At 45.3% G+C, this 45,754-nt stretch carries 34 protein-coding genes, 3 tRNA genes and 1 pseudogene (1 of these 38 running past the window's edge); 28 read left to right on the forward strand and 10 right to left on the reverse strand.

Annotated features, from left to right (window positions below; translation table 11 throughout):
• The 5 genes from HGP28_RS14305 to HGP28_RS14325 form a co-directional block, all read left to right on the forward strand.
• Nucleotides 1-669, forward strand: the 3' portion of a protein-coding gene (locus tag HGP28_RS14305) for an ABC transporter permease (RefSeq protein ID WP_168837159.1). The gene continues 306 nt to the left of window position 1, outside the view; 669 of the gene's 975 nt are visible here — the last part of the coding sequence; its start codon lies off the left edge, out of view; the stop codon is at nt 667-669.
• 8 nt (nt 670-677) lie between these two features.
• A complete protein-coding gene (locus tag HGP28_RS14310) occupies nt 678-1,667 on the forward strand; it encodes an ABC transporter permease (RefSeq protein ID WP_168837160.1) in 990 nt (329 codons plus the stop codon).
• Complete coding sequence (locus tag HGP28_RS14315; RefSeq protein ID WP_168837161.1) at nt 1,664-2,626, forward strand: ABC transporter ATP-binding protein; 963 nt, start codon at nt 1,664-1,666, stop codon at nt 2,624-2,626. Before HGP28_RS14310 ends, HGP28_RS14315 begins: the two co-directional genes overlap by 4 nt.
• Before the next feature lie 49 nt (nt 2,627-2,675).
• Nucleotides 2,676-3,689, forward strand: a complete 1,014-nt coding sequence (locus HGP28_RS14320; RefSeq protein WP_168837162.1) for an ABC transporter ATP-binding protein — start codon at nt 2,676-2,678, stop codon at nt 3,687-3,689.
• Between the two features lie 74 nt (nt 3,690-3,763).
• Entirely contained in the window at nt 3,764-7,207 is a 3,444-nt protein-coding gene (locus tag HGP28_RS14325; RefSeq protein WP_168837163.1) for a 1,3-beta-D-glucan phosphorylase, GH149 family, read from the forward strand.
• Between the two features lie 78 nt (nt 7,208-7,285).
• On the opposite strand, the gene HGP28_RS14330 is transcribed toward HGP28_RS14325, so the two are convergent.
• On the reverse strand, nt 7,286-8,299 hold the full coding sequence (locus tag HGP28_RS14330; RefSeq protein ID WP_168837164.1) for a LacI family DNA-binding transcriptional regulator: 1,014 nt from the start codon (nt 8,297-8,299) through the stop codon (nt 7,286-7,288).
• Between the two features lie 260 nt (nt 8,300-8,559).
• On the opposite strand from HGP28_RS14330, the gene HGP28_RS14335 reads away from it, so the two are divergent.
• Both HGP28_RS14335 and HGP28_RS14340 read left to right on the forward strand, forming a co-directional pair.
• Complete coding sequence (locus HGP28_RS14335) at nt 8,560-9,099, forward strand: redoxin domain-containing protein (RefSeq protein WP_168837165.1); 540 nt, start codon at nt 8,560-8,562, stop codon at nt 9,097-9,099.
• Between the two features lie 242 nt (nt 9,100-9,341).
• On the forward strand, nt 9,342-9,668 hold the full coding sequence (locus tag HGP28_RS14340) for an SMR family transporter (RefSeq protein WP_168837166.1): 327 nt from the start codon (nt 9,342-9,344) through the stop codon (nt 9,666-9,668).
• Nucleotides 9,669-9,729: 61 nt separating this feature from the next.
• Here the strand turns inward: HGP28_RS14340 and HGP28_RS14345 are convergent, their stop codons facing one another.
• Nucleotides 9,730-9,957, reverse strand: a complete 228-nt coding sequence (locus HGP28_RS14345; protein WP_168837167.1) for a hypothetical protein — start codon at nt 9,955-9,957, stop codon at nt 9,730-9,732.
• A gap of 615 nt (nt 9,958-10,572) precedes the next feature.
• Here HGP28_RS14345 and zwf point away from each other — a divergent pair.
• From zwf to HGP28_RS14370, 5 genes are all read left to right on the forward strand, one after another.
• Nucleotides 10,573-12,075, forward strand: coding sequence for a glucose-6-phosphate dehydrogenase (zwf, locus tag HGP28_RS14350; protein ID WP_168837194.1), 1,503 nt, complete (start codon nt 10,573-10,575; stop codon nt 12,073-12,075).
• Nucleotides 12,072-12,788 (forward strand): 6-phosphogluconolactonase, encoded by a 717-nt coding sequence (gene pgl / locus HGP28_RS14355; RefSeq protein ID WP_168837168.1) that lies wholly within the window; start codon nt 12,072-12,074, stop codon nt 12,786-12,788. Before zwf ends, pgl begins: the two co-directional genes overlap by 4 nt.
• Nucleotides 12,789-12,855: 67 nt before the next feature.
• Entirely contained in the window at nt 12,856-14,304 is a 1,449-nt protein-coding gene (gene gnd / locus HGP28_RS14360) for a decarboxylating NADP(+)-dependent phosphogluconate dehydrogenase (RefSeq protein WP_168837169.1), read from the forward strand.
• A gap of 140 nt (nt 14,305-14,444) precedes the next feature.
• Nucleotides 14,445-14,900 carry a GNAT family N-acetyltransferase gene (locus HGP28_RS14365; RefSeq protein ID WP_168837170.1) on the forward strand — a complete coding sequence of 152 codons (456 nt, stop codon included), beginning with the start codon at nt 14,445-14,447 and terminating at the stop codon, nt 14,898-14,900.
• A 127-nt stretch (nt 14,901-15,027) separates the two neighbouring features.
• Nucleotides 15,028-15,399, forward strand: coding sequence for a putative glycoside hydrolase (locus HGP28_RS14370; protein WP_168837171.1), 372 nt, complete (start codon nt 15,028-15,030; stop codon nt 15,397-15,399).
• A 128-nt stretch (nt 15,400-15,527) separates the two neighbouring features.
• On the opposite strand, the gene HGP28_RS14375 is transcribed toward HGP28_RS14370, so the two are convergent.
• The 3 genes from HGP28_RS14375 to HGP28_RS14385 form a co-directional block, all read right to left on the reverse strand.
• Complete coding sequence (locus tag HGP28_RS14375; protein ID WP_168837172.1) at nt 15,528-16,544, reverse strand: substrate-binding domain-containing protein; 1,017 nt, start codon at nt 16,542-16,544, stop codon at nt 15,528-15,530.
• A 159-nt stretch (nt 16,545-16,703) separates the two neighbouring features.
• Nucleotides 16,704-19,808 (reverse strand): beta-galactosidase, encoded by a 3,105-nt coding sequence (locus HGP28_RS14380; RefSeq protein ID WP_168837173.1) that lies wholly within the window; start codon nt 19,806-19,808, stop codon nt 16,704-16,706.
• A 420-nt stretch (nt 19,809-20,228) separates the two neighbouring features.
• Complete coding sequence (locus HGP28_RS14385; protein WP_168837174.1) at nt 20,229-21,470, reverse strand: carbohydrate porin; 1,242 nt, start codon at nt 21,468-21,470, stop codon at nt 20,229-20,231.
• A 662-nt stretch (nt 21,471-22,132) separates the two neighbouring features.
• Here HGP28_RS14385 and HGP28_RS14390 point away from each other — a divergent pair.
• The 4 genes from HGP28_RS14390 to rlmF all read left to right on the forward strand — a co-directional run bounded on the left by HGP28_RS14390 (nt 22,133) and on the right by rlmF (nt 28,045).
• Complete coding sequence (locus HGP28_RS14390; protein ID WP_168837175.1) at nt 22,133-24,253, forward strand: alpha-galactosidase; 2,121 nt, start codon at nt 22,133-22,135, stop codon at nt 24,251-24,253.
• A gap of 591 nt (nt 24,254-24,844) precedes the next feature.
• Nucleotides 24,845-26,227 carry a melibiose:sodium transporter MelB gene (gene melB / locus HGP28_RS14395; protein ID WP_168837176.1) on the forward strand — a complete coding sequence of 461 codons (1,383 nt, stop codon included), beginning with the start codon at nt 24,845-24,847 and terminating at the stop codon, nt 26,225-26,227.
• 133 nt (nt 26,228-26,360) lie between these two features.
• The gene (locus HGP28_RS14400; RefSeq protein WP_168837177.1) at nt 26,361-26,876 is read left to right on the forward strand and encodes a M48 metallopeptidase family protein; all 516 of its coding nucleotides are present in this window, start codon (nt 26,361-26,363) and stop codon (nt 26,874-26,876) included.
• Nucleotides 26,873-28,045, forward strand: a complete 1,173-nt coding sequence (rlmF, locus tag HGP28_RS14405; protein ID WP_168837178.1) for a 23S rRNA (adenine(1618)-N(6))-methyltransferase RlmF — start codon at nt 26,873-26,875, stop codon at nt 28,043-28,045. Before HGP28_RS14400 ends, rlmF begins: the two co-directional genes overlap by 4 nt.
• Here rlmF and pilW read toward each other — a convergent pair.
• Both pilW and metA read right to left on the reverse strand, forming a co-directional pair.
• Entirely contained in the window at nt 28,035-28,772 is a 738-nt protein-coding gene (pilW, locus tag HGP28_RS14410; RefSeq protein WP_168837179.1) for a type IV pilus biogenesis/stability protein PilW, read from the reverse strand. The two genes, rlmF and pilW, sit on opposite strands and share 11 nt — an antisense overlap.
• A gap of 134 nt (nt 28,773-28,906) precedes the next feature.
• The gene (gene metA / locus HGP28_RS14415; RefSeq protein ID WP_168837180.1) at nt 28,907-29,848 is read right to left on the reverse strand and encodes a homoserine O-acetyltransferase MetA; all 942 of its coding nucleotides are present in this window, start codon (nt 29,846-29,848) and stop codon (nt 28,907-28,909) included.
• A gap of 270 nt (nt 29,849-30,118) precedes the next feature.
• Here metA and HGP28_RS14420 point away from each other — a divergent pair, with 270 nt between their 5' ends.
• The 4 genes from HGP28_RS14420 to HGP28_RS14435 all read left to right on the forward strand — a co-directional run bounded on the left by HGP28_RS14420 (nt 30,119) and on the right by HGP28_RS14435 (nt 31,295).
• The gene (locus tag HGP28_RS14420) at nt 30,119-30,811 is read left to right on the forward strand and encodes a DUF2726 domain-containing protein (protein WP_168837181.1); all 693 of its coding nucleotides are present in this window, start codon (nt 30,119-30,121) and stop codon (nt 30,809-30,811) included.
• Between the two features lie 179 nt (nt 30,812-30,990).
• Nucleotides 30,991-31,067: transfer RNA gene (locus HGP28_RS14425), tRNA-Val, on the forward strand.
• Between the two features lie 37 nt (nt 31,068-31,104).
• Nucleotides 31,105-31,181: transfer RNA gene (locus HGP28_RS14430), tRNA-Val, on the forward strand.
• A gap of 37 nt (nt 31,182-31,218) precedes the next feature.
• A tRNA-Val gene (locus HGP28_RS14435) sits at nt 31,219-31,295 on the forward strand.
• Nucleotides 31,296-31,782: 487 nt separating this feature from the next.
• On the opposite strand, the gene HGP28_RS14440 is transcribed toward HGP28_RS14435, so the two are convergent.
• The 3 genes from HGP28_RS14440 to HGP28_RS14450 are packed head-to-tail and all read right to left on the reverse strand — an operon-like array spanning nt 31,783 to nt 34,102.
• A complete protein-coding gene (locus HGP28_RS14440) occupies nt 31,783-32,643 on the reverse strand; it encodes a TraI domain-containing protein (protein ID WP_168837182.1) in 861 nt (286 codons plus the stop codon).
• A 3-nt stretch (nt 32,644-32,646) separates the two neighbouring features.
• A complete protein-coding gene (locus tag HGP28_RS14445) occupies nt 32,647-33,873 on the reverse strand; it encodes an Arm DNA-binding domain-containing protein (RefSeq protein WP_168837183.1) in 1,227 nt (408 codons plus the stop codon).
• A complete protein-coding gene (locus HGP28_RS14450) occupies nt 33,866-34,102 on the reverse strand; it encodes a hypothetical protein (protein WP_168837184.1) in 237 nt (78 codons plus the stop codon). Before HGP28_RS14450 ends, HGP28_RS14445 begins: the two co-directional genes overlap by 8 nt.
• Nucleotides 34,103-34,225: 123 nt before the next feature.
• Between HGP28_RS14450 and HGP28_RS19365 the strand changes: the two genes are divergently transcribed.
• The 8 genes and pseudogenes from HGP28_RS19365 to HGP28_RS14485 form a co-directional block, all read left to right on the forward strand.
• Nucleotides 34,226-34,429, forward strand: coding sequence for a helix-turn-helix domain-containing protein (locus HGP28_RS19365; protein WP_281355574.1), 204 nt, complete (start codon nt 34,226-34,228; stop codon nt 34,427-34,429).
• Between the two features lie 355 nt (nt 34,430-34,784).
• Nucleotides 34,785-34,910 (forward strand): annotated as a pseudogene (locus HGP28_RS19480) (IS630 family transposase); the annotation flags it as partial.
• Between the two features lie 549 nt (nt 34,911-35,459).
• Nucleotides 35,460-38,600 carry a helicase-related protein gene (locus HGP28_RS19405; protein ID WP_211092005.1) on the forward strand — a complete coding sequence of 1,047 codons (3,141 nt, stop codon included), beginning with the start codon at nt 35,460-35,462 and terminating at the stop codon, nt 38,598-38,600.
• The gene (drmB, locus tag HGP28_RS14465; protein ID WP_168837186.1) at nt 38,590-40,500 is read left to right on the forward strand and encodes a DUF1998 domain-containing protein; all 1,911 of its coding nucleotides are present in this window, start codon (nt 38,590-38,592) and stop codon (nt 40,498-40,500) included. The genes HGP28_RS19405 and drmB overlap by 11 nt, the downstream gene beginning before the upstream one ends.
• On the forward strand, nt 40,493-41,656 hold the full coding sequence (locus HGP28_RS14470) for an AAA family ATPase (protein ID WP_168837187.1): 1,164 nt from the start codon (nt 40,493-40,495) through the stop codon (nt 41,654-41,656). Before drmB ends, HGP28_RS14470 begins: the two co-directional genes overlap by 8 nt.
• A complete protein-coding gene (locus HGP28_RS14475; protein WP_168837188.1) occupies nt 41,656-43,185 on the forward strand; it encodes a hypothetical protein in 1,530 nt (509 codons plus the stop codon). The genes HGP28_RS14470 and HGP28_RS14475 overlap by 1 nt, the downstream gene beginning before the upstream one ends.
• Nucleotides 43,182-45,077: a nuclease-related domain-containing DEAD/DEAH box helicase gene (locus HGP28_RS14480; protein ID WP_168837189.1), complete on the forward strand. Its 1,896-nt coding sequence runs from the start codon at nt 43,182-43,184 to the stop codon at nt 45,075-45,077. The genes HGP28_RS14475 and HGP28_RS14480 overlap by 4 nt, the downstream gene beginning before the upstream one ends.
• Before the next feature lie 491 nt (nt 45,078-45,568).
• Nucleotides 45,569-45,754, forward strand: a 186-nt coding sequence (locus HGP28_RS14485) for a DUF1153 domain-containing protein (protein WP_168837190.1), incomplete at its 3' end; no start/stop codon positions are given.

Here is a 45,754-nt window from a genome sequence, read left to right on the forward strand (position 1 = left end):
CTATTTCTCGCTCTTGGCTCGTTGATTGTGGCTTTGATCATTGGCGTTAGTATAGGGACGTATGCATCTTATCATCGAGAAGGGCTGTTTGGGCAAGTGGTGCCACCGGTTCTGGCGTTCGTGAGTAACTTCCCTTACATAGTGACCGCATTGCTGCTGTTTTATTTTTTTGGCCTGCAATTGGAATGGCTACCTCTGGCGTATACCTATGACCCCGCATTGACTCCCGGTTTTAACTGGGCATTTTTCGCCAGCGTTGCTAAGCACGCAGTCTTGCCAGTTGGATCTATGGTGGTGGTGGGCATTGCAACATGGGTATTTAACATGCGCAACGCCATGATTAATGTGTTAGGGGAGGATTACGTGACGATGGCTGAGGCCAAAGGTTTGTCAGGAGTTAGAGTGATGGCACGCTACGCCGGGCGTAACGCAATTTTGCCCGTTGCGACAGCGATTGCCATGGCGATTGGGTTTTCGTTTGCAGGCTCAATTATGACCGAAGTGGTGTTTAACTATCAGGGGCTTGGCAATATTTTGCTCAAAGGCATTATGGCACGGGATTATCCGTTAATTCAGGCCATTTTATTAATCCTTGTGACAGCGGTACTGGTGGCAAATTTTATCGCTGACCTTCTGTATGTCTGGCTTGACCCACGAATTTCTCATTAAGGTATTTCATGCAATCATCGACTAACGCTTCCGGTGCTGGCATGCCAGTACCCACACGCCGCGCCGCATTGTGGTCATGGCAAACGATCCGTCTACGCGTCAAACGCGTGTACGCTTTTTTCTATGGTAATCCTCCCGCCATTATTGGCGGCATATTGCTCACTATGGTTTTGATTGGCGCGGCGTTTGCGCCAGCGCTGGCAACGCATGATCCTGAGCGCCGCGTCGCACGCCCTCATATGGCGCCAAGCGCGGAATACGTTCTTGGCACGACGCGCAGCGGACGGGATGTGTACAGCCAAGTGCTGTTTGGCGCTCGCCAATCTTTGGCGGTGGCGCTCACCGCGGGCGCAATTGCGATGTCGATTGCGGTTTTGGTCGGCGTTACTGCAGGTTATTTCGGCGGTAAAGTGGATGAACGACTTAATTTTGTTACGAATGTCTTTTTAGTATTTCCGCAATTACCCTTGCTGATCGTTTTGGCGGCATTTCTTGGCCAAGTCGGCTCGCTAGTGATCACTTTATTGCTTGGGATTACATCTTGGCCGTGGGGGGCTCGTGTGATACGGGCGCAAACCATGGCAATTCGCAATAAAGAGTTCATTCTCGCAGCGGAAGTGATGGGGGAGTCCAAATGGCGTATTTTGCTGGTGGAAATTTTACCCAATTTGATCTCCATTGTGTTTGGTGGCTTCTTAGGTGCGGTGATTTACGCGATGGGCGCTGAAGCTGGTTTAGGCATTCTTGGCTTGGGCGATGCGACCGAAGTCAGCTGGGGTTCAATGCTCTATTGGGCGCAAACATCGTCTTCTTTATATACCGGAGCCTGGTGGGAGATGTTGGTGCCAGCGATGGCGCTTGCCATTACAGGTGGTGCGCTAGCACTGGTTAATATGTCGATTGACCAGGTCAGCAACCCCAAATTGCGTACCGGACCTCATATAAAGTTGTGGCACAAACTAAAGCGCCAAGCAGATAAGAGACGAGGTGTGCAATGATCCCATTACTGCAAATTAATCATTTATGTGTTGACTATGTATCACCCAACGGGGTTGCTCGCGCGGTAAATGATGTGAGCTTAACCATTGGTGAAGGAGAAACGTTGGGCATTGCAGGCGAGTCAGGCTGTGGCAAAAGCACCTTAGCGTTTGCCATTGCAAAACTGCATAAAGCCCCTGCATTGATATCGGAAGGAGAAATTCTGTTTCAAGGGGAAGATGTGCTCACTATGAGTGCGGCGCGGTTGAGGGAGTTTCGTTGGAACGATGTCTCTGTGGTGTTTCAAAGCGCCATGAACGCGCTCAATCCTGTGATCACCATTGGCGAGCAACTGACGGATGTGATTTTAGCCCATCGTAATGTCAGTTATCGCCATGCCGTTGAAAGAGCAGCGGAATTACTGAATATTGTGGGTATTCATTCCGATCGCTTGCGCAGTTTTCCTCATCAGCTCAGTGGTGGTATGCGCCAACGTGTTGTGATCGCGATTGCGTTAGCGCTAGAGCCAAAGCTGATTATCATGGATGAGCCGACGACAGCGCTTGATGTCGTGGTGGAGCGTGAAATTTTAAACGAACTTTATGATCTCAAAAGTCGCTTTGGATTCTCGATTCTTTTCATTAGCCATGATCTCAGCTTAATGGGGGAGATAGCCGACCGCATTGGCATCATGTACGCGGGAAATCTGGTTGAGCTTGGCGATGCTGAGCAAGTTTTTCATGCGCCAAAGCACCCGTACACTCAAGGGTTACTTGCTTCATTTCCGACAATTCACGGGCCTAAAGAGCGCCTGTTTGGTATTCCAGGTAGCCCAGTCAACCTACTTGATATTCCACGTGGCTGTAATTATCAAGCGCGCTGTATTCAGTGCACGTCATTGTGCCGAGTTCATGAGCCCGTATTAAAACGAGTTAGTGATGAACGCCAGGTTGCATGTCATTTGTACTCCGCATCGTAAAATCTAAGGCATAACAGAGCAGTGTTTAACGCTGCGTTAAGGAGTTTTGATGTTAAATTCTACAGTATCGCGCGCGCCGTCATCAGAAGAAAATCGAGTATCGTCTGCGGTTTTGTCTGTGCGTCATTTAGTGAAAGATTTTGCCTTGGGTCATGCTTTAAAGAGTGAAACCATGCGGGCGGTCAATGACGTTTCGTTTGATCTTAACCGTGGCGAGGCACTGGCCATTGTGGGCGAGTCTGGTTCGGGCAAAAGTACCGGAGCGCGAATTTTAAGCCGTATCTATCGCCAAACTTCAGGGGAGGTGCGCTTTAAAGGTCAATTGCTTGAAGACTTTATTGCCAAACACGGCGAATTGGAATATGCGCGCCAAGTGCAGATGATTTTCCAAGACCCTTTTGGGTCTTTAAATCCAGTCCATACGATTTATCATCATATTGCGCGGCCGCTTTTGATTCACGGGCGTGCGAATAAAGCGGATGTTCCCGCGAAGGTTTACCAACTGCTTGAATTGGTCGGTTTGACTCCGGTGGCTGAAACAGCAGAGAAATACCCGCACGAATTAAGTGGTGGTCAAAGGCAAAGGGTGGCGATCGCTCGCGCGATTGCGGTGGACCCAGAAGTTATCCTAGCCGATGAGCCAATTTCAATGCTCGATGTTTCGGTGCGTCTTGGAATTCTCAATTTAATGAGTGATTTGAAAGACAAAATGGGCATCTCTTTTATGTACATTACCCACGATATTGCGACAGCGCGCTATTTTGCTGAAAAGACAGCGGTGATGTACGTCGGGCACATGGTGGAGTGGGGGGACAGTGATAGTGTCACTCAAACGCCACAGCATCCCTATTCACAACTTCTGCTTTCGGCGGTTCCTAAGGTTGGAAATGGAGGGCGACGCGCGCTTGCGGTGAAGAAGGGAGAGATCCCGTTATGGCATGCAGAAAGTGTGGGTTGTCCTTTTGTTGGACGTTGTCCAAGGGCCACGTCGACGTGTCAAGAAACCATGCCAGACGTGACGCAACTCTCAGAGACTCACTTTGCTCGCTGCCATCACCTTTAAGGTGATGGTGCCTGATTGTTTTTTAGTGTTAAAATGAAAGCGCTTTCTTTTAATCATCGTTTGGAATGAGCCTAATGAATTATCAAGACTCTGCGCAAGTTTCTGGTCAGTTTGTTGACCTGAAGGGTGAGCGTTATTACAAAATTAGCCATGTTGATCAAATGGCCCCATTTTTTATCAGTGTGGTGTCTGCCAGTAATCACTGGATGTTTATTTCATCGACTGGCGCATTATCAGCCGGTCGTATTCGTCCTGAAAACGCGCTATTCCCGTATCGCTCGGTCGATCATATTCATGAAAACGCCGATAACACGGGCGCAAAAGCGCTGTTTAAGGTTCGATTAAATGATGGCGCAATCGCAAAGTGGGAACCGTTTAATCCTCATCACGATGGTCTGTATCACGTTGAGCGTCACCTGTATAAAAACGCCGTGGGTGACAAGATTGTTTTTGAAGAGCGTAACCACAGCTTAGGCTTGACCTATCAATACAGCTGGCGTACATCCGATCGTTTTGGTTTTGTGCGCGAAACGGAAATTGTTAATGACGGTGATGTGGCGGTAAACATCGAGCTGCTTGATGGGATTCAAAACTTATTGCCATCAGGTGCACCGCTTGCGGCGTTGCAAACTAAGAGTGCGCTGGTGGACGCTTACAAATGGAACGAGCGTGTTGCTGAATTGCCAATGGCAACCTTTAGCCTATATGCAAAATTGAGCGACCGCGCTGATCCGGCCGAAGCGCTTCGTGCCACATCGGTCTTTTCGGTGGCCGATGATGAACAAACACTACTGCTGAGCAGCCGAGCGTTGGCACAATTTCGCAAAGACTTGCCTTTAGACGAGCAGCCACTGATCCGCGGCGAGCGTGGTGCGTATTTTGTGCACCAAACGCTTGTTCTAAAGGCTGGCGAGCGTAAAATTTGGCTAATGGTGGCAGATGTAGACCAAAGTCACTCAGATTTAGCTTCACTGATGAATACAGTGCGTGATGCAAGTGCATTACGTGATGAGATTGAGTGTGATATCGCCGCTAACCAAGCTGAACTAATGGCGCTTATGGCTGGTGGTGATGCGTGGCAGCGTTCCTCTTCTGAAGAGACCGACGTTCATCATTATGCGAACGTTTTGTTTAACACATTGCGTGGTGGCGCTATCGTAGAGGGTTATCAGCTTAACCCTGACGATGTGCGCGTGACTATCTCACGCACCAATAAAACATTGGCGGCGAAACACGCGGAGCTGTTGGCGTCACTGCCTCACGATTTAACTCATCCACAATTGGTCTCGCTAGCAAAAGCGACTGGGGATGCGCAGTTGGTTCGTTTGGCGTACGAATATTTGCCACTGACGTTTGGCCGTCGTCACGGCGACCCAAGTCGTCCTTGGAACCATTACGAGATCAAAGTGCGTGATGAGGAAGGCAATCGCCTGCTTTCATACCAAGGCAACTGGCGTGATATTTTCCAAAACTGGGAAGCGCTTGCCCTTAGCTATCCGAACTTTATCGCGTCCTTTGTCGCGAAATTCGTGAATGCGTCAACGGTGGATGGTTACAACCCGTATCGCATCACTAAAGACGGCGTAGATTGGGAAGTGCTTGAGCCGGAAGATCCGTGGAGCAACATTGGTTACTGGGGCGATCATCAAATTATCTATTTGCTGAAATTCCTTGAACTCGCAGATAAATACCATAGTGAAGCGCTTATTGAGTGGCTTGGCGCAGAACACTACAGCTATGCCAATGTGCCTTATGAAATCGCTGATGTGGTCCAGTTGTTTGCTAACCCGAAAGACACCGTGGTGTTTAATCAAGCGAAGCACGACGAAACGGTCAAACTGAGCCAAACACTCGGTAGCGACGGTCGTCTGTTACTCGACAGTGAAGGCGCGGTCTATCAAGTGAACTTGATGGAAAAATTGTTGGTGCCTTTATTGGCGAAGTTGAGCAACTTTGTGCTAGATGGCGGCATTTGGCTTAATACTCAACGTCCAGAGTGGAACGATGCTAACAACGCGATTGTTGGTAACGGACTTTCAATGGTCACTTTGTATTATATGCGCCGCTATGTGGCCTTTATGCAAAACGTGCTCACTCGCGCGCCACAGGCCGTCACTCTGTCTCAAGAAGTGGCGACTTGGTTGGTGCAAACCAGTGATGCACTCGTGCGTGCAGCTCAGCAGCTCAAACAAACCTCAGTTACTGGTGAGTTGCGTAAAACCTTGCTAAATGAATTGGCGATGGCAGCGCAAGATTATCGCGATCAGGTTTATGTGCACGGTTTTAGCAGCAAAACTACCGTCGACGCCGATGCGTTGGCGACATTATTGACGGTGTCCCTTGAGCTGCTTGATCAAACAATCAAGAGTAACAAGCGCCATGACGGCTTGTATAACGCTTACAATATTCTGGATGTACAAGGTGAGGCGGCGTATGTCGAAGAGTTATACCCAATGCTCGAGGGTCAAGTCGCGTTGCTCAGCGCTGGCGTCCTGACCGCCGATGAGAGCATTGAGCTACTGGATGCTCTTTTTGCTAGCGATATGTATCGTGCTGATCAGCAAACATTTATGCTGTATCCAGATCGCGAACTGAGCGGCTTTTTGGATAAAAACCGCGTTGCTGCGCATTTTGTGGCGGACTCAAGACTGATGCAAGCAATGCTTGAGCGTGATGATAAGCGTCTGATTCAAAAAGATGTAAACCACATTGTGCATTTTAATCCCGAGTTTGATAATGCGCAGGTGATGATGGCGATGATTGCTGAGATCAAGCCTGAATACGCTGATTTTTCTGAGTCTGACTGGCAACAGCTGTTAGCTGCCTATGAAGCGACGTTTAATCATAAAGCGTTCACAGGCCGCTCTGGAACTATGTTTGGTTACGAAGGTTTGGGCTGCATTTATTGGCACATGGTGTCTAAATTACTGCTTGCGGTGCAAGAAAACTACCAAGCGTCTCTTCAGGCTCATGGCATGAGCGCGCAAACGCAAGCGCTGGATGATTTTTATTACCGCGTGCGTGAAGGGATTGGCTTTAACAAAACGCCAAGTGTGTATGGTGCGTTCCCAACCGATCCCTATTCGCACACGCCGAAACAGGCTGGCGCGCAACAGCCGGGCATGACTGGTCAAGTAAAAGAAGAGGTGCTCACGCGCTTTGGTGAACTTGGTGTTGTGGTGAACAACGGCGTGCTACACATTGAGCCGACCTTGTTAAAACGTGGTGGTTTTACCGCTAAAGCGGGCACGTTTGTTTACCAAGACGTGTTTGGTAAAAAAGGTGAATTAGCAATGAATGCGAATTCGCTAGCGTTCACTTACTGCCAAGTGCCGTTTGTTTATACGCTGAATGCAGAAGCATCAACAGCCAGTATGGCGGTGACATTAGTCAGCGGCGAAGTTGTTACGCATGATGGTTGCACGTTATCCAATGAGCTAAGCCGAGCGCTATTTGACCGCAAAGGTATAATACGTACTGTCGAGGTGGTATTGCCGGCGTCGTCAATCAAGGCATAACAATTATACCCGTCCTACTAAACTAAAGGGAGCGAGTCGCTCCCTTTTTGCTAGCTTGAGTAGGCGATTAAGCGAGCTTTAGGCGTTTAGGTTTTTCACGGAATCGCGCTCAACGAGCTGAGGAACCAACTTTCGACTCGTCAGTGTTTGTTTCTCATGCAATTGGTCAATGATCATTTTACCCGCAAGCTTACCCATCTCATAAATCGGGAAACCCACAGTGCTCAAACGTGGTCGCATGTGACTCGACATCAAATCATTATCAAAACTGACCAATGAAATATCTTCACCTATGGTTAAGTTGAGCTTGGCGCACGCATCGTAGACAGCGAGAGCAATGTTGTCATTTTGGCAAAATACCGCGGTAATGGTGCCTGCATTGGCAAGAAGATCGTAAGCTTTAACAAAGTTTCCTTCGTGGTCGAAACGGCCTTCAATGGTGAGTCGCGGATCGTACGCGACATTGTGCTCAGCGAGCGCACGTATGTAGCCAGAAAGCCGGTCGCGGGCATCTGGTTTTGAGAGGGGGCCGGTAATACAAGCGATGTGACGATGCCCATTGTCGAGCAGATTCTTGGTCGCCAGATACCCGCCCAGCTCGTTATCCAAGCTGAGACATTGATGATCCAGTTCGGGGATAAAACGGTTGAGAACCACGAGGGCTTTAAAGCCATGGGCAAATTGTTTAAGTTCGTCGTCAGAAAGTTTGTCACTGTGAACAATGGCACCATCGACTTGTTTTGAGCGCAAAAAATTGAGCGCATCACGCTCTTTTACTTCACTTTCTTGACCACTGGTTACGATAAAATGCAGACCCGCGCGGTAAAGCTCGTCCTCAGCAGAATGCATCAGTGGGCCATAAAAAGGACCATCTAAGCTGCCGACCAACATGCCAACGCTGTTTGAGCGACTACTCGCAAGCGCTTGCGCTGCAAGATTTGGGGTATAACCTAGGGCTTCAATCGCTTGTTGGACTTTAACAAGATTCTTTTCTTTCACGCTGGCTTGGCCGTTAATCACCCGTGAAACCGTTGCCTGAGAGACGTTGGCGTACTCGGCAACTTCTTTAATTGTAATTGTTTTCTTTTCCATAATCTGCGTTACGTTTTATGCCATCTTATCGAAAAAATCAGTAAGAAGGGTGCAATAAGTTATGTTCATGTTGAGAGCTATAGTATTCAAATCGTGTGATGGCGCAAAGCAATTTGTGAATAAAGCGCTTTACAAAAGTAAAGCGTGTGATAGCCGTCGGTTTGTTGTGATGTCTCACCGTGTCTCATCACCAAGGTTGAGAGTTCGACTATCCATTTCTATAGTGTTGTTGACCTTTACTGATAAACAACGGAGTAGATATGGCATATTCAGTCAAACTCAAAGCGGGAGATGTGTTTCCGTCTTTAATGGCGACGCTGCTTGATAGTTCAACCGTGGTTCTTGGTCGACCTGATGGCAAAGCGACGTGGCAGGCCGTATTTGTCTATCGAGGCAAGCATTGCCCTTTGTGTACCGAATACCTTAATGAGATTGAGCGCTTTTTACCGGCCTTTGAAGCGGCCGGGGTCGGTGTGATTGCCGTTTCTGCGGACGCAGAGCATCAATTAGCCGAACATATGGATAAACTGAATGTCAGTTTTCCGATTGCGTATGGCCTTACTGAAGATGAGTTAAAAACGCTCGGTGTTTACATTTCAACGCCACGTTCAGAGCTTGAAACCGACCACAATTTTGCTGAACCCGCTTTGTTTGTCGTGAATGATGAAGGCAATCTGCATGTGGTGGATTTGTCGAATAATCCGTATGTGCGCCCAGAACTCAATGCATTGACACGCGGTTTGGCTTGGATTCGCGATCCAAACAATCATTATCCGATTCGAGGCACACTCGATTACTAATGACGTGTCAGTCATCGTTTAAGCGCCATTAGGCAACTATGTCATCGCCTAGAATCACAATTTTGGGCGGTGACGTTTTAATTTATTTTTCCACAAGACATCAACACTCACTAACCAGTTTTACTCGCAAGCTTTACGCTGCTGGAAAACGGCAATTCAATGAACCCTCGAATAAAATGTGTGACGCTGTGGTAAAGTGCGTTAGTATCACTTATGTTCACGAATAGCTAAGGAAGGGCAGTGTGAATTGGTTGTATCTCGTCATAGCAATTGTCGCGGAAGTTATCGCGACAACGTCATTAAAAGCATCCGATGGATTTACGAAATTGCTGCCATCATTGATTGTGGTCGTCGGGTATGGATGCACTTTCTTTTTTCTCTCTTTGACGTTAAGAACCATTCCTCTTGGTGTGGCTTATGCGATTTGGTCAGGTGTTGGCGTTGCGTTAGTAACGGCGATTGCTTGGGTATTTTACGGACAAAAACTCGACTTAGCAGCCATGGTCGGTATCGGTTTGATTGTGGCGGGTGTAGTGGTGTTAAATGCCTTTTCGCGAGCGTCGGCATAAGAAGACAAAGGTACTTGGGTATAAGTACCTTTGTCTTATGTTTTTAATGGCCTGACGGGTATTAGTTCTCTGATGGACAGAAAAATTCCGCTCGCCATTCAAAGTGATTACTTTCACACATGGTTTGCAAAAGATCTTGCCCCGTCATTTGAGGAAAGACGTGACGAACCATCATCTCTTCTGCGTCTATTTGGCGTTTTTCATACGCGCGCACATGGGTAAAAGTGGAGTTCCGGTTTCTCGACAGCAGCGCCTTGCTTAGGCAAATTCCAAAATTATCGCGTTCCATGGTGAAGTTCCTTCTGATTCACCGAGTCTATTTTTGTTATTATTTTCGGTTAATGTTTTATTAAATGACACAATAAATATACAACCAAATATGACTATTTGCGCGATTTTTAGCCAGTCTTTGTTTGATCTTGATCAGGTTATGGCCTGTTTGAGCTGCTAATAAAAATAAGGGCTTAGCAGAGTAATAAAGAGGCAAATACAGGTTCACAGTTTAATGTGAATACCCGTTTTTTTGCATTTTTATTTGTGACAGTGGTGCATGATGAGAGTGCATTGCGTGTCGTGTCATTCCGATAATCAATATGACTTGGGTATAAAATATCACCAGTGAACGCAGCGTCGGTCACTTTCACCCAACCAAAATTGTAAATTTTCAAATTTATTTTATCGATTGCGCTATTGACTATTGATGTAGCACGTTGAGTCGTAGACAATACCAAAATTATTTGAATAGGGTGGATGCACACGCGCTATTCTGATGGGGTGATTATCGGTGCGAACTATTATATCGATAGCTGCAAACGATTTTCACTTTAAAGGTTAGGTTGTTACGGTGGGACACTCAGACAACCCCGTTCCTAGACAAGAAGTCCCGTGTTTTTAAGGAAAGATGATGGTCATTCCAGAAAATAGTAGCATCGTAATTTTTGGTGCTTCCGGCGATCTTACGTACCGTAAGCTCATTCCTGCGTTGTACCATTTGTACGCTAATCAACAATTGCCAAACAATTTTGCCATTCTTGGTGTCAGCCGTACCGATTACAGTGATGAAAGCTATCGTTCAAAATTAAAGCGTTCTCTTGAAGAAATGGAGAAAACAGAGCCTGCTGTTCTCGACGCATTTATCGACCACCTACACTACCAAGCGATTGATACTTCCGACAGTGAAGACTATGCGAAGCTGGCGACACGCTTGTCACAACTGGCAGACCAGTACCAATTTGAGCAACGCAACACGCTATTCTATCTAGCGACACCACCTAGTTTGTACAGCGTGATTCCACAAAGTTTGGCTTGCCATGGCTTAAATGATGAAGCGGACGGTTGGAAGCGTTTGATTGTTGAAAAGCCGTTCGGTTACGACTTGGCCTCAGCACGCGAGCTTGATCTCGAGATCCATCGTCATTTCCAAGAACATCAGATCTACCGTATCGACCACTATCTTGGTAAAGAAACGGTGCAAAATTTATTGGTATTTCGTTTTTCAAACGCCATGTTTGAACCTCTGTGGAATCGCAATTTCATTGATTATGTTGAAATTACCGGCGCGGAGTATCTCGGTGTCGAAGAGCGTGGTGGGTATTATGATGGCTCAGGTGCAGTGCGCGATATGTTCCAAAACCATCTATTGCAAGTGCTTGCGATGGTCGGTATGGAGCCACCTGCACAAATTAACGCTGACTCAATGCGCGATGAAGTGGTGAAAGTGCTGCAGTGTTTAAAACCACTTGATGAAAGCGATCTACGAAATAACTTAGTGCTTGGTCAATACACCGCTTCGGAAGTTCGTGGCCAATCTTTACCCGGGTATCGAGAAGAGCACGGCGTAGCGGAAGACTCGCGCACCGAAACGTATGTGGGGCTGAAAGCTTACATTAATAACTGGCGCTGGAATGGCGTGCCGTTTTACGTGCGCACTGGCAAGCGTATGCCGACGCGTGTTACGGAAGTAGTGATACACTTTAAAGGTACGCCACACCCTGTCTTTGGCCAAAATGCACCAGAAAACAAACTCATTATTCGAATTCAGCCTGATGAAGGCATTCAGATGAGTTTTGGTCTTAAAGAGCCTGGCGCTGGTTTTCGTGCAAAGGAAGTGAAAATGAATTTTCATTACGCTTCGTTGCAAGAGACGCAGATGCTAACAGCTTATGAACGTTTATTGCTTGATGCATTGAATGGTGACGCGACATTGTTTGCGCGTACAGACGCTGTCGAGGCGTGTTGGCAATTTGTTCAGCCAATCCTCGACTATAAACAAGATCCACAAGCACTGTTTGGATATGCTTGTGGCACATGGGGGCCTCAGGAGTCCGACCAGCTGCTTGAACGAGATGGTCGCGCGTGGCGTTTCCCTTGTAAGAACCTCACCGATACGGATTATTGCGAATTATGATCAACCATAAAATTTTCCCTACTGCTGAATTGGTCGTCGAAAGTTTAGCCAACGATATGAAAGCCTTTAGCGAACTCGGGCGACCAATACACATTTCTCTTTCAGGCGGCAGCACGCCAAAAATGTTGTTTAAGCTTTTGGCACAAGAGCCTTACGCCAGCCAAATTCAATGGAATAACCTGCACTTTTGGTGGGGAGATGAGCGCTGCGTGGCACCAAGTGACGCTGAAAGCAATTATGGTGAGGCAAACGAATTATTGTTTCGCCATGTCGCGATCCCTGAGCAAAATATTCACCGTATTCTTGGTGAAGCTGAGCCTGAGCTGGAAGTGAAACGTTTTGCCAAAGAGATGCAAGAGTGTATTCCTTTGGCAGATGGCACGCCGGTTTTTGATTGGATCTTGTTGGGCGTTGGGGCGGATGGCCACACGGCATCGTTGTTCCCAGAGCAAACTAATTATGATGACGCCAATTTGGCGGTCTTGGCGACTCAGCCACAAAGCGGTCAAATTCGCGTCTCTAAAACAGCGCGCGTGCTTGAGGCGGCAAAACGCATTAGCTATCTCGTGCTGGGCGCGGGTAAAGCGGACATTGTGTACGAAATTAATTCCACACCACCGGAAGCATTGCCATACCCTGCGGCGAAAATTCAAGCACGTAGTGGCTTAACTGAGTGGTATTTAGATTTGGACGCGGCTGCGCGCATTGCGTAACACGCAGTCTCGTTAGCGGAGCAGCCGGTGCGCTGCCCGCACTTAACCTCACATTTGGAGAATAATAATGAAAGGTGATATCGGTGTAATTGGCCTTGCGGTTATGGGTCAGAACCTTATCCTTAACATGAACGATCATGGCTTTAAAGTCGTGGCTTACAACCGCACGACAGCAAAGGTGGATGAGTTCCTCGAAGGTCCTGCAAAAGACACCAACATCATTGGCGCGTATTCCCTTGAAGATTTAGTGGCGAAGTTAGAAGCCCCACGCAAAGTGATGCTAATGGTGCGTGCAGGTGATGTGGTTGATACCTTCATTGACGCATTGGTACCACTTCTTTCAGAAGGTGACATCATTATTGATGGCGGTAACACCAATTATCCTGATACCAACCGTCGTGTTGCGGCTTTGCGTGAAAAGGGCATTCATTTTATTGGTACTGGCGTATCAGGTGGTGAAGAGGGTGCTCGTTTTGGTCCATCTATCATGCCTGGTGGCGCGGCAGAAGCGTGGCCTGCAGTGAAACCGATTTTCCAAGCGATTGCAGCGAAAACCGATGCAGGTGAGCCGTGTTGTGATTGGGTGGGCAACGATGGTGCAGGTCACTTCGTAAAAATGGTCCATAACGGCATCGAATATGGCGACATGCAGCTTATCACTGAAGCGTACCAGTTCATGAAAGATGGATTGGGTATGAGCGCAGATGAGATGCAAGCTGTGTTTGCTCAGTGGAACACCACCGAGCTCGATAGTTACTTGGTTGAGATCACGGCAGACATTCTTGGTTATAAAGATGAGAATGGCGAAGCTCTAGTGGAGAAGATCCTTGATACTGCAGGCCAAAAAGGTACTGGTAAATGGACGGGTATCAATGCGCTAGATTTGGGTATTCCTTTAACGTTGATTTCTGAGTCTGTATTTGCGCGTTGCCTTTCTGCGCTGAAGGACCAACGTGTTGCGGCGGAGCAAGCGTTTGGTAAAACGATCGCGCCAGTGGAAGGGGACAAACAAGAGTGGGTTGATGCACTACGCCAAGCGCTATTGGCATCAAAAATCATCTCTTACGCTCAAGGTTTCATGCTGATGCGTGAAGCGTCAAACGAAAATGGCTGGGATCTCAACTACGGTAACGTTGCGCTAATGTGGCGTGGTGGCTGTATTATTCGTTCAGCGTTCCTTGGTAATATTCGCGACGCATTTGATACCAACCCGAACCTAGCGTTCTTGGGCTCAGACGACTACTTCAAAACGATTTTGATTAACAGCATGAGTGCGTGGCGTAAAGTTGCAGCAAAATCTCTAGAAGCGGGTATTCCAATGCCGTGTACCACGTCTGCGCTGACTTTCCTTGATGGTTACACCACAGCGCGCTTGCCAGCAAACTTGCTGCAAGCACAGCGAGATTACTTCGGCGCGCATACTTATGAGCGTATTGACCGTCCACGTGGTGAATTCTTCCATACTAACTGGACAGGAACTGGCGGTAATACAGCATCGACCACTTACGATGTGTAATTAGCACGATGTAGTGTTTCTCCATATCAAGAGGATGCAAATAGGCATCCTCTTTTACTTTATTGTCAATTCTTCACCTTAAAATCACTTCATTATATGATGCGCAATTCAATTAAATCATTTATGGATGACCTTTCCCTGTGAAAATTATTATCGACGACCTCTCTGGTGGTGACGTGATACAGCTACTGGAAGAGCACTTGGCCGACATGTACGCGGTGTCTCCACCAGAAAGTGTTCATGCATTGGATATTGTCAGTCTTAAAGCGCCTGAAATTACATTTTTCAGCGGTTGGGAGAATGAACAATTGCAAGGATGTGTGGCACTCAAAACGCTTACATCTGATCACGTGGAGTTAAAGTCAATGCGGACCACTCGAGCTGCACGAGGAAAAGGCGTTGCTAAGCAACTTCTTACTCACGCCTTGAATGCTGCGCAAGCAAATGGCTTTACTACAGTCAGTTTGGAAACAGGCGCTGAAGACTATTTCATTCCTGCGCGGAAATTGTATGAAAAATTTGGTTTTTCATACTGCGCTCCTTTTGCTCAGTATATTGACGATCCCAATAGCCGTTTCATGACTAAATGTTTGTGAGTTAAAAGGTCAATATTCTTTCTACTAATGCGGTTATCCAAGACAGGTAAAGCATAGCGCAGCCAACGGGGTAACATCAGAACTCATCGCCGAAGAGGGGCGTGGCCAGATAGCAGCAGTGACTTTTGTGGGTAATAATACGACAGCGCCGTTAGAAGGGCAGTTCGCAGCCAACCTTTCACAATATGCTGGTGGAACGATAGAGTTCGATCTTAAAGTGGATGCCAACCCTGGTGGTAAAGTGTTCGTTGCCCTTTCATGTGGCTATCCGTGTGGCACTGCGGACTATGAGATCACCTCACAGCTTACAGACGCCACGGGCTGGAATCGTATCAGTATTGATTTAGATACGATTACCGCAACACCAAAGCAAAGTGGTGTGCCGTTTAATCTAAATAGTGTCACTCAACCATTGATTATTTTACCCGCTTGGGGCGAACAGCAAAAAGGGACGATATTTAAGCTCGACAATATTCGTTATTTACCAAAGGCGTTATAGAGGGTCATGATGCTCACCTGCGTGAGCATCAAAGTGAACATCAGCCGTTCATCATTTTGATGACACTCAGCCCAGCCATGTGGGCTGAGTTTTTTTATCTCAATGGCCAACTTATAATTTTATATCACCTATCGCAGGGTTGCCACTGAGGCGCGGCGTACCAAAATGGGCATATAAAGACGCTGCTCGGTGGTTGAGTTTGTAACCTTGTGCGAATCGCCATTGGCCAGCTCGAGCGCCAGTTTTACCGCTTGACTTGCCATGACTTGAATGGGATAGCGTACAGTGGTGAGGCGTGGATAAATAAAGCGGGCGATATGACCATCATCAAAACCAATGACCGAAATGTCTTCTGGAATTTGGCGGCTATTTTCTTGTAACAGCGCCATGCAGCCTGCGGCCATATAGTCGTTGTATGTGGCGACTGCGGTAATGGGGGTATTTTTCGATAACTGGTTCACCATGGCAGACTCACCGCCCATTTCATCTGGCTCACCAAATTCAATATAGTCGTCACACACTTCAATACCATTATCGATAAGCGCTTGCTTGTAACCGGCGAGGCGATCATGGGCGTCATCGATATCATGTGATGAACAAAGATAGGCGATGTGACGATGACCGTGGCGAATTAAATGCTCGGTCGCCAAATAAGCGCCGTGGTGATTATCGAGCGCGACACAGCGTTCGGCAATTTGCGGCACCACGCGGTTGATAACCACCATGCCGGGCACTTCATCGGCCAATTGGACTAACTCTTCATCGCTCATGCCCTTGGTATGCAACACTAATGATTCACAGCGGCTGTTAATTAACAAGTTAATCGCATTTCGCTCTTTTTGCGCGTCGTGATACCCATTGCCTATCAGAAGCTGCTTTTCCAGATCCGCCGCCACATTATCAATGGCTTTCACCATAGTGCCAAAAAAGGGCGCAGAGACATCGTTGACTAAAACACCGATGGTATTGGACGATTTACTGACCAAGGCGCGCGCGTTGGCATTAGGGCGGTAACCGAGTTTTTCCATTGCCTGTTTCACTGCAATAGTGGCAGCTTCACTGGTGTGAGGTGCGTTATTAATCACACGAGAGGTGGTGGCGATAGACACGCCAGCTTCCTTGGCAACATCCTTGATAGTGGTCATAGCGAAGAGGTAACGAGTGGCTTTGAATTCAGTTAGTTAATACTAGGGGAGATGAAAACACAAGTGAAAGCAGGCCATATGCTGCGCTAGGTCAAAGAGTCTTTTAAATTGGAGTTAACGCCTCGTTAAGTACGAGGCGTTGTTAGGTATTACGGTGGATTACTTAGCGTGGCCGAACACCAATTGGTAACGATAGGCACGCTCGGTGAGCTGGAAGGCGCGGTGGACGCTTGGGCTCCAAGAATCATCGCCGCCAACACCCATATGCTGGTGGTCGATACGCAGATAAAGCTTGTCGTCGGCGACCAATTCATTGGTGTGTTTCGCTGCCGCTAGCATGGTTTGTGCGTAACGACTGACGCTGAACTGGAATGAGCCAGAGAAAGTCACATCAGCAATATCAAGTTGCTCAGTGCCACAACGCAGCCCGTTATCGGTTGGGAAAATATAAGGCGTGTGCATCGCTTCTACCGTTTGTGTATGAAGACCAAAACGCGCAGCAGCTTGGCGGTCTGGATAGTTCTCAAAAGGACCTAAACCACGCCATGAGACTTGCGGCGTCGAAGAGCCTTGTGTCAGCGCCAAAGACAGTGCCATTTCTAGGCCAATACGTGGCATCGGTGGTAGCGCGTCGGATAGCGTGACCGCAACATCGAGTTCAAGTGTGCCATCATTGCGCGCGGTGTATGTCCAAATCGTGATTGCTTGGATCTGCTCGCCGTGTCGATAAGCAAAGGTGCTGCGCACGCGCACGCCATCACGCAGGGTATCGACATCAAAAGCGGTGCATTCGCGGTGCCACTGACCAATGCCCGCTTGTTCCCAACGGCAAATCCACGCATTTGGGTCGATATTATCCACTTCGCTGATGCCGATATCGTTATCAAGCGGCGCGCGGAAGAAGTTATCTTGTGGGCCATCAATCAACTGGTCAACACCATTAATGCGCCATTGAGTTAATAAACCGCTGTCACGCTCCCAGTGCCATTGATGCGCGCCATCTGTGGTGCAGATAGTGAGGCCATTTTGGGTTTGAGCCAAATCCGGCGCTGAGCTCACCGTGGTGGAAGGCAGCGAAAGAGGCGCGCGGTTTTGCAGTGCAAATTGCTCTGTTACCAACACATGGTTTGCGCCAGCCCAAGGCGTGTCTGCTATCAGCGTAATATCGATATTGAGGTGATATTGCGCGTTGGCTTTAGCGGTAAAGCGCACTGGCAGCTCAATGGTTTTGATTTGTTCAGGCGCAAGTGACAGAGTGATAACGCCTTGATCAATAACCTCACCATTTTCCAATAGTGCCCAGACAAGCTGCTCATTATCTGTGTGACGGAATACGTTTTCGCTGGTTAGCGTGACAGCGCAGTAATCATCGGTTTGCTCAGCGAGCGTCGCGGTGATCATGCGTTGACAATATTTGGCTTCCTCAAGCGCCGGGTGAGCGGTTCGATCTGGGAACAGAAGGCCATTAATACAGAACTGACGGTCATTGATTTCATCGCCGAAATCGCCGCCGTAGGCCCAAAAATGGGTGCCGTCGGCATCGCGTTGGCTCAAGCCTTGGTCAACCCAGTCCCAAATAAAGCCACCTTGCAAACGTGGATACTCACGGAACGCATCCCAATACTGGTTAAAGTTTCCTAAGCTGTTGCCCATTGCATGGGCGTATTCGCACAAAATTAATGGGCGAGTTTCGTTAGGCAATGAAATCCATTTTTTGATTGGGTATTTAGGCACGGCATCATCGGCAACCAGAGTTTCCACACGCGCGTACATCGGCGCGATAATGTCGGTTGCACTGGTGTTTGAACCACCACCTTCATATTGAACGGGTCGTGACGGGTCAAAGTTTTTCGACCAGCCATACATAGCATCGTGGTTGCTGCCATGTCCAGATTCATTGCCAAGTGACCAGATAATGATAGACGGATGGTTTTTATCACGCATCACCATCTGTGTATAACGGCTCATAAACGCATGCGCCCATTGAGGGTTGCTCGACAGGCGGTTCATTGGCTGCATGCCATGAGTTTCGATATTGGCCTCATCACACACGTACAAGCCGTATTGGTCACAAAGCTCATACCAACGTGGGTGGTTAGGGTAGTGCGCGGTGCGAACCGCATTAAAGTTGTTCTGTTTTAGCAGACAAATGTCGCGTACCATATCGTACTCAGTCATCACATGACCAAGCTCAGGATGGTGTTCATGACGGTTTACGCCACGAATCAATACTGGTTTGCCATTAAGTTGCAATTGACCGGCAATGATTTCCACTTTACGAAAGCCAACTGCGTACGCTTCACTTTCAATGTAATTGCCTTGGTCATCGAGCAGTGAGACGACAAGACGGTAAAGATGGGGCGTTTCCGCGCTCCATTTTTTAGGCTCACGTACGTGCAGCGTTTGGAACACCACATCACTCCAACTGCCGCGCTCGTCGATACGACGGTTGTGTGGCCGGGCCGTTTCTGCCTCAGTAATTGCGATTTCACCATCGAATAGCTGAACTTGCACTTGATAGTTTTCAGGCGCGTTAAGTTCCGTCACAATCGACAATGAACCATCGCGATAGCAGGCGTCCAAATCAGGCGTGATGAACACATCTTCAATGCACTGCTTAGGTTTGCTCAGTAGCGTCACATCGCGGAAAATGCCACTCAGCCACCACATATCTTGGTCTTCAAGGTAGCTACCGTCACTCCAACGCAGCACCATGGCCGCCAATTGGTTTTCGCCTTCTACCAAGTATGGAGTTAGGTCAAATTCTGCAGGCAAGCGGCTGTCTTGGCTATAACCGACCCAATGACCATTACACCAAAGATAAAACGCAGAGTTGACGCCATCAAAAATGATACGCTGAGTTTGCGTGAGCGTATCAGCCGTCATGTTAAAGGTGAGGCGATAACATCCGGTTGGATTCTCTGCCGGCACAAACGGTGGGTTCACCTCGAAAGGGTATTTGACATTGGCATAAATAGGTTTGTCGTAACCGTGAAGCTGCCAGTTAGCCGGAACGGGAATGTCATCCCACAGATTATCGTCAAAGTGTGATTCAATAAACTCACCATCAACTTGCTCTGGTGCCGCGAACAGTTTGAATTTCCAAAGACCATTGAGCGATTGGCGCTGGGCATTGACACCGTCTCGAGCGTCGGCCGCAGAGCGATAGCTTGCAAGAGGGCTGTGTGCTTTTAGGCAGTGAATATTGACCGATTGGGGATTTTCCCAGTCGCGTCGTGACAGGATCGTTGAAAAAGCAGTCATCTCTTTCCTACTTGTTGTTGCTGTTGCGTAATTTGACCAGGCGCATTGCTTGGCGCTTAATATATACCCAAGTGACCTCAAGATGCAGGATTCAGAGCCTACTCACTGGGCTGAGAGCAAGGCAAACAACGTAGCGAAATAGCCAGTCTATTTTCAAGTTGTTTAACGCAGCCATCAGTTCAGTGATCGGCTCCCAAAGGGCGAGTTGTCTTGGTTCATCAGCTTTGTTGACGATTTTCGATTGAGGGCCACTCAATCTTCAAATCTTCGCCTCACTGACAAACCAAGTCATTCTCGCTGAACCTCGCATCTTGAGGTCACTTGGGTATATACCCAAGTGACCCTATTTAAAGTAACTTAGGTATACAGTCAAAAGGGAAGGTATATCACCCTCCCTAAATTGACGTTAGCTAAGCGGGATTACCACCACGCTTCGACGTTAAAGCCAAATGTCATTTCGTCGACATTGCTACGAGCAACTCCGCGTGCTGCGCCATAGACGGTGTCGCCACGATCCCACTCAGTGGTTTGATCAGCGTACGTGGCAAACAGACGCAGTGATGGACGCGCCCAAACCCCTTTACCCGCTTGGAACATTTGCGCGATGGTGATTTTGGTCAGCTCGTTAGTGCCAAGTCCTTTTTGCGATTCAACTGACTCAAAACCAATTTCAAGCGCGGTGGCCATGTAATCATTCCACGCGTATTGAGGACGCGCGCCAACACTTAGCCATTTTTCGCCTTCGTCGTTATCAAGTTGATTGTCTTGGTATGCGAACGAGTACATCATTTGAATATTGTCGGTCAGGTTAACGTCACCGTAGTTGAAAATGCGCCAGCTTTGACCTTCGTGTTCAACGCCGGTGCTGTATTTACGGTTGCTGCCCCCTTCGGCGCTCATTAGGCCACCGGCAAGTGCGTCGATACCGTATTGAAACGCCAATGTGTTTGAACCTTTTTCCCAGCCATAAAAGTGCAGCGCTGAGAGCATCGCGCCGGATGTTGTGATGTTTTTCTCTTCGTAATGATCATTTTGAGCAAAAACATAGTTAAGACCTAAAGTGACGCTGCCATTTTCGCTCACCTGAATGCCGCTCAGACGCGCATCAAGGTTGTGAAGAACGCGGCCATCGCCTGATGAGTTTGGCGCAAGCCACGCAAAATGACCCTGAGCGAAACCAAAATCAAGCCCTTCAACGCCAAAGCCAGTGCTTGACGTATCCCAATACTTAACGTCAATCATGTGAACTTCGTGACGACGATAGAAACGCTCACCCGCCCAGATAGTGGCTGTCGGTTGACCTTCAATAAGCCCATGCGCGGAAGACCAAGCTTGAATGAGACTCACGTCGCCCCAGCTTTCGCCACTACCAAGATACAAAGTGGTATCAAAATGAACATCTTGATGTTGGTACACATCGGCTTTAACGCCCGCTTCCCACCAGTTCAGTTCGTTACCTAGACGGAAGTTACCGTAGCCCTGAGTAGCTCGAATCACTTGATTGAGTTCGCCTTTGCCGTCGTTTTTGTTCTCGTTATCGGTATAAATCGTGCCCCATTTGGCGTATCCGAAATACTGCACATTTTCGACTGCAGCAAGAGCAGAGAGCGGTGCCATAGTCAGGGCGAGGCTGAGCGCTTTTACGAGCGTCTTCTTGTTCATGAAATGTCTCCATTAAATGTTATTTTTGTGTGAGTCCTAACTCGCCTGCAGTGTAAAGAAAATCTGGAAACGTTTCCAAATCAAAATTTGTTATTTTGAGGGTTTCATCAATAATTTGAAGTTATGCGTGATCGAGATCGCTAAATTGACGCAATTTGGGCCACAGGCGAGAGAATTAAGGGCTGAAAGAGGGCAAGATGAAGCACGAAAAGAAAAAGGCTTCGCCAATCATGAGCGAAGCCTTTGAGTCAAGGAAGTAAGTAGAATTAGATAAACGCATTGTTTTATCAGGATTTTTTCAACTTCTTGAAGGGATATTGAGTTAGGACCTACAAGACACTTCATTATAAACTCGAGAGCTTAAGAATACGGCGCTGATGCGGTGACTGCAAGAGGTAGGAATGCTGTTTGAAGTAATAATAAACAGCCAATATAACACATTGAAATAATAAGTGTTTTTTATTTCAACGACGGTGAGTTTTGCACTGTAACGAGGCGTCAATCAACAAGTGCTGACAGCAAAAACTGAATCAAAATGTGTGATAGCGCACGGTTTTCTATAAATTCTGGAAACGTTTTCATGAGTTTGCGGTAGCTCACAGATTTTTTCGCACACTGATATATTATTCAGCGCAATTTTCCAATCACCGATGATTGCTGCAATGAATAAACAATTGATCACCCTTGTGGGCACAAATACGCAACTGCTGATTGAAGTGGGCGACTTCGCTGAAATTCTCTATTGGGGGAATGCGCTACCAACCGGTCATGTGACTCCAACTGAGCGAATTGCGCTGGCTCGTCCAGTGCCTTATGGCCGCCTTGACAATGATGTGTCAATGACACTCTCGCCTGAACTTGCTCGTGGCGTGTTTAGCAGCCCTGGCCTTGAAGGGCATCGTGGCGCGCAAGACTGGGCGCCTGCGTTTGTGATTGAGCAATATGAACAGCAAGGTGATTCATTAACACTCACCAGTGTCGATTCTGTGGCAGGCTTGCGTTTAGTGAGTGAAATTGCTCTGGATAGTCACGATGTGGTCAAAACACGTCATACCCTCACCAACCTAAAGTCAGGCTTGTATACCGTCAATCGCCTCGCCAACACTCTGCCGATGCCAGCACGAGCGCAAGAGTTAATGACTTACTACGGTCGTTGGGTTCATGAATTTCAAACAGAACGTTTGCCGCTATTGCATGGTGGTTATGTTCAAGAAAACCGTCGCGGTCGCACATCTCATGAACACTACCCAGCTCTTGTCGCGGGTACGCCTCACTTCGGTGAGCTACAAGGTGATGTTTGGGGCTTCCATTTTGCTTGGAGTGGCAACCACCGTTTGCGTGTTGATGCAAAAACAGATGGTCGCCGCTACATGCAGGCTGAAGTGATTTATCTGCCGGGTGAAATTAACCTTGCGGAAAACGAGTCACTGACAACACCTTGGCTGTACGCAAGTTATAGCGGTAATGGTTTGAACCAGATGAGTCAGCAGTTCCACCGTCATGTTCGTGGTGCGATTTTGCCGGCTGAGTTCCATCAAAAGCAGCGTCCAATTCATCTTAATACGTGGGAAGGGATCTATTTTGACCACGATCCTAGCTACATCATGTCAATGGCGAGCCAGTCAGCACAGATGGGGGTTGAGCGTTTTATCATTGATGATGGCTGGTTTAAGGGGCGTAATGGCGATAAAGCGGGATTGGGAGATTGGTTCCTTTGCCAAGAAAAATACCCAGAAGGCTTGCATCAGGTCGTTGAACACGTCAATCAGCTCGGCATGGAGTTTGGACTGTGGTTTGAGCCTGAGATGATCAACAAAAACTCCGATTTATACCGTAACCATCCCGATTGGCTGCTAGCCGTTGAGGGCTATGAACAGCCAACGGGTCGCAACCAATATGTGATTGACTTGCAAAACCAAGCGGCATTTGACTACCTATTTGAACGTTTGGATCACTTTTTATCGACCTACAACATCGCTTATATCAAATGGGATATGAACCGCGAAGTGGTGCAACCTGGACATCTCGGCCAAGCGGCAGCGCATGCGCAAACGCAGCGTTACTATGAGCTCGTTGATAAAGTGCGCGCCAAGCATCCAAGCGTTGAAATTGAGTCGTGTGCGGCGGGCGGTGGTCGTATTGATTATGAAGTGCTGAAACGTACCCACCGTTTTTGGGCATCCGATAATAATGATGCGTTAGAGCGTCAAACGATTCAGCGCGGTATGAGCTATTTCTTCCCACCCGAAGTGATGGGAAGCCACATTGGCGCAAGTCACTGCCACAGTACCCGTCGCCGGCATAGCATTGAATTTCGTGGACTGACGGCGTTGTTTGGCCATATGGGAATTGAGCTTGATCCGGTTGCAGAATGTGATGAAGAAAAGCAAGGTTTTGAGCGTTATATCGAACTGCACAAGACACTGCGTCCACTATTGCATTCGGGCACGTCGTGGCGCATTCCAACGGATGACCAAGCCCACCTTGTTCACGCAGTGGTCTCTGATGATCAACGTGAAGCTGTCGTGCTATTGGCACAATTGGCAATGCCAACTCATGCATTAAGTGGCCATTTGCGAATTCCCGGTTTAGCCAATAACACTCGTTACCGAGTGCAAGTGCTGGATAAACCATCAAACTACCAAGATATCGTTAATTATCAGCCGCCATGGACCGAAGAAGGTTGTGAATTGAGCGGAAGTTGGTGCGCAGAGGTGGGGTTGACCATGCCAGTATTGGATGCTGAAACTGCGATGCTGATTAAACTTGAGGCGATAGATTAATTCCCCAATCTATACCCAAGTGACTTGGAGTTGCAGGTAGGCGGCAAACGAGCAAAGCCTCTGAGCACTTCGTGAACATAGACGAACTATGTGATGAGGTTTGTGAGAGCCAGCCAACACCCCTGCAACTTCAAGTGGTACGGGTATATGCCCAAGTGACTTGGGTATACATTATTCCTATGTCGCGGAGTCGACAATTTGTGACAATCTTATGATTGTGTTTGCCGCATTTACGTTGTAGATGCGGTTTTTTTTATCTGTTTTTCCGCATATCAAAGAGCTGATTGAATAAGGTCATTAATTAAAGTGACTGATAGTGAGTCTTTTTTTGGAATCGTTTCCGGATTTTGTCGGAAGATATTCATGAAATTTTAGAGGCTCATCACTCAAAACGAGCGAGTTAATATCAAGAAAGGTGTTTGAGATCTCATTTTTATAAATTCAATGGAAACGTTTCCAGTAGGGCGCGATTGATCACAGTAATGCTTTGTCAGCATAGGTAGGATAACCATCGAAATATAAATAAAAGTTGTCGACGCTTTGGCTTCGAGTTAGGCGAAATCAAAGTGATACGACGAAAAGGAACGCATTATGTCTGATAAAATTTCGCTACAAACCAAACTCTCATACGGTTTGGGTGCGCTGGGTAAAGATTTTGCTTGTGCGCCGATCTACATCTTTCTTATGTTCTACTTCACCGACGTTGCTGGTCTTTCTGCGGCGTTTGTCGGTACTGTTTTTCTCGCGGCGCGTATTATTGATGCCATTACAGACCCTATGATGGGGGTTATTGTTGATAACACTCGTTCGCGTTTTGGTAAATTCCGTCCTTGGATTGTGATTGGCACACTTTTAAATGCCATCGTACTTATCGGTTTATTTAGCACTCACATGTTTGAAGGGACGGCGCTGTATATTTATGCCGCTGCGGCCTATATTCTTTGGGGCTTGACTTATACCATTATGGATATTCCTTATTGGTCAATGATCCCGGCGCTATCTAGCTCTCGTCAAGAGCGCGAAAAATTGGTGGTTTGGCCACGTCTTTTTGCCAGTCTCGCGTGGTTTATTACTGGTACATATGGCCTGCACATTGTGGGTGAATTAGGTAATGGTGACCAAGGTAACGGCTTCTTTAATGTGGCCGTGTTGATTGCAGTACTGTTCGTCATGAGCGCCTTTTTGATTGCGCGTAATGTCAAAGAGCAAACCAATACCGCTGCATCAGTAGAGAAGTTCAATTTCAAAGATGTATTGACCATCATTGGTAAGAACGACCAGCTAAAAGCGCTTATTGGTACGGTGCTTTCGTTCCAAATCGCTAACCTGCTGGTGGGTGGCTTCGCGATTTACTACTTCTCTTACGCATTGGGCGACCCTGAACTGTTCCCAATTTACATGATGGTGGCGGGTGTTGCTGAAGTGGCGGGTGTGTTCTTGTTCCCACGTATCGCGGCAGTACTGCCTCGTAAATTCCTATGGTTGATTGCAAGTGGTTGTGCGGTGCTATCGTGCGTATTACTACTTATCATGGGTCTGGTTGCGCCAGGCAGTGCGCTGCTGATTGGTCTATCAGGCGCGGCAATTAAGTTTGGCGTAGGCATTGCGAACGCGCTTCAAACTGTGATGTTGGCAGACGTGGTCGACTACGGCGAGCACAAAACAGGCCGCCGCAGTGAAAGTGTTATCTTCTCAGTGCAAACCATGCTGGTAAAATTTGCTGGCGCAGCGGGTGGCTTTATCGTGGGTATCGGGCTGTCATTGGTGGGTTACGTACCCAACGTCGAGCAATCTGAAAGCACAATTATGGGGCTTCAGTTTATGATGATTGGCTTACCTGCGGTGATGATGCTTCTAAGCGGAATTATCTATAAGCGTTACTACCGTCTTCACGATGGTTTTGATAAAGAGGCTCATGATTTGAATGCAGCAAAATCAGTCGAGACACACGCTGAAGAAAATGCGATTGCATAAGCATTACTTTGAGTAAGTTAGCGCCCCCATCGAGGTGAATCCCGATGGGGGCTTTTTTTATGGGATTTGTGATGCGTCAACGCGGGGATTTTAGTAGACTTGGCGACCATTTTTGTGAGTTTGAGGCACGCTAATGCATACCCTATTGCGGTACATTCATGGCTATCCTGTCAATATTGTTGAGCAGGTGAGCGGCTTAGTTGAACGCAATCAGTTGATCCCTTGGTTTGAACAGCGTTATCCCACACGCCATACTATTCAAAGCGAGAAAGCGCTGTATGACTATGCAATGGCGATAAAAAATCAGTACATGAAAAAAACCGCAGTGGTGAGTAAGGTGGTTTACGACAGTAAAATTCACCTCATCAACCACGCGCTTGGGCTTAACACGGCGATCAGCCGTAATCATGGTGGTAAACTCAAAGCGAAGAATGAGATTCGAATAGCGAGTGTTTTTAAGCATGCGCCAGAGCCGCTACTGCGAATGTTAGTGGTGCACGAATTAGCCCACCTTCGCGAAAAAAACCATGATAAAGCGTTTTATCAGCTCTGCTGTCACATGGAGCCTGATTACCACCAATTCGAATTTGATGCGCGCTTGTTTATGATGGTGAATGAGTTAAAGGCGCAGCAGGTAAAAGCGCAATGAAAATAAAACCGACTAATTCAACGCAAAAGAATGTGCGAGCGCCAAAGCGAACGCCAAAAAAGACGCCAAAGGCCGCAGCAATTACCCAAGGTGCAAAACGTGGTACTAAACCGACGAATAAAAAAACTCGCATAAGTACACCTCAAGTTGCTGAACATATCGATTTTCGCCGCCAAACCAAAAGCGGGTTGCACTCGAAAAATCGTCATCATGGACGTTATGATTTGGGGCAATTGGTCAAGGTGCTCCCTGCGTTAGCGCCCCATATTGTGCGCACACCGGCAGGAGAGCAAAGCATTAATTTCTCCGATCCTCTGGCGGTAAAATTATTGAATAAAGCCATTTTGTTGGTCGATTATGGCGTGCAGCATTGGGACATTCCGAATGGATTTTTATGCCCGCCAATTCCAGGTCGTGCCGATTACATTCATCGTGTGGCAGAGCTTTTGGATGGCGAGCGCAAGGGCGGCTTTCGTCATAATGCGGTTCATATGCTTGATATCGGCGCTGGTGCAAACTGCATCTATCCTTTGGTGGCGGCAGCAGAATATGGGTGGAATGTGGTTGGGTCTGATATCGACCCGCGCTCCATTGATAATGCGCAAGCCATTGTTAACGCCAACCCGCAATTTCAGCCGCGCATTGTTTTACGCCGTCAATCAAAAACGGACTCGATTTTTAAAGGCATTATTTTGCCAACTGACCGGTTTGATATCACCACATGCAATCCACCGTTTCATCGCTCGGCTGAAGAGGCCAATGCGGGAACTCAGCGTAAAATCGCTAACTTAGCGGCAAACAAGGTGAAACGTGGCAGTGAAAATTTGGCTAAGATGCGCCAAAACGTTGCATCAAAGCCCCGTAACACCTCACTGAATTTTGGGGGCCAAAATGCCGAGTTGTGGTGTCCGGGCGGTGAAGCGGCATTTGTGGCACAAATGGCCATCGAAAGTCGGGATTTTGCTACGCAAGTGCTCTGGTTTAGCACGCTGATCTCGAAAAAAGAGAATGTTACGCCTCTGTGCGAGCAATTAAGCGCATTGGGCGTGAAAGCGATGCGAGTGATTGAAATGAGCCAAGGCCAGAAAGTGAGCCGTTTGGTGGCGTGGAGCTTTCTTGATGCGCCATTACGTCGTCAGTGGGCAGAGCTAGCAGGCCTCAAGGCGTGATTTGATTTTGGTAGCGTTGGGCTAATGATATGTTTCCCGCTTGTGTTTCCAGCGTGACTAATAGTTTTAGTGAACTTTTGCGAGCGCCGTAAATTTGGTTGAACTGCATCAAGCGTGCTCGAGCTTGCACGAGTAAGTCATCATCAATTTCCAACTTTGCCAGCTGCAATAATGAGTTTGGTCTGTTGGCGTCATAATCGAGCGTGCGGGCAAAATAGTGCTGCGCGCGCTGCGAGTTCCCGGATTTCAATGCACAAAAACCGGCATTTTCATAACTGTCAGCGATGCCGACGTAATTTGGCAGGGCGATAGCGCGGTTAAACAGTGTGTCCGCCTCACGATAATTGCCTTGTTTGCAAAGATAAGTTGCATAAAGGTGGAGCACGTCACCATTGGTGCGATGTGTCGCCATCGCTTGAGAATAAAATGTTTGTGCTCGCTGGTTATTTCCGACCAATTCATAATAGTGAGCAAGTGTTAATTGCGCGCGATAATAGCTCGGAGCGTGTTGATACGCCTTTTGAAAATTTTCCAGAGCGCGAATTTTGTCACCTTGCTCCAGATAGGCCAGTCCAAGTGTGATACGAGATTGCGCTTTTTCAATGGGATTTGCTTTGACAGCAACGCGTTTCCCTTCGGTGCGTCCCTTGTCAGTAATAGTAACGCAACCGGTCAAGAGCAGAGCAAAGCATAGGAAAGACGAAGATAAACCACGGACACACTTCATGTTTGACACTCTATGGCAAGAATAAACACCATGATAACCAACCGAGAAAGCGTCAGGCAGGATAGGGCGCCAAGATGCGAGGGACTCAACATTCTTGGCGTATTAAATAACCTATTTGTTGTTTGAACTTAAGGTTAATCGTCTTTGGTAAAAGCCGATTCACTGAACTTATCTAAATCGTAAGGGGTTTGCTGATAAACGCAGTAGTTAAGCCAATTTGAAAACAGCAGATGGCCATGGCTACGCCAGCTGGCACTTGGTGGCTGAGAAGGGTCATCATTAGGGTAATAGTTAACGGGGATGATTGGATCCATTCCTTCGCCTAAATCTCGCACATATTCATTGTGCAGTGTCTGAGCATCATATTCGGGATGTCCGGTCACAAACACGTTCCGTTTATCTTTGGTTGCTGCGAGGTACACGCCAGCGGTCTCTGACGTTGCCAATATTTCAAGGTCGGTATGCTCGGCCAAATAGTCGGCTGAGAAGTCGGCATAGCGTGAGTGCGGTGCCAAAAACGTATCATCAAACCCGCGCAAAATAGGGTGGTAAGGAGAGTGAATTTGATGCGCATAAACGCCAGAGAGCTTTTCTTTACGAGTGCGTTTGGGTAGGTCGTACAAGAGTTTTAACCCCGCTTGCGCGGCCCAACACACATACAGCGTTGATGTGACGTGATCTTTTGCCCATGTCATTATGGTTTGTAGGTGGTCCCAATAAATCACATCTTCAAATTGAACCAGACCAAGTGGCGCGCCGGTGATGATTAGGCCATCAAAGTTACGCGTTTTAACCATCTCAAATTGGCGGTAAAAGGTGTCCAGATGCTCCGTGGGCGTGTTCTTGCTTGGGCGATTATCAATGCGCAGCAGCTCCACATCAACTTGCAGTGGGCTGTTCGATAGCAAACGCAGAAATTGAGTTTCCGTCTCAATTTTCTTTGGCATCAGATTGAGAATCAGTACGCGTAGTGGGCGGATCTCTTGGCTAGCGGCCCGCGTCATGTTCATCACAAAAATATTCTCGTTGCGTAAAATGTCGGATGCGGGCAATTGATCGGGTATACGAATAGGCACAGCTTTCTCCCTAAGCTATTGATCACGTGTTACTTGTCCTACTCAAGGCGACGGCATTTCATAAAGTAATGAAAACGGTCAAAAGTCTGGACGTCTATACATCCAAATTAACCGATTTTTCCGAGGCTGTCGACCTCGTGGGCGTAGAATTTTTTACTGAATATGGCGTTGTGACAGAGTTTTGCCTAAGCCACCGTTAAAATGCTTGCGGCGTTGCGGCTTTGCTCGTACTTTGAAACGTGCGTCACCTTTATGTAGAACGAGTACCCAATGACCAATATCTTTTTGATTGTCGCAGTATTAGTGGTTTTGTTTTGGCTAATTCAAAAGTTCATCATTAAACCCAACAAGACAATTGAGTTTCACTATCGTCAAAAAGGCGCGATGTTGAATGCACAAGAAGTGGCATTTTTTAATGCGTTAAAAGAAGCGGTGGGAAATCATGGAGTGGTGTTTGCCAAAGTCAACATCGCTAATGTATTGGCGCCGCGTAACATTAAAAGTCAAAAGCAGTACGGTTTTGCCGTAAACCGCATTGCACGTTACCACTTTGATTTCGTCATCTGTGACTCAAGAACTTTTGAACCTCGAGTGATCATCGAACTTGATAACGGTAAACCGCTTGAAAAAGCGAAAATGGAACGACAAAAGTTACTCATTCAGCTGTGTAAAAGTGCCAATTTGCCGTTAATTGGTGGCTCGGTAAAATACAGTTATCAGGTGGGTAAGCTGCGCCGTTTACTGGCTGCCCATATTGATTTGATTGAGCCAGAGCGTGAAGTGCGATTTTGTAAAAAATGCCGCAGCCCCATGGTGTTGCGCACCGCAACCCACGGCGAATTTAAAGGGCGTCGCTTTTTTACTTGCTCTCGCCAGCCAAATTGTACCTACACGGAAAATTACAATGTGGTGTTTGAAAACGATGAGGCTGAGCAGAAGTTGCCGCTCAACAGCGACGTTTAATTCAATTGAAAGGCGATGGTGATATTCAAAAAAATGTGAGAGCAATCATCTATTGATGACGAGTGTCGCTCTATTTTTGGTCTAATTGCTGGCGATTAAAGCAAACGAGCCATACAAAGCAAATTTCTACTTGCGTCATCCACAGCGGATCGCTAATATCCTCCTCGTTCTCAAGGAATGCGTCCGTAGCTCAGTTGGTTAGAGTATCGCCTTGACATGGCGGGGGTCGGTGGTTCGAGTCCACTCGGACGCACCATTCTTTTAGAGTGGTTAGCTTGAGAACGAAGCACAATGCGTCCATAGCTCAGTTGGTTAGAGTACTACCTTGACATGGTAGGGGTCGGCAGTTCGAGTCTGCCTGGACGCACCATCTCTTTTTGAATTTTTATGCAAAAGAGATAAAGTCTGGATCCGTAGCTCAGTTGGTTAGAGTACCGCCTTGACATGGCGGGGGTCGGCGATTCGAGTTCGCCCGGATCCACCATATTAGTTCTTATAGAACAAGCACAAAGCCAAGCATTACGCTTGGCTTTGTTGTATCTGGCGTATGCCAATTTCACACCTATTCCTCTCGAATTTTCCACTGCCTTCTTATTCATCTTAGTGAATTTTTATTTGGCATTTTTTCGCTAAAATCATGACCTCTGTTTTTAAATTATGCTTTGTGACGGCGCTGTGACATCGGTGTGCCAGCCAAAAAATTTATGACTTCTATTTTTGACCCCAAATTTCAAAAAAACTGAAGTCACACCTTGTGGCAACAAAAGACAATAGTCGCAGCTTTTGATGCGTATTTTAGAATGATGTACTGAGATTTTTTGGGTAAAGACAAGGCAATTGGTTGACGTGAGATTCGCGCAGTTTTAGCCATATGTGTGATCAGCGCCTAATAAACAAATATGCTCCGAAAAATGCCAGCCCAATAGCGTGGCTGGCTAATTCCGTCGAGAAATAGGCTTATGTGAAGAGATTTAAGGTGCGATGCTGCGCAAATATCGGCGGTTGTCATGCATCGAAAAATAGTAGCCGGAAGGGCAGTTTGAAAATATTTGTGCATTGATGTTTTTAGCCGCCGAAAGCCTATCGGCGTAGTGAACCGCATCGGCAATAACACAAACGGTTTTTTTAAGGTAAGTTGATGGCTGTAAAGCGGTCATCAAAATTTCATACCATAATGGCTGATGTTTGTGTAGCGCTTGAAGCTCGGTATACATGATACCGATATTGCAGCTTTCATGGGCATTAGGAATATAGCGGCACTCGCCTGTATCAAGGTAATGCGCGGTTTTACCAATATCGTGAAATAACGCACCTATGATCAACAGCTGACGTTCAATGTTGCAACTATGAAAACCATTGAAAGATCCAAGTGCAGAATAAGCCACTTCTAACGAATGGATCAGTAAGCCACTGGCGTAAGAGTGATGATGGCGGTAACTGGCAGGCAAGGTGAGTAGGCCTTTCAGTAGCGTTTGGTCATTTTGTAGCTTTATCTTGAAACTGTGCAAGTCGGGATGTGATATCTCACGGATCAAATATGTTAGGTGCCGATATCCTTCTCGAAGTTCAGAGGAATGCGAGAACGGAAGGCTCTTAATTAAGGATTCGCCAGCAAGATGTTCCAATACTTCAGCGTGTTTAACCCCGCGGCCGCGAAAACAAAAAGAGGATGACTTAAATTCAATGTAAAGTGTCATCCCAACTTGGATCTCAAGTGGAGCTAATGCTTTTCTTGACAATAACACACTGCCAAAATCTCCTTCAAGTTTCACTAGGGAGGCGCTCACGGGAAACGCTAGGTGATCAGAGACTACCGCAATAATGGCACGCATAACTTATCCCTCGTTCTTTGTTGACTGAGTAATGGCGTTGTTCGCTAATAATTTCTCAAACGCACTGCCATCTTTACGAGTGAGGTTGGGCACGTAACGACTGTAAATCTCAAACGGCATTTTGGTTGTGGTATGGCCCATTTGACGCGCGATCCATTCTGGTGCTTCACCCGCTGCTAACCACAGTGTTGCAGCCGTATGGCGAGTTTCATAAGGGCGACGGTACTCCATTCCCAATTTGGTTAAAGTGGGTTTCCAAACGCGGTCGCGGACATTACCTTTATCGAGGGGCTTTCCCGCTTTGTTACAAAACACATACTCTTTATCTCCCGTGACTTGACGTTGCGAGTAGAGGGCTTCATAGACAACCGATGACATTTGAATATCACGCGCAGAGCCAAGTGTTTTGGTGTTATCAGGGCGACCATTGACGAGCGTTTCGCGAATGGTGATGATACGACGATCAAAATCGACGTATTTCCATTTCAAGCCATCAATTTCTGAGGTGCGCATACCAGTAAAAAAGCGTACGGTGAAGTAATCCTTGAATTCACGACGAACCGCACTCAGAAATTGCGTTACTTCATCGAGATTGAATGGGTGAACATCACGCTTTTCAATGCGAAGTGGTTTGATATTTTCAAAGGTGGCAGAAAAAGCATACCGATCAGCGGCTTCATTTAAAATCATTCGAAGTGGCGTCATCACATGGTTAATAAAGTCAGCAGATAAGGTTTTGCCACAAGGGCGAGCTTTGACCAAGGATGCTCGGTATTTTAGGATGTCAGCCCGCGTAATTTTATCGACCTGAGTTTCACCAAAATGGGGTACTAAATAGTGCCAGAGATAAATTTTCATGCTGTCTTTGTAGCTCTCTTTCCAGCGAACTTGATTTTCATCAAACCACTCTTGCACAAACTCATCAAAAGCGATGGTATCAATACCCTGTAACTCCATGAGAGCCGATTTATAGTTGCCCATAAGCGCTTGTTTCTTTTTCTGCGCCTCTCTATCTTGCTGAATAAATAGCTTAGCTTTTTTGGAATCAGGGAAATACTCCCCATAAACAAAGCAACCTAAACGGATATCTGCATCAATTTGATTCATCAGTTTTTGCAGTTTGCGCTCGTTTGTTTGGGATTGAGGCAGGGCAGTTTGTTCACGGCACCGCTGCCCTTGATAACTGAAATCGAGATACAGTTTGCCGTTTCTTGAATTGACACTACCCATGACACACTCTCCCACCCGCCATTGGGATATAGTTCAGATTACGGGTGGCTGATTGGTATAATTCGGCCTCGACCTCTTCCCAAATGTAGAGAATTTTTCTACCATTGAATGGTCGAATGTAGTGCTTACCTTCGATGAAAACGGAATCTCGCAGAGTCGAATTGATATAGTTGGCGCTAAATTTGATACGCTCTGCGAGTTCTTTTGTGGTTAATAGTGATTGGTGCATTTGACCTCTCTTTTTGTGTTTTATCAGGACACAAAATCAAGATAGGATACTCTTCGTGTTTTATCAAGACACAATTGCGAGTTTTTTGAGAATAAAACGTTGATTAGATATAACCTAAAGAAATTGATCGATGATAAATCACAGCTTGAGGGGAGAAAAATCTCAGGATCTGAGGTTGCAGCTGCTGTGGGTATCCAGCGCTCTGCAATGGCGAAGATGATCAGAGACGAAGGGTATACCACTACAACGAAAACTTTAGATGCATTGTGTCAGTATTTTAAATGCGATGTATCTGATTTAATTTGGTATCAAAAAGACGAACTATGATCCTATAGATATAGCATATAAAATATACATAGTAAGCTATTTATCGAGCATTATAATTTATAAAAGGTTAAGGAATAATTTAAATTTTATTTATTCTCTATAATTGCAATTCAAAAGCTGTCTTCTATTTATAATTAATATTTTGATATTGATTTACTTTAAGTGAATACAATGCCATGAGTGTTCCATTGTGAGTGCTACTGATTATAATATAATGAAATTCATAGTAAAATCACATGAAATGACAGACTAAATTTATAATTTTATTGCAACTTTCAGCGCAACTGCAATCTCTGATTTATTTATCTATATCCGTGGTCATTGAAGATGCTTGATTTTTATTAAAATCAGGATCATGTTACGCATCATGAAAATTACACTGACTCCTCAACAGAAACTGCAACTCGAACAAATGCACTATATTGAGCGTGATAGTCGAGTTTGTGACCGTATTATATCCAAACAACTTGGAGATGTAGGTAGGTGACCAGCGAACAAAGTCTCTGAGCATAGATAAACTATGTGATGAGGTTCGTGAGTGTCCGTCAACACCACTGTAACTTCAAGTAAGACGTCTTTTCAAAAGTTACTACAAGAACAGCCAGGTACGTTGGTATTTGTCAAAGAGTACTTCGACATTGAAGTTTTAAGCCAAAGCGAGTACTTGGCAAAAGTAGCGTTGCCATTTTGTGGGGATCAAGCTTCTTCCCTTTCGAGTGAGAGGCTAGCTGAGTGCTTTTTATTCAGAGGAAACTTTTTAGTAAGTATTAATATTTTTCGAATAGAAAAATAATTCAAAAAATGTGAAGTTGAACTAGGTTGGTTGAAATTAATACAGTTAATTAAATGTCTGAAATTTGGTATTTTTATAAAGGTCGACACATGGGATATTGTTGTATTGGTGGGGTGAATGGTTGGTGGTTTTGTTATTTAATTTCTGATTGGTAGTCATATTGATACAAAGGTTATCAGAACTTGGTCTCGTAAAATCGTGAATGCAGGTTTGTAGTGTTTTTTCAATGGGGTGAACGTGGATTTTACAACGGAAAGAGCAGGCTTTGTAAAGTTTGTAGAAGATAGTTTAATTAGAACGGAATCTGATCAACTAAAAGAAAACCCTCTTAAAAAGTTTCACATTGGGTTGTTACGTCCTTTAGCAGACGGAAACAATGAAACTTCAAGCCGTTCACGGAATAGTGTTGGTTCTATTACAGCACCTTCATCTGCGGGCTTTTCGTTTTATGTCACTGGTTCGGATATTCGCCTTTCTATTGAATATGAATGTACGACTTTCAGTAATGAAGGTGTCCAAAACTCTAAAGAACAGGGTAATAAAAGTGAAATTTGGAGAAAGGAAGTCCATTCAATGGAGCGAAACTTTCTTGAATCAAATAGTCCCAGCGTTGCTACACATGCCAATGATTCAGCCAATGTTTTTGCATGTGAAGATGGTTTTAGAGCTAAGTTGTATCAAACGTGGCGCCCTTTCAAAGATGGTTACATAGTTACCCTTTCGTTGGCTAACCAACAGACTATAAAAGATATTGATAGAGAAACACCACAAATGGCGTGTAAGACTCTGTTTGACGTAAAACTTCGGTGCACAGTTATAGCAGGGCAAGTCAATAGCTATCCTCAGAAAGACTTTTCTCTATTGACTGATGAGGAAAAGGAGCTGGAGTTAAGGTATAAAAATGTTAAAAATTATGCGATTGGGCATGCAGTCGGCGTCGATTGGTCAGTTCAAAATAAACACCGTGTAATTGAAACCAATTTTATTCCAAAAGTAGAAGTACCTAGTGTTACAGCGAATACTGCAGGCTCTGAAACCAAACACCTAAATTTCAAAATCCTATCTACCTGCCACAAAAACAAGAGTGTTTTTGATTATTTAACAGACTTTGCTAATGGGTATGGCGACTGGTTGACCACGCAGCAGTCGATGATGGATGCGATGGAATCTCATGAGCAGGAGGTAGCAAATAGCATAGTCAATAGAGCGAAAGATGCCCATGCGCGAATTATTGAAGGGATTGAGTTTTTAAAAGGGAATAAACAGGCCCAACTTGCATTTTCATTTATGAATGCAGCAATGCTAAAGCAGATGACTGCAGGTCAAGACTCACCGGATTTTGATAAGTTTAACTGGAGACCGTTTCAGCTTGCGTTTGTATTGATGACCATGAAATCATCAATTGATGAAGGAGATATCAATCGAGACGTCGTCGATTTGATATGGTTTCCCACTGGTGGTGGTAAAACAGAAGCCTACCTGGGTGTTATGGCGATGGTTTTTGTCTATCGTCGTCTGGTTTACCCTCAAAGCCAAGACAGTACGGTGGCCATTATGCGCTATACCTTGACTCTGTTAACTGGGCAACAGTTTGTCCGTGCTGCAAAAGTGGTATGTGCTCTTGAGCTACTAAGAAGGAAGTCTGAGAAGTTATTAGGTAAAACTCCGTTTACATTAGGGTTGTGGGTCGGAAGTAAAAGTACTCCGAATACCTATTATCAAGCTCAACAGGTTCTTAACAACCAAAATTTTGAAAAGTTAGGAATGACATCTTGCCCCTGGTGTAAAAGCAAATTTTCTGAAAAGAATTATCTAGCTCATGAAAACCGGTTCGACATTAAGTGTACGAATGACACTTGTGAGTTTGGTGCCAGTAACAATAGCATACTGCCGTGCAAGACGGTCGATGAATCCCTATACGACAACCCACCAACTCTCCTACTTGCTACTGTAGATAAGTTTGCCATGCTTGCCTGGGATGGTAGGGCGGAAGTATTTTTTGGAGGTAAAGGTAAACGACCACCGGAACTGATCATACAAGACGAGCTTCATCTGATATCAGGCGCTTTAGGGTCGATGGTAGGCCTGTACGAGGTAGGTATTGAAACGGCGTTGATAAAGCGCGGCATTTACCCGAAGTACATTGCATCAACTGCAACGATTAGGAATGCGAGTGAGCAAGTTAAGCAACTGTACGGTAAATCTTCAGCAGTCTTTCCTCCTGCGGGGCTTGAGCATGATGACTCATATTTTGCCAGAACGGTCCCGATAACAGAGAAGCCAGGACGTTTGTACGTAGGCTATATGGCATTCAGTAAATCGAAAAGAGATTCTCTAGAGCCGCTGTCTAGTCTCATTGCTATTGCGCCACAGGTGCATTTTGCTGGCAAGCCAGAATATAAAGATGCTTGGTGGACTCAGTTGGTTTACCACGGAAGTTTGAAAGGCGTTTCAGCGAGTGACGCTTCATTTAAAGGACCAATTACTCGCTCAATACAGCAGAAGCTCTTTGAGTACGCTCAGGAACTAACAGAAGACGAGTACAAATCTCGAAACGAGGAAATAAGTCGCCTGTTGAATGTCAAATCACTGACTTCTCTTCAGGGTGCAGAGAGGAATAATCAGACGTTTGCCGAGCTTGAGGAGTCTTATAAAAGCTCGAAAGTTGTAGACGTCGCTTTAGCGACGAACATGATATCGGTGGGATTAGACGTTGAGCGCTTGGCGGTAATGATCATTAACGGTCAGCCTTTGACGACGTCAGAGTATATTCAGGCAAGCAGTCGTGTTGGCCGTGGCGACATACCTGGTGTGGTATTTATAAACTATTACAAATCACAGACTAGCAGCTTATCTCACTACGAAAACTTCCGCTCTTATCATGAGTCATTCTATCGCTATGTCGAACCAACAAGTCTTACTCCGTTCACTTATCAAGCACTCAAGAAGGCATTGCATGCTTCGTTAATCATTGCATTAAGGATGTCTGGTATTGGACTAGTTGCTAATGGCAGTGCAGATCTATTCGACGCCAAAAACCAAGATATAAGCCTGATCGTGCAAATGTTGAAAGGGCGTATACGGAATGCTATTGAAGGGCCCTTTGACACTGACTTACAGCGACAGGACCAAACCATCAAACTGGAGACAACTCTAGATATGCTGGAAGAACTGGTTGAGGAGTGGTCTCAACATGCCCAAGAAAGCAAACAGAAGAGAAGGCAGCTTCACTTTAATAGTAAAGACCGAGCAGCAGACTCGTTAATTAAAACACATGACGTTGAAAAAAAAGCACTTTGGGATACACAAACATCGATGCGAAATGTAGAAGATAGTACTCTTGTCAATACACTTCGAGAGCTAAAAAATGAACACTAAATTAACGGCCATTAGATTATCCCACATTGCTTCTCAACAAGGGGTCGGTAGTATCGCCCGTCTGGAAAATGACTATACAGGTGTCATTGTAGATACTCGATATTGGTTTGGCAGTGGTACTCCGGATCCTAAAAATGAGTTAAAAAATGTTAGTCGTATTCAACGCTGCTTGGAAATTCCCCAACGTCTTTATTTGCCGCCTACCGGTAATGAAGATAACGCAGGGGATGCCGATAAAGCGATACCTGCGGTTCTATTCCCTAGTTATTTGCAATGCGTGAGCTGTGGTCAACTCGATTTGGCTCCTTGGGCTAATAATCCCCATAAGTCAACGTCTAAGCCACGCTGTACTAGTTGTAGTGGTGTGATGGGTCAAGGTACTTACTGTGTAGTAGATAACTTTGGAAACCTAGATGATGTCAATTGGAATTATCTTTGTCATTGTGAATTGAATGGAAGGGTTCCGCCAGACGGTAAGGTTGCGAACTGTTATCACTCACACCACAAAGACCAGTTGAGAATCGATTTTGTAAACGGACGTCAGAAGATATCTTGCGCCAGTTGCGGTAGCTCAACCTTATTTGAACCAACTAAGGCAGGGCTTAGGCCAATGAAGCCACAGCCTTGGATTTTTGAAAAGATTGCTGACGAATCAGTAGAACTAAAACGCAAAGGGGAAGTTGTTGAAATAAATCACCCTAGCGTATATTCACCAGTCAATCTTGATGGGCTGGTTATTCCGCCAGAGTCAAATAACGATGATAAGAACTCGAGTACCGCTGATATTCTAAAGTACTCCGATGATCTTGATGAAGTATTGAATGCACCTAGTGATTTCTTGAGAAAACGTCGAACGGATCAATTAGCAAGAAAGCTAAATGTAGCTGTTGAGGAAGTACATAGGGCACTAAATGTCTACGAATTTGGTGTTAATGAACATGATGTTCAAGAGCTTATTGGCACGCCAGGTCAAATGAAAGAAGAGGAGTACGATGCGTTAACGACGGAGCAGTCATTTTCGCCATCAGCTGACTTTAAAACGCGACACCTAACTTCGCATTACGAAGCTCTGCGAGATCGTTTACCTGAAGAATTATTGCCAATAAGCCTGATTATTAAAGATTTAGTAAAAGTCGAGCGCCTTAGAAAAGTACAAGTATTTAGTGGCTTCCTTCGTTCGCAAAGAGACTTAGATCCTGAAAAAGAATCCTCAAAGAAGTCAAAGGCTCCGGAAGATAAAGCGAAATTTCAGCCTCAAATTGTTCAACCTAATATAGTGGGCGATGCTGATTGGTTGCCAGCGATCAATCTCTATGGAGAGGGAATTTTCATTACATTAAACCCTAAATGGCTAAGAGCTTGGTCTTATCACGATGGGGTTGCACGAAGAATTAATGAACTTGCCAACCACTATGAACGATCTGAGAGTCAGGTAATGGTCGATGAGGTTACTCCAGAGTTTGTCTTACTTCATACCTTGTCACACTTGGTTATAAGAGAGCTAGAGGATAAATGTGGTTACCCAGCATCGTCATTGTGTGAACGACTTTATTCGTCAAAAGAAGAAGGGATGTGTGGCTTCTTGATTTATACCGCAGTGGCTGATAAAAGCGGATCACTCGGTGGGTTGATGGAGCTGGCTGAGCCAAAGTCATTTCTAACTATTTTAGACAGTGCAATAAAAAGAGCGCACTGGTGTACGCTAGATCCAGTTTGCTCAGATCACGGTGGGCAGGGGAGAGATGGCCTCAATAGAGCTGCATGCCACGGCTGTACTTTAGTTCCCGACACCAGTTGCGCATACGGCAATGTCTTCTTAGACCGAGTCTTGATTAAAGGTGATATGGAATATGGAATCCCGTCTTTGGTAGAGTTTATTAGGGAGAATGCCAGTGAGTAAACGAGTCAATGAATTGCCTCAGTCACATAACCTTACCAAACAGCAACAAAGAGTGTTGAGGTTACCGTTAGAGGGGCAGCACTTGGTAGTGGGTGCTCCAGGTACAGGCAAATCTGTAGTCGCATTGCATCGTATGAAAAAGTACCAAGGAAAAGGCAGAACGCCTAAGGTGCTAACGTTCAATCATGTACTAGCAGCGCATACATCTCAACTAGCTGAGTGTGACCTGACAACTGCGATGAGTTGGTTATATCAGACACAGTACCAATTAACCAAACAGTATATGCCTGAGCGTGTCCCAACTGCTAATGAAAAAAAGAAAAGGGAAGTGAACCCGGACTATGATCAACTCAAAAATATCTTTGCGTCTTATTACGGTAAGGTGCCAATCCAAGATCTGATCATAGATGAGGGACAAGACTTACCATCAGGATATTATGAATCGGTGATGGAGTTAGGCTTTGAGAACTTTTTCATCGTTGGTGATCAGAACCAACAGATTACAGAGGACAACTCGAGTCGAAGAGATTTGGAGGAGGTACTGGGGCTACCTCCAGATAGTGTAATTGAGCTTGAGGAGAATTTCCGTAATACAGGACCAATTGCCAAGCTTTGTCAGCATTTCTATACAGATAGAGCCAGTCCATTGCCAAAGTTGCCAGAGCGCTCATCTCTATTAATACCGACGCTCATTAATTACTCGTCGGTAAATGCCTGTGTAGAAACTATTCTAAGAGCTGCAGATAGAGACAGTGGAAAGTTAATTGGTGTTATTGTCGCCAATGAAACTAGGCGAGCTGATTACGTTAAGAAATTTGATCAAATGGACATAAGGAGGGACAACGAGAAACCAGTAGTATCGAGCTACTCCAGTAGTCAAAAACAAGGAAATGTTAATATCGACTTTTCAAAAGGTGGTATTGTTGTCTTGTGTGATAAATCAGTTAAAGGGATTGAATTTGATACAGTTTATGTCATTTTGGACGGACTGCAAATCATCGGCGAAGATAAAGATGCAATGAGAAAGCGATTGTACGTTATGACATCTAGGGCTAAAGATGAACTTTTCTTGATGCAAAGTGCTCAGTACCCAAACCAACCAGTTGAAGCATTGCTTCCCTCGGATCCCAATATTTTAGAAAGAGATACAATCTAATGGCCAAGCAACAGTTTTATATTCCTATTTGTGTAGATAATCTTGCTCAGTTTTTTGCTTTTGGCTTTATTACGCCAGCTAGCGTCTTTCCGATAGGTCATTATATACCAGATGAGTTGTCTCGTCACTCAAACGTTATACCTTTGCACAGAAAACCCACTACGAAATCTAAGATACCAGCTCATGGTGTAAAAGCGTCAAGGAAAGAAGACGCATATGCAAAGAGTGCTATTGTAGTTGTCACCTTAGATGGAGTTACTCCAGAACCGTCGGAATCTTCAACATGGTTGTATTTAGAAAATATTCTACCAACATACTGTATTAGCGAGATCATCTTTGAAGATCAAAGTGCTCATGAACACTTTGATTATTTGACAAGAACTACGGGTAGAGTATCCGATGAACTACTCAATAGAGTAAAGTTCAAAAAAGGTGGATTTGATAAATTACTCCAATCAGAGGACCCAAGTGAGCTAGTTGGTGTTGAAGGTGTGTTAGAAACTAATATAGATGAGAGACCGCTAGGGTTTGAGCAAAACTTGCTCTATAAAATGAGCGGATACGGGGCAGCTCTCGCTCTGACATATGTAATGGCTAAGAATGGCAAAGTAGCCAATGATGCCTTTAAAGTACTTTCAAATGTAGGAGCAAACGAAAGTGATTTTGCGTCTCCTTTAGCTATAAAGGTGACTAAACAATATCTATTTCGTGATTTTGAAGAAGATAGCTTAAAATATCGTATCCAGGATGAATTCTTTGACTTGTTAATTAAATGCGGCTCAAACGAGAAAGTGTTAGATAAGCTGATTCCCTTTTTCGATTTAGATCTCGGAGATCCTAAAGCCACCAAATTTTTACGAGGCCTTAAAACTCGCCTTAGCGATATATTGAAAGGTAAAGTCGAAAGTACGAAATCTGAGCAAATGGAAGTTTTCCGCAGAGTAGATCGGGTAAGTCAGTTTATAGATCAGATTGTGACAATGTTCTCTTTGCTTGATGAAACGGAAAAGCTCTTCACACAACCTATACACACGATTAGTGGAGAAGGGTACGTAAATATCGCAATGGCTTATGGTATGCGAGATAAATTTTACGAAGTTCCAAAGAGTGTCAGACAAATTGAAGGGTTAGAATGTTTTGTTATTGAACGTATGTATGAATATTTCTTGACTATCACGAATCAAACGAGTGAAAAGGTTAAACAAGAGTTCTCGCTAGTGCCAACATTAGTAGATATTTTAGATGATTCACAAACTCCTCAACTCAAAAATGTGTTGTCTTATAAATTTGATCTAGTGTCGAAAAACCTGAAGCAAATCGTGTCAGTCGGTGAACACACCTATGTACCAGAACATCCAGAAAAATTGATTAAAATCTTACCGTCAAATGAGTCTGAGTTTGAAGCAAAGATGATTGCGCAAAGAGCCTTTGAAGATGTTGACTTCAATTTCATTTTGAAACTTTATGAAGAAGAAAAGGCTCTAACAAAAGCTCGCATGAAATTGGTGAATCAATTGAATAAACTATGAGATTAAATCCGTCCCAGCCATATAACAATGGTAGCTATGCTGAGCTATTGGTTTTTGATGCGTTTCGTGGCGTAGAAATGTCAGAGGCTATTTGTTTTAACTCTCTTCACTTAGTGTCTCATAGTGAAAAGCGTATGGGGGAGTTAGATTTTGTTCTAGTTTGTAGCCGAGGTATCTTCGTTTTTGAGGTTAAGGGCGGGCGAGTATATCAAAATAAAGGTAGATGGTATTCGAGGTCGAGCCAAAGGAATCACTCGATTGAAAATCCATTCAATCAATCACGAACGGCTCTATTTTCAATGTTAAACTCATTGATTGAAAAAGGTATTAAATTAGCCAACGTGCCAGTGGGCTATGGTGTTTTACTTCCAAGTACATTACGGATAGAAGACTCTATAGAGTATGATTCTTTAATGCTTGGATGTAAAAGTGCCCTAAAAGGCTTTAATTCTTGGCTAAATAACTTTATTGGATATTGGGTAGAGAAAGTATATTCACCGGTGACTCTGTCGATCAATGAAATATCTCAAATAGCCAACTTGTTAAGACCAGGATCTATTTTTAATGAAAAAGAAAAGGGGGCTTTAACATGCATCGAACATTTAAACGCTATGCAGAAACAAGTAGTAACTTCCTTTGTAAATGAACAGCGTATTATATGTGAAGGTGCAGCTGGAACAGGAAAAACACATTTAATTAAACTAATTTCTCGTGAATTTGTTAGCCCCGAGGAAAAGGTTTTGGTGTTGTGTGAGTCTAAGTGGCTGAAAGGACGATTAAAATCAGAATTAAGTGCTTCAAATATAGTTATTGCCACTATTAATAGCTTGCAGGTAGAGTCACGCAGGTCTTTTACTTCTCAATATGATGTGGTTATTATAGATGAAGCTCAAGATCTATATCAATCTAATAAAATCAACATATTAGAAAGCTACATAAAAGGCGGTTTTAGAGAAGGGAGATGGGTCTTATTTCAAGACCTACTCAATCAAAGCAGCTTCTTTGATAGTCCGGATTATTTAGTGATTGAGCAACTGAAAAATTGTTGTGATGTTCATTTGTCATTAGATATTGCCTATCGATACTCTAGAGTAACATTGAACTTCCTTTCTAACTTGTTGGGCTCAGATAGGATTGCCACAAAAAAGATTCAAGGGCCTGACGTCGAAATCTTTTCTTCTAGCACGGTACAAGATGAGATAGAACAAGTTGAGTTCGCAATATCTAAAGCTCTAAAGGCAGGTTATCGTTATTCCGACATAACCATTCTTTCTAGTAACTCTTTCTTCGATAGTTGCGTCTCTAGTGTTTCAGAATCCGTATTAAGAAATATAGCTCAACTAGATGATTTCAATGTAAAGAACATGCCACTGCCAGAGATAAGCTTTTCACAGCTAGATCACTTTAAGGGGCTAGAAAACAAAGTTATTGTCTTGGTCGATTTTGATGAAAAATGTTTGGATAACACCTCCAAGGCTTATGTTGCACTAACAAGAGCATCTGAGCGATTACTTGTTGTTTGGGCTTCTGGAGAGAACCCTATACCCACTTTATATAGCCGCCCGGAAGCAACTAGTATATTAGATGAACATTCTGAATCAGTAGATATGACCGCCTGGCAAGAAGTTTTGGATCTAACACTTCTTTTTGAAGAGTGTGCAGCGCTAATTGAGTTAAGTGCACCTGCACCTATTTGTGGTTATGAGCTCGTATGTAGTGATGCTGTGGTATCTGAAGTTGAACTTGCCTGGCCGCAATCAAAGGTGTGTATTTTCGATGATCGTGCGGAAAAGAATACTATTGATAAATTTTCTTCTTTAGGCTGGAAGTACTATCAAGCACCGTTGTGTGAAGAAGAGCTAGGTGAGGTTTCAAATTTGGTTAGTCACTAAAGTTGTCATCCGAGTTGTACGAGTAATCAAAGCGCTTTGAAATTTTGGGCTCAAGGCAGAGTTATTCTGTTGTGATCTGATCCAGTATTACTGGACAATCTATTAAGAGACTTTTTGATTTTTAAAGTTAACTTGGCTTAGATATAAGCTTCGAACTCTTGGATTTTCTGTTACCAACATCATAAGCTTACGAACTTCAACCGACCAAAAACATCACTAACATGCCTCTCAACGAAATGATTCATTGATAGGTATTTTTATGTTTCAAAATATTCATTGATGGGGTAACAAAGCCCATCTTCACAGGTTCGACGCCGTCGGATTGTAAATCAATCAATAATTTCATGGCAGAAGTGAAAGTTAGCCAACAAGAAGGTAAAGATGCACAAAACATCGCGAAACCGATGGCATTTGAAATTGCGAGATCCTGTAATGACCCAGAGAAGAGTTGGACATGATATTGTGTCACCCTAAAAGGAGTCATTAGTACTATGGAACCAGAAGTAAAACGTTGGACGGCAAAGCGTAAAGCCGAGCTCGTCAAAGAGATCATCAAAGGCAAAACAACGGCTAAAGAAGCGGCAAGAACTTATGATTTGACGCCCGCAGAAGTTGAACGGTGGGTTGATGATGCATTGGGTGGAATGGAGAACGCGCTTAAAGCAAATCCAAAGGAT

Origin of the sequence: Vibrio agarilyticus, from assembly GCF_012641465.1 — a bacterium.
GTDB classification, from domain to species: Bacteria; Pseudomonadota; Gammaproteobacteria; order Enterobacterales; family Vibrionaceae; genus Vibrio; species Vibrio agarilyticus.

Coding starts and splice junctions, on each gene's coding strand:
- HGP28_RS14450 (WP_168837184.1), bottom strand. CDS start 34,102: ATGCACCAATCACTATTAACCACAAAAGAACTCGCAGAGCGTATCAAA.
- HGP28_RS14385 (WP_168837174.1), bottom strand. CDS start 21,470: ATGAACAAGAAGACGCTCGTAAAAGCGCTCAGCCTCGCCCTGACTATG.
- HGP28_RS14330 (WP_168837164.1), bottom strand. CDS start 8,299: ATGGAAAAGAAAACAATTACAATTAAAGAAGTTGCCGAGTACGCCAAC.
- drmB (WP_168837186.1), top strand. CDS start 38,590: ATGAACACTAAATTAACGGCCATTAGATTATCCCACATTGCTTCTCAA.
- HGP28_RS14390 (WP_168837175.1), top strand. CDS start 22,133: ATGAATAAACAATTGATCACCCTTGTGGGCACAAATACGCAACTGCTG.
- HGP28_RS14420 (WP_168837181.1), top strand. CDS start 30,119: ATGACCAATATCTTTTTGATTGTCGCAGTATTAGTGGTTTTGTTTTGG.
- zwf (WP_168837194.1), top strand. CDS start 10,573: ATGGTCATTCCAGAAAATAGTAGCATCGTAATTTTTGGTGCTTCCGGC.
- HGP28_RS14315 (WP_168837161.1), top strand. CDS start 1,664: ATGATCCCATTACTGCAAATTAATCATTTATGTGTTGACTATGTATCA.
- HGP28_RS14345 (WP_168837167.1), bottom strand. CDS start 9,957: ATGGAACGCGATAATTTTGGAATTTGCCTAAGCAAGGCGCTGCTGTCG.
- HGP28_RS14475 (WP_168837188.1), top strand. CDS start 41,656: ATGGCCAAGCAACAGTTTTATATTCCTATTTGTGTAGATAATCTTGCT.
- HGP28_RS14445 (WP_168837183.1), bottom strand. CDS start 33,873: ATGGGTAGTGTCAATTCAAGAAACGGCAAACTGTATCTCGATTTCAGT.
- HGP28_RS14480 (WP_168837189.1), top strand. CDS start 43,182: ATGAGATTAAATCCGTCCCAGCCATATAACAATGGTAGCTATGCTGAG.
- HGP28_RS14320 (WP_168837162.1), top strand. CDS start 2,676: ATGTTAAATTCTACAGTATCGCGCGCGCCGTCATCAGAAGAAAATCGA.
- HGP28_RS14400 (WP_168837177.1), top strand. CDS start 26,361: ATGCATACCCTATTGCGGTACATTCATGGCTATCCTGTCAATATTGTT.
- HGP28_RS14380 (WP_168837173.1), bottom strand. CDS start 19,808: ATGACTGCTTTTTCAACGATCCTGTCACGACGCGACTGGGAAAATCCC.
- HGP28_RS14310 (WP_168837160.1), top strand. CDS start 678: ATGCAATCATCGACTAACGCTTCCGGTGCTGGCATGCCAGTACCCACA.
- HGP28_RS14325 (WP_168837163.1), top strand. CDS start 3,764: ATGAATTATCAAGACTCTGCGCAAGTTTCTGGTCAGTTTGTTGACCTG.
- melB (WP_168837176.1), top strand. CDS start 24,845: ATGTCTGATAAAATTTCGCTACAAACCAAACTCTCATACGGTTTGGGT.
- rlmF (WP_168837178.1), top strand. CDS start 26,873: ATGAAAATAAAACCGACTAATTCAACGCAAAAGAATGTGCGAGCGCCA.
- gnd (WP_168837169.1), top strand. CDS start 12,856: ATGAAAGGTGATATCGGTGTAATTGGCCTTGCGGTTATGGGTCAGAAC.
- HGP28_RS14375 (WP_168837172.1), bottom strand. CDS start 16,544: ATGACCACTATCAAGGATGTTGCCAAGGAAGCTGGCGTGTCTATCGCC.
- pgl (WP_168837168.1), top strand. CDS start 12,072: ATGATCAACCATAAAATTTTCCCTACTGCTGAATTGGTCGTCGAAAGT.
- pilW (WP_168837179.1), bottom strand. CDS start 28,772: ATGAAGTGTGTCCGTGGTTTATCTTCGTCTTTCCTATGCTTTGCTCTG.
- HGP28_RS14440 (WP_168837182.1), bottom strand. CDS start 32,643: ATGCGTGCCATTATTGCGGTAGTCTCTGATCACCTAGCGTTTCCCGTG.
- HGP28_RS14335 (WP_168837165.1), top strand. CDS start 8,560: ATGGCATATTCAGTCAAACTCAAAGCGGGAGATGTGTTTCCGTCTTTA.